Origin of the sequence: Stenotrophomonas sp. PFBMAA-4 (assembly GCF_030053215.1) — a bacterium.
In the GTDB taxonomy this organism is placed as follows: domain Bacteria; phylum Pseudomonadota; class Gammaproteobacteria; order Xanthomonadales; family Xanthomonadaceae; genus Stenotrophomonas.
Genome location: NZ_JASGBW010000009.1, coordinates 1 through 56,253, shown reverse-complemented (window position 1 = coordinate 56,253; position 56,253 = coordinate 1). Strand labels below are relative to the sequence as shown.

Below are 56,253 nucleotides of genomic sequence, written 5' to 3'. Positions count from 1 at the left end.
AGGCCGTGCGAATGGCAGTGGCGACGGCCTCGACGAGCTCCGGCCGCTCTTCCAGAATGGCCATGCAGGCCTCGGCGTCGGCCGCAGGATCATCATCGCGACACTGGCGGGGGAAATCCATCTCCGCCATGGCCTTTTCCATGGTGGCCTGTATCACGGCAATCTGTGCTTCGGACGGCGTATCGCTGCCGGGAGGCTGGTCAGCCTCGCGATAGCGCTCTGGCAGGGCCTGGCAGAATCGCGGAACACCTTCGGCGCAGGCCGATTCGACTGCCGGCAGGCTCAATTCATGGTAGCTGTCGAGGCAGTGCTGCGCGTCTGCCAGGCAGCTGCCTGACGCATGCTCTACCGGTGGCAGGCACGCAGCCGGCTGGGTCAGGCGGTAGCGTTTGCTGTCCTTCTGCAGAACGCGACCATCGCGCTGGACCTCCAGTTCAGAGACGAGGCCGAAGGTGAGATCAACCAGGCTGAGACTGCCTTCGCTGCGCTGGACGACGAAGGGGCGGTCGGACATGTAACTGCCTTTCTCAATCCCGCGGTCGGGGCCGTCCACGCGCAGCTGGGTGCCTCCGCCTTCTGCTTCGAATACGCCACAGCGCGGCAGGCCGGATGCAGCTGCGTGCTGGGTGCAGAGCAGCAGGAACAACAACGCGATGCAGGCCGGGATCGCGGAGCGCGGAGCGGAAGCAGACATGTCGGGACCACAGCAGAAAGACGCGGGCCACGATAGCCAGCCCGACCCGATCCGCAATCAAACCCGCTGGAACGCTTGTCCTGCGGTCACGATGCCTGCGCCGGGCAGGTCGTTCGCGTCAAAAACGCCAGCAGCCAGCGCGTCAGCGGAAGCGTGCGCGCATGTCCGGCCGCAGCAGGCGCCAGGCCAGCCAGCCCTGCAGGCCGGCAAACAGCACGGAACTTCCCAGCAGGGTCACGGTGAATATCAGGCGCTGCATGTCCAGTTCACGGGCCATCGACGGGTCGTCGGCGATCAGCGCGAACACCTGGCGCAGGACGCGGTCGAACCACCAGGTGATGACGAAGTTGGCCAGCGCGCTCAACAGCAGTGCCCAGACATAGGCCCACAGTCCCCAGCGCCGCTCGTGCCACAGCCCCCAGCTGGCCAGCGTGGACGCCAGGCAGACCAGGGCGGCCAGCAGCGATGCGGACACCGGGTGGACCAGCATCCACCACAGGGTGCGGTCCAGGCCGTGTTCCCAGGCCAGGCTGGCCAGGTGCTGCCACAGCGGCAGTGCGGCCAGGGGTATCGCCACCAGTGCCTGCAGCAGGCAGTAGACGGTCAGTACCAGGCACAGCCAGAACGAACCCTGCGCCAACGGCTTCAACCAGTTAGTGCGGGCGGCGGTGGGCGCGGCGGGGATGGGGGGAATAGGCACTGACATCCATTGTCCTTGCAGGCAGGGCCCGCGTCTTCAGTGGGGCGTCGCCAGGGCGGCGACCGCCGGCAGGATATGGTGTTCGCTCAGGGGTGCCAAGCGCAGGCCGTGCGGCGGCCGCAGTGGAACCCAGGCCAGTTCGGCGATTTCCGCGCGTGCGGCTGGCGTGCCCAGCACCTGCACCCACCAGGCCTGGGCCTGTACGCGGTGGCCGGGCTCGTTCACCGCCCAGTCCTCGAACGTGCCCAGTGCGATGGCGGTCCCGGCGCGCAGCTGCACGCCGAGTTCTTCGTCCAGCTCGCGGGCCAATGCCTGCAGCGGCGCTTCACCCGCTTCGGGCTTGCCGCCGGGCTGGATGAAACGGTCGGCGCCGTGCTTGCGCACCACCAGCGCGCGACCGCGGTCATCCACGATGACCGCGGCCACGATGTGGATCGTGGCCGCGTCGCGGCTCATGCCAGCCGGCTCACTTCAGGTTCTGCTCGAACAGCTTGAGGATGCGCTTGTACTGGTCCAGCCAGGAGTCGGCGCGGATGTAGCCGTGGCGTTCCAGCGGGTACGGGGCGATCGACCAGTTGTCCTTGTGCAGCTCGATCAGGCGCTGGGTCAGGTGCACCGAGTCCTGGAAGAACACGTTGTCATCCATCATGCCGTGGGCGATCAGCAGGTTGTCCTGCAGGTTCTGCGCGTACTCGATGGGCGAGGACGTGCGGTACGCCTCCGGGTCGATGTCCGGGGTGTTGAGGATGTTGCTGGTGTAGGCGTGGTTGTAGTTCTGCCAATCCAGCACCGGGCGCAGCGCGGCGCCGGCCTTGAACGTGCCCGGCGAGCGGAACAGCGCCATGAAGGTCATGAAGCCGCCGTAGGAACCGCCGTAGATGCCGGCGTGGTCGCGGTCACCCTGCTGGGTGTCGACCAGCCAGTCCAGGCCGTCCTTGTAGTCTTCCAGTTCCGGGTGGCCCATGTTGCGGTAGATCGCCGTGCGCCAGTCGCGGCCGTAGCCCTCGCTGCCGCGGTAATCCATGTCCAGCACGATGTAGCCCTTCTCCACCAGCAGGTTGTGGAACATCTGCTCGCGGAAGTAGGCCGGGTAGCGCTGGTGCACGTTCTGCAGGTAGCCGGCACCGTGCACGAACATCACGATCGGGTACTTCCTGCCCGGTTCCTTGTGCTCGGGCTCGTAGTACTTGGCCCAGACCACGCCGGCACCGTGCTTGGACGGCACCGCCACCAGCTTCGGCTGGACCCACTCGCGCGCCTTGTACTCGGCGGTGCGGGTGTCGGTCAGCACGCGCGCCTGGCCACCGGCACTGGGCACCACGGCCAGCTGGGTCGGCAGGTAGGCGGCCGAGTAGCGCACCAGCAGCTGCTGGCCATCGGGCGACAGCGAGAAATCTTCCACGCCGTTGAGGTTGGTCAGCTCGCGCACCTGGCGGTTGCCGGTGTCGACCGCGCAGACTTCATAGTCGTGCGGCGCCTGCTGGTTGCACAGGAAGTAGAAGCCCTTGCCGTCGGCCGACAGCACCGGCGCGGAGGTTTCCCACTTGCCGCTGGTCAGCGCCTGCGGCTTGGCCGTGCCGGCCTGGGTGTACAGGTGCGAGAAGCCCGATTCTTCGGACAGCAGCCACAGGGTGCGGCCATCGGCCATCCAGCCGAAATCGTTGAAGCCCCAGTTGATCCAGGCGTTGTCGGTCAGGCGGTGGCGGTTCTGCACGCGGCCATCGTTGCCGATGCTGACGATCCAGCGGTCCTTGTTGTCGTTGGCGCGCAGCATCACCGCAGCCTGCTGGCCATCGGCGCTCCAGCGCATGCCGCCGCCCATGAAGTCGCTCATCACCTGCACGCTGCGGTCGCCCTTCAGCGGGTCCTTGCCGGCCTTGCGGCGCAGCTCGGCCAGCGGGTCGGTGCCGATGCCCGGCAGGCCCGACAGCGAGAGCTTCTCGGCCTTGCCGGTGCGCACATCGACATACCACAGGGTGTGCGGCTCGAAGCCGTTGCGGCCGACGCGGGTGCGGGTGTCCTCGGTTTCCTCGTAGCCCGATTCGGTCACGTACAGCGGCATCTTGCTGGTGCGGCCGTCATCGAAATCCTTCGGCTTGGTCACCACGATCAGGTGGCCCAGGTCCGGCGACAGCAGGCTGTCGGCGATCTCCACGTCGGCGCCCAGGTAGATCGGGGCTGCGGCACGGGTCGGGTCGGCCTGGCGCCAGCGCTGGTCCTGGTCCTTCAGCGCTTCACGCTGGTCGCGGTCGCGGCGCAGGGTTTCCAGGGTGCGCAGCTGCTGGTCGCGAAGCAGGTCGTCCTTGGGCTTGCTGGCCGGGTCTTTTTCGGCCTTCAGGCTGGCCACCTGCTGCACGCCGGCGGCGGCGGTCCAGTGGAACCATTCCTGGCCGACGCGCCAGATCACGCCGTTGTCGGCGGCGAAGTTGACCCCGGCCGCGCGTTCGTTGCTGCGGGTCAGCTGGGTCAGCGCGCCGCTGCGCAGGTCGCGCACGAACACATCGCCGTTGCGGACGAAGGCGCTGCGGCTGCGGCTGCGGTCGTAGACCGGCTCGGCCACGTCCAGGGTGCCGCGCTGGTCATCGGCCACCTGTGCGGCGGCGCCACCGGCCAGCGGCTGGCGGAAGGTGTCGCGCACCGGGCTGCCGTTGCGCTTGAGCTGGTACTCCACCTGCTGGCTGTTCCAGGACCACCAGGCCTTCTCGACCGGCGGACCGATCCAGTCCGGGTCGGCCATGGCCTGTTCGATGGTGATCGGCGTCGGCGCGGCATGCGCGGCCGGTGCGGCCAGCACGGCCGACAGCAGGAGGGACAGGGGCAGCACTCGGGACATGGGCGGACAGCACCAGATGAGGAAACCGGGCAAGGGTAGCAGCCGCCCGGGCCGGGGGAGGGGGCCACAGGTCATGCAGACCGCTTGGGCAAAGGCCCGGCGGGGCCTTGCGTGGCGCATGATGGGCGACTGAGCCGGAAGGAGCCGACCATGTACCCCTACGACTACCGCATTTCCCTGGGGGTGCAGCACCCTGCAGTCGCCAGCGCCGACATCTCCGCCCGGCTGGGGCTGGAACGGAGGTTCTTCCGTGATGCCGGCACCGATCTGCGTGGCGGTGATGGCCGCTTGATCCGGGTACATGGCTTCACCTGGGTGAGCTTTGAACTGGCCGCTGGCAAGGATGGCTGGCTGATGGACGCCTGGCCGCAGGTGGTCGGGATCCTGCAGGCGCGGGTGCAGGTGATCCAGGCATTGAACCAGGAGGGCGCCGATGTCGGCCTGCGTATCGCTGTTTTTGGCAAGCGGGCGTGGGCGGGTTTTGAACTGGATCCTGCACTGGTGCGGCTGATGGCCGACCTGCGGCTGGGCTTCCATCTGGAAACCTGTTTTCCGGATGCACCGGTCGAGACCGAGACCGACGACGAAGCCTGACACATCCACTGCAACCGGTCGCCGGGCCTGCGCATCCAATCTCCTGAACCCGCATCATTCACCGGACAGGAGCACGACCATGCAGGAACTCATCCCGATCACCCTCTTCCTCTGCATCGCCTACGCGATCCACGCCATTGCCGATGCGCGGGCGCGCAGCAAGCTGGTGGCCCCGCACGTGCCGGAGGAAGTGATCCGCTCGCTGGCGGTGCTGGAAGAGGAGCGCCGCCGCCAGGGCGCGCTGCGCTGGGGCATCAGCCTGGTCAGCCTGGCCGTGGCCCTGGCCCTGCTGGAAGCCATGGGTGCGCGCGAATTGACCTTCGGCGCCGCCGCTGCGCTGGCCGGCAGTGCCGGCGTGGGCCAGCTGCTGGCGTGGTTCATCACCCGCCCCGCCGTGCGCAAGGGCTGACCGGCGCATGCCACGGGCACAGCGAGCGGCCAACGCATGAGCCTGCTGGGCGGCGCTCTGGCTGCATTGCGCGGGCGGCGTCGCGACGCCGTCGCCGAGGAACCGGCTGCGTGGGAAGACGACCGCGCGCTGGTGGTCGCCATCATCGATGGTTCGCAGGCAGCGTTCGCGCAGCTGGTGCAGGCCCATCAACGTACCTGTGCACACGTGATCGGGCGCATGGTCGGCAATCGCGACCAGGTGGCCGATCTGCTGCAGGAAACCTTCCTGGCGGTGTTCCGCCAGCTGCACCGGTTCCGCTTCGAATCCTCGCTGCGGACCTGGGTTTCGCGGGTGGCCTACACGACGGCGCTGCAGCACCTGCGCCGCCGCCGGCTGGAGATGCAGTGGATGATGGCGGTGGAGGTGCCCGAGGAGCTGGGGATCGGCGACGAGGGTCCCGGCCCGGCGGAGCTGAGCGAGGCGCTGCAGGCTGGACGCCAGCTCGGCGCGGCGCTGGAACGGCTGACCCCGCCGCAGCGGCTGATCGTGGGCCTGCATTACCTGGAGGATTTCGACCTGGCCGAGATTGAACAGGTGACCGGGATGGCGCGCGGTACCATCAAGAGCCACCTGTACCGCGCGCGGCAGACCCTGAAGCAGGAGCTGACGCGACGCGCCACCGCCGGAGAACTGCTGTGAGCGAAGCCAACGACCCCCGCGATGCCGATGCGCGCGCGCTGTCGCAGGCGCTGCGCGAGCAGGAACAACAGCACGCCGTGCCTGATGTAAGCGACGCGCTGCAGCAGCGGCTGCAGGCGGAAACGCGCGACAGCGGTGTGCTGTACGTGGTGGTGCAGGTGCTGTTGTTTGGCGCCCTGTTGGCTGCAGCAGCCTGGTATTTCTGGCACTGACAGCCCCCGCCGGGCATGGCCCGGCGCTACCTGGAATCTCCATTGGTAGCGCCGGGCCACGCCCGGCGGATCGGCACCGGACCCAGCGGCAGGGTCCCCGCGCATGGCGATGCGTCCGTCGGATCGGCGCCCGCAGGCCACGGGGCGCGGCCATGCCCGGCGGGTTGACCCCTGCGACAAAGTGAAGCAGCGCGTCACCCGGTCGCATCCCGGCTTAACCAAATCCTCCTAAAGTGGTCCGGTATCCCACCCGTACCCGGCAGGAGGCGTCCCTTGGACGCGTTGTTGTTGTCGCGGATCCAGTTCGGATTCGTCATCAGTTTCCACGTGCTGTTCCCCGCGTTCACCATCGGTACGGCCAGCTGGCTGGCCTTCATCGAATGGCGCTGGCTGCGCACGAAATTGCCCGTCTGGCGCGACCTGTATTTCTTCTGGCAGAAGATCTTCGCCGTGTCCTTCGGCATGGGCGTGGTCAGCGGCATCGTCATGGCCTTCCAGTTCGGCACCAACTGGCCGCGGCTGAGCGAGGTGGCCGGTACGGTCATCGGCCCGCTGCTGACCTATGAAGTGCTGACCGCGTTCTTCCTGGAAGCCAGTTTCCTCGGCGTGATGATGTTCGGCTGGGGCCGCGTATCGCCGCGCCTGCATTTCCTGTCCACCTGCATGGTGGCGCTGGGCACGCTGTTCTCCACGTTCTGGATCCTGTCGTCCAACAGCTGGCTGCATACGCCGGCCGGCTACGAAATGATCAACGGCATCGTGCACCCGGTGGACTGGTGGCAGGTGGTGTTCAACCCGTCCTTCCCGTACCGCCTGGCGCACATGGCGCTGGGCTCGTTCATCACCACCTGTTTCGTGATCGGTGGTGTGGGCGCGTGGTACCTGCGCAAGGGCACGCACGTCGAAGCGGGCCGCCGCATGTTGGTCGCGGCGGTGGCGTTTGCCGCGCTGACCGTGCCGGTGCAGATCTTCGTCGGCGACATGCATGGCCTGAACACGCTCAAGCACCAGCCGATGAAGATCGCGGCGATGGAAGCGCACTGGCATGAAAGCAAGGCAGGCGAGGGCGTGCCGCTGGTGGTGTTCGCGCTGCCCAACGAGAAGGAGCAGCGCAACGATTTCGAAGTGGCCATTCCGAAGCTGGGCAGCGTGATCCTGACCCATTCGCTGGACGGTACGTTCGATCCGCTGACCTCGGTGCCGGCCAGCGAACGGCCGCCGGTGACGCCGGTGTTCTTCGCCTTCCGCATCATGGTCGGGCTGGGCACGCTGATGCTGTTGCTGGCCTGGGTCTCGGCCTTCCAGCTGTGGCGGAAGAAGCTGCTCGATTCGCCGTGGCTGCTGCGCGGCTGGAACTGGATGCTGCCCAGCGGTTTCATCGCGCTGGTGTCCGGCTGGTTCGTCACCGAGATGGGGCGCCAGCCGTGGGTGGTCTACGGCGTGCTGCGCACCGCCGATGCGGTGGGCCCGCAGAGTGCGTGGATGACCGCGCTGTCGCTGGCGGTGTACGTGGTCGGCTACGCCTTCGTGTTCGGCTGGGGCATCTGGTACCTGGTGAAGATCCTGCGCCACGGCCCGCAGCCGTATGTGGAGGGCCCCTCGCTGGACCACGGCAGCCACACGCCGGCGCGCCCGCTGTCGGCCGCCGACGAACCGCTGGAGGAGCGCTGACATGGACCTGATGACCTGGCTGCCGGTGGCATGGTTCGCGGTGATCGGCTTCGGCGTGCTGATGTACGTGGTGCTGGACGGCTTCGTGCTCGGCATCGGCATCCTCGCCCCGTTCGCCGAGGATGAGGAACAGCTGGACCTGATGATGAACACCGCCGCGCCGATCTGGGACGGCAACGAGACCTGGCTGGTGCTGGGCGGTGCCGGCCTGCTGGCGGCATTCCCCAAGGCCTACGCGGTGCTGCTGTCGGCGCTGTACCTGCCGGTGCTGCTGCTGGTGGTGGCGCTGGTGTTCCGTGGCGTGGCCTTCGAGTTCCGCTTCAAGGCGCACCGCTCGCGCCGGTTGTGGAGCGTGGCCTTCGGCCTGGGTTCGCTGCTGGCGACCTTCGCCCAGGGCGTGATCCTGGGCACCCTGGTGCAGGGTATCCCGCTGGTCGATGGCCGCTTCAGCGGCGGCGCGTTCACCTGGTTCAGCCCGTTCGCGATGCTGACCGGTGCCGCGCTGGTGGCCGGCTACGCGCTGTTGGGCAGCACCTGGCTCATCCTGAAGACCGAGGGCCGCGTACAGGCACTGGCGCGGCAGATGACCCGGCCGCTGGTGGTGGCGGTGATCGCGGCGATGGGCCTGGTCAGCAGCTGGCTGCCGTTCCTCGATTCGCGGTTGATGGATCGCTGGTTCAGTGATGGCAATTTCTGGTGGCTGTCGCCGGTGCCGTTGCTGACCCTGGCGGTGGCCGCCGCGCTGTGGCGCAGCGCCACCCATCCGCGCCGCGACCTGCCGCCGTTCCTGCTCAGCCTGGCCTTGTTCGTGCTCGGTTTCGCCGGCCTGGTGCTGGGCATGTGGCCCTACCTGCTGCCGCCGTCGATGACGCTGTGGCAGGCCGCCGCACCGGCCTCCTCGCTGGGCTTCACCCTGGTCGGGCTGGTGGTGCTGCTGCCGGTCATCCTGGGCTACACGGCCTGGTCCTACCGGGTGTTCCGCGGCAAGGTACGCGCCGACGCCGGTTACCACTGAAGGATGTGAACGGGGAGCGGCCGGTGACCGCTCCCCGTTTCGGTTTGTGAAACATGTATTCCCTGCGCGGGACGTGCTAGCGTTCGCACCTTTCCGGCCGCCAGGGGGGCTGCCGGCGACGTCCTGGACGGACGCACGGCTGCAGGAATGGGGGGCCGCCGCGCGTCGCCATGCTGTTGGCCCGTGCCTGTCTTCCGCCCATCCAAACATCACCGGTAATGATCGAATTTTCCGTTGTCGACTGGGCCGCCTGGGCGCCTGGACTGACAGAACGTAGCCAATGGATGGGCTGGGCCGACGCGCCGTTCCTGCCGCAGGGCGAGGGCACGCCGTCGTTGGCGGAAGTGCCGGCCATGCAGCGTCGCCGCATCGAGCGCCTGGGCCGCATGGCCATCCAGGCTGCGTGCTGGTGCGAAGACGCGCAGGGCGCCGACAGTGAAGTGCCGCTGGTGTTTGCCAGCCGCCATGGTGACGTGGCCCGTTCGATGGACCTGCTGGGCTCGCTGGCCGCCGCCGAGCCGCTGTCGCCCACCGGCTTCGGCCTGTCGGTGCACAACGCGATCGCGGCGCTGTATTCCATCGCCCGTGGCCACCGGGGCAACTACCTGGCGCTGGCCGCTGGCCAGTCCACCGTGGAAACCGCCTGTCTGGAAGCTGCCGGCCTGCTGGCCGACGGTGCGCGGGAGGTGCGGGTGGTGGTCTATGAATCACCGTTGCCCGACGTTTACGCCGAATTCGCCGACGAACCCGACCCGTTCTTCGCCTGGTGCTGGCGCCTTGCGCCGTCCGGCACGGCCGGCACCGGCCTGCGCCTGGCCTGGGAACCGGCCGCCGCTGCGGCCGATACCGCGCCCGGCCTGCTGCCGCACGCGCTGGACCTGCACCGGTTCCTGCTCTCGACTGCACCCACTCTCGACCATGTGGCCCAGGGCCAGCGCTGGCGCTGGAGCCGCCATGGCTGAAGCCCTGCGCCGTCTCGACCACGCCTGGCGGGTTGTTGGCACCGGCCTGAGCTTCGCCGCGTTCGGCGTGGGCGGGCTGCTGCTGGGCGTGTTCGTGATGCCTCTGCTGCTGTTGATGCGCGACCCGGTCGCGCGCCAGCGGCGGGCGCGGCGGCTGGTGCAGGGGGCGTTCGCCAGCCACGTGTGGCTGATGTGCCGGCTGGGCCTGATGACGCTGCAGGTGGAGGGCCGCGAGCGCCTGCACCGCGATGGCCTGCTGGTGCTGGCCAACCACCCGACCCTGATCGACGTGGTGTGCCTGATCGCGCTGCTGCCCAACGCTGACTGCGTGGTCAAGCGCGCGGTGGCCTGCAACCCGTTCATGCGCGGCCCGGTCCGCGCCGCCGGCTACATCGCCAATGACGATGGCGCCGGCCTGGTCGATGACTGCGTGGCCGCCGTGCATGCCGGCGGCACCCTGGTCATTTTCCCGGAAGGAACCCGCACCGTGCCGGGGCAGCCGCCGCGCCTGCAGCGGGGCGCTGCCAACATCGCCGTGCGCGGGCGGCTGGACATCACGCCGGTGCGTATCAGCTGCACGCCCGCCACGTTGACCAAGGGCCAGAAATGGTATCGTGTGCCCTCACGTCGTTTTCACGTTCGGCTGCAGATCGGCGAAGATATCGCCATCGCACCCTTCCTGGCCGAAGATGACGCGTCAAGGGGGGATGCCTTGGCGGCCCGTCGCGTCACCGACCACCTCACTCGTTATTTCGACCTGTCTGGAGACCCGACCCGTGCAAGCACTTGAGCACGAGATCAAGGAATTGATCATTTCCTCGCTTTCACTGGAGGACATCACGCCGGAGGACATCGATCCGACCGCGCCGCTGTTCGTGGAAGGCCTTGGCCTCGATTCGATCGACGCCCTGGAGCTGGGCCTTGCCCTGCAGAAGAAGTACGGTGTCAGCCTCTCGGCCGACTCGGAAGAAACCCGTCGCCATTTCTCCAGCGTGCGCGCGCTCGGCGAGTTCGTCGCCGCCCGCCAGTCGTAAGGCGCCAGGAACTGCCATGACCAAGAATGAACTGTTCGAGCGCATCGTCCGCATCCTGACCGACAGCTTCGAGATCGAACCTGCCCGGATCAGCCCGGAATCGCGCCTGTATGACGACCTGGACATCGACAGCATCGATGCGGTCGACCTGATCGTGCAGCTCAAGCCGCTGCTCGGCCGCAACCTGCAGCCGGAAGCCTTCAAGGCCGTGCGCACCGTACAGGACATCGTTGATGTCGTGCACGGTCTGCTGCCGGGCCAGGCTGCCGCCTGACCGCAGGCCGGGCACCGCGACCATGGCACGGGCACGCATGGTCGTGGTGGCAGCGCTTTCGCTCGCCTATCCGGTGCTGGTCTACGTGGCCATGGGCCGCTTCGAGCCGCGCTGGCTGTCGCTGCTGCTGTTCGGCCTGGCCCTGCTGCGTGCGCTGAGCACCCGGCAGCCGCTGTGGTGGGCCGCCGCGGCCGGTGCCGGCCTGCTGGCCGGCCTGGCCACCGTGCTCAACCAGGCCTTGCCGCTGAAGCTGTACCCGGCGCTGGTGAACGTGGTGATGCTGTCGGTGTTCGCCACCAGCCTGCGCTTCGGCCCGCCGCTGGTGGAGCGCCTGGCGCGCCTGCAGGAGCCGGACCTGCCCGCCTTCGCGGTGGCCTATACCCGTCGCGTCACCCAGGTGTGGTGCGGCTTTTTTGTTCTCAACGGTGGCCTGGCCCTGTTCACCGCGCTGTACGCGTCGGACCGGGTCTGGATGCTCTACAACGGATTGTTGGCGTACGTGATGATGGGAGTGTTGTTCGCAGGCGAGTGGCTGGTGCGGCGTCGGGTGAAGGCGGCCCATGCCCATGGCTGACTGGATCGCCCTGGACCGGTTGCTGGTCACCGCGCGGCCTGGCCGCGACATCGGTATCTGTGAAGGTGTCGCCCTGGACCACAGCGCACTGCGCCTGCGCGCGCTGGCCTGGCGCGATGCGTTCGCCGCTGCCGAAGGCCGCGACTGGGCGCTGTATTTCGACGATGCCATCGCCTTTGCCGCGGCCCTGTTCGGCGCCTGGCATGCCGGCAAGCGCGTGTTCCTGGCCGCCGACAACCTGCCGGCCACGCTGCAGGCGCTGCAGGCGCAGGTCAGTGGCTTCGCTGGCGATGTGTCGGCCGACTACCGCCCGTTGCTGCCCGCCGCCGTGGCATCCGACCGTGCGCTGCAGGCGCTGGACGAACGTGCCTGCGAACTGTGCGTGTTCACCTCCGGCAGCACCGGCCAGCCCAGCGCGATCAGCAAGCGCATGGACCAGCTGGCACGCGAAGTCGATGCGCTGCAGGCTGCCTTCGGCGCCCAGCTCGACGGCGTGCAGGTGCACGGCACGGTGTCCCACCAGCACATCTATGGCCTGCTGTTCCGCGTGCTGTGGCCGTTGGCCGCGGGCCGCCAGATCCAGCCGCGGCGCTTCTTCCATGAAGACCTGGTCGGCACCCTGGCCGCCGCCGACAGCGTGCTGGTGGCAACCCCGGCGCACCTCAAGCGCCTGCCCGAACAACTGGACTGGGCCAGCCTGCACGGCCGCCTGCGTGCGGTGTTTTCCTCCGGCGGCCCGCTGCCGGAAGAAGCGGCGCGGCAGGTGCGGCAGTGGCTGGGCGTGGCGCCCACCGAGGTGTACGGCAGCAGCGAGACCGGCGGCATCGCCTGGCGCCGCTGGGACACCGACATGCCGCCGTGGCAGCCGCTGCCGGGCGTGCAGTGGCGCATCGAGGAGGGTTGCCTGGCCGTGGCGTCGGCGCACCTGGACAGCGCCGACTGGTGGCGTACCCAGGACCGCGTGGAAGCGCTGGCTGATGGCCGCTTCCGCCTGCTTGGCCGCGCCGACCGCATCGTCAAGATCGAAGAACGCCGGGTCTCGCTGGACGCGCTGGAACGCGCGCTGCGTGACGACCCGGAAGTAGAGGACGTGCGCGTGCTGGTGCTGTCCGGCCAGCGCGAGCAGCTGGCGGCGGTGGTGGTGCCGGCGGATCCAGCGCTGGTGGCGGCCGGCGATGCCGCGCGCCGTGCCTTCGGCCTGCGCCTGGGCGCGCGCCTGGCGCAGGGCCACGACGCGGTCACCCGCCCGCGCCGCTGGCGGCTGGTCGAAGCGTTGCCGATCAATGCGCAGGGCAAGGTCACCCAGGCCGCGCTGGCCGCGCTGTTCCAGCCGCTGATGCCGGTGCCGCAGTGGGACCACCGTGCGGCCACGTCGGCGACCCTGCGGATGACGTTGGATGCATCGCTGCGCGCCTTCCAGGGCCACTTCCCGCAGGCAGCGATCCTGCCCGGCGTGGCCCAGCTGGACTGGGCGGTGCGTTTCGCACGCCAGGCCTTCGACCTTCCGCGCGGCTTCGTGCGGATGGAGGCAGTGAAGTTCCAGCACGTGGCCCGCCCGGGTGATGAGTTGAGCCTGCAGCTGGACTGGGATGCCGGGCGTGGCGTACTGACGTTCCGCTACACCTCCCTGCATGGCACGCACGCCAGCGGCAAGGTGGTCCTGACCGATGCGCACTGACGCTGTGGTGGCCGCTGGCGCCTTCGCGCCGCTGGTGGTCATTCCCGTGTACGACCACGAGCATGCCATCGGCGCCGTGGTCGATGGCGTGCAGAGGGCCGGCCTGCCGTGCCTGCTGGTCGACGATGGCTCGCGCGCATCGTGCGCCGAGGTGCTGCAGGCGCTGGCACAGCAGGACGGCGTCGACCTGCTGCGGCTGGACGTGAACCAGGGCAAGGGTGGGGCGATGCTGGCCGGTTTTGCCGAGGCCGCGCGCCGCGGCTACAGCCACGTGCTGCAGATCGATGCCGACGGCCAGCACGACAGCGGCGACCTGCCGCGTTTCATCGCCGCCGCGCAGGCGCGGCCGGACGCGGTCATCTGCGGCATTCCCGCCTACGATGCCAGCGTGCCCAAGGCCCGGCTGTACGGCCGCTACGCCACCCACATCTGGGTGTGGATCAACACGCTGTCGCTGCACCTGCGCGACACGATGTGCGGCTTCCGGGTCTACCCGCTGCCACCGGTGCTGCGCCTGATGCGCGAGGAAACCATCGGCCGGCGCATGGATTTCGATACCGAAGTGATGGTGCGCCTGTACTGGCGGCAGGTACCGGTGGACCACCTGTCCACCCGCGTGACCTATCCGGCCGATGGCGTTTCGCACTTCGACGTATGGCGTGACAACGTGCGCATCAGCCGCATGCACACCCGCCTGTTCTTCGGCATGCTGCCGCGCGCCCCGCGCCTGCTGTGGCGCCGCCTGCAGGGTCAGGGCTGAGATGAGCCGCGCGCACGATGCACCGCACTGGGCCGACATCGGCGAATCCACGTCCGTGGCCGGCGTGCTGTTCCTGTGCTGGGTACACCGCTGGTTCGGGCGCTGGCCGTTCCGCCTGTGCGTGTGGCCGGTGGTGCTGTGCCACTGGCTGGGCAACCGGGTGGGCCGCCGCGCCTCGCTGCAGTACCTGCAGCGGCTGCAGGCGCACACCGGCGCGCTCGGCCATGCGCCGGGCTGGCGCGACAGCCTGCGCCATTTCTTCAGCTTTGCCGACACGATGCTGGACAAGATCCTCGGGCTCGGCGGCCGTTATCCCCCCGAGCGTATCCACCTGCAGCGCGACCTGGTGCTGGACAAGATCGCGCGCCGCGAAGGCGGGCTGATCCTCACCGCGCACATCGGCTGCCTCGAGCTGTGCCAGGTGCTGGCCGAGCAGGTGCCGGGCTTCCGCATCACCGTGCTGGTGCACACCGCGCATGCGCAGCGCTTCAACCGCCTGCTGCAGCGGCTGGACCCGCTGGCCGCGGTGGAGCTGGTGCAGGTGACCGAAATGGGCCCGGCCACGGCAGTGATGCTGGCCGAGAAGGTGGCCTCCGGTGGCTTCGTGGCCATCGTCGGCGACCGCGTGCCGGTGCAGGGCGGGCGCAGCGTGATGGCCGAATTCCTCGGCCACCGTGCACCGTTCCCGATCGGTGCCTATGTGCTGGCTTCCGCGCTGGCGTGCCCGGTCTACACGATGTCCTGCCTGCACGAAGGCGATGGCTATCGCGTGGCGTTCGAACACTTTGCCGATCGCGTGGTGCTGCCGCGCGGGTCGCGCGATGCCGCACTGGCCGAACAGGCGCAGCGCTTCGCGCGCTGGCTGGAACTCCAGGTCATCCAGTCCCCGCTGGACTGGTTCAATTTCTTCCCCTTCTGGGACCAGGCTCCTCATGACGATTGACGCCGTACCCGTGTGCCGTTTCGGCGATGCACCGCTGACCATCGAAGACGTGGTTGCCCTGGCCCAGCGCCAGTGCGATGCCGCCCTGAGCGAGGCGCCGGCCTTCCGCGCGCATATCCAGCGCGGCGCCGATTTCCTTGACCGCCTGCTGCGCGAGGACGGGGTGATCTATGGCGTGACCACCGGCTACGGCGATTCGTGCACGGTGAACATTCCGCCGGCGCTGGTGGCCGAGCTGCCGCACCACCTGTACACCTACCATGGCTGCGGCCTGGGCCGTTACCTGGACCCGGCCGAAACCCGCGCGGTGCTGGCCGCGCGCCTAGCCTCGCTGGTGCGCGGCATGTCCGGCGTCAGCGTGCCGCTGCTGGAAGGCCTGGCCACCCTGCTGCAGCACGACGTGCTGCCGTTGATCCCGGCCGAAGGCTCGGTCGGTGCCAGTGGCGACCTCACCCCGCTGTCCTACGTGGCCGCCGTGCTGTGTGGCGAGCGCGAGGTGCTGTTCGAAGGCCAGGTGCAGCCGGCCGGCCCGGTGCTGGCGAAGATCGGCATGGTCCCGTTGAAGCTGCGGCCGAAGGAAGGCCTGGCGATCATGAACGGCACGGCGGTGATGACCGGCCTGGCCTGCCTGGCCTGGCAGCGCGCTGACTACCTGGCGCGCATGGCCACCCGCCTGACCGCGTTCAACGTGCTGTCCAGCGATGGCAACGCGCACCACTTCGACGAAACCCTGTTCGCCGCCAAGCCGCACCTGGGCCAGGGCCGCATCGCCGCGCGCCTGCGCAGCGACCTGCACAGCGAACGCCCGCCGCGCAACGAACAGCGCCTGCAGGATCGTTACTCGCTGCGCTGCGCGCCGCACGTCATCGGCGTGCTGGAAGACAGCCTGCCGTTCCTGCGCCAGCTGATCGAAACCGAGCTGAACAGCGCCAACGACAACCCGCTGATCGATGCCGACGGCGAGCGCATCCTGCACGGTGGCCACTTCTACGGTGGCCACATCGCGCTGGCGATGGACACGCTGAAGAACACCGTGGCCAACGTCGCCGATCTGCTCGACCGGCAGCTGGCGCTGGTGGTCGATGCCCGCTACAACCACGGCCTGCCGGCCAACCTGTCGGCGGCCACCGGCCCCCGCGCGGCCATCAACCATGGCCTGAAGGCGCTGCAGATCAGCGTCTCGGCATGGACCGCCGAAGCGCTGAAGCAGACCATGCCGGCCAGCGTGTTCTCGCGTTCGACCGAATGCCACAACCAGGACAAGGTCAGCATGGGCACCATCGCCGCGCGCGACTGCCTGCGCGTGATCGAACTGACTGAACAGGTGGTGGCCGCAATGCTGATCGCCGCACGCCAGGGCCTGGCCCTGCGCGAGCGGGTTGGCCTGAACGCGCAGCTGCATGGCAGTCTGGCCGACATGTACGCCGACCTGGGGCAGCGCATCGCCCTGGTCGAAGAAGACCGCGCGCTGGATCGCGAACTGCGGGAACTGCTGGTGGAGATCCGCGCGCAACGCTGGGAGCTGTATGTCGGTGAATGAGGCAATCGAACTGGTCGGCGAGATTTCGCTGTCCCCGGCCTTCCATGACTGCGATCCGATGAACGTGGTCTGGCATGGCAACTACTTCAAGTACTTCGAGATCGCACGCTGCGCGCTGCTCGGCCGCTACGACTACGACTACCCGCAGATGCTCGAATCGGGCTACCTGTGGCCGGTGGTCGATGCGCGGGTGAAGTACGTGCGGCCGCTGCTGTTCAACCAGGCCCTGCGCGTGGTGTCGCGCATCGTCGAATGGGAGAACCGGCTGAAGATCGAATACGAGATCCTCGATGCGGAAAGCGGCCAGGTGCTGACCCGTGCGATGACCATCCAGGTTGCGGTGGACGCGACCAGCAAGGAAATGCTGTACCAGTGCCCGCCGGTGCTGTGGCAGCGTCTTGGAGTGCCTGCCCCGTGAATCCCTTTACCCGCTTCCCGCGCGTGCTGCTGTGCGCGCTGCTGCTGTCCGCCGCGCCGCTGGTGCAGGCCGCCGATGCCAACGTCGATGCGATCACCCAGGCGGTGGCGCGCCCGGACGTGCTGCGTGGGCAGTTCACCCAGGAAAAGCAGGTCAGCGGCTTCAAGAACCCGCTGCGTTCGCAGGGCCAGTTCGTGGTCGCGCGCCAGCACGGCGTCATCTGGACCACGCTCAAGCCGTTCCCCTCCGAAGTGGTGGTGACCGCTGACCGCATCCTCAGCCGCCAGCGTGATGGCAGCACCCGCGTCGAACTGGACGCGCGGCAGCAGCCGGCAATGCGCTCGGTCAACGCGATCATGTTCGCGCTGATGAGCGGTGACGTGCAGGCACTGTCCAGCCAGTTCAACGTGCAGGCCAGCCGCGAGGGGCAGGGTTGGCGGCTGAAGTTGACCCCGAAGTCGGCGATGCTGGCCAAGGCCTTCGAATCGCTGACCCTGCAGGGCGACCGCTACGTGCGCCAGGTGGAGATCGTGGAGGCCAACAAGGACCGCACGCAGATCCAGTTCAGCGCGCTGAGCGAAGCGCCTGCCAGCCTGTCCGCCGACGAGGCGCGCCGCTTTGACTGAGGTACCTGACGTGGCTGCGGGCAAGGGCTCGGAGCGCCTGCGCCGCTGGTGGCACTGGCTGGGCATTGCCTGGCTGCTGGTGCTGCTGGTGCTGGGCGCGCAGCAATGGCGCCTGTGGAGCCAGGAATCGCGGATCGACACCGACATCCTCGCCCTGCTGCCGCAGGATGCGCACGACCGCCTGCTGAGTGATGTGACCCGGCGCATCGCCGATGGCAGCTCGCGCCAGGTGGTGGTGCTGCTGGGCAGTGCCGATGGCGCCGCCGCCAAGCGCGCGCAGGCCGCCTTCGCCAAGGCCATGGCCAGCGATGCCGACAGCGGGCTGCTGGTGCCCAGCGGTTCGATCGAAGGCTGGTTCGATGAAGCGCGCGCGTTCTACGCGCCGTATCGCGACCGCCTGCTGACCCCGGCCCAGCGCGAACAGCTGCAGCAGGCCGAACCGGGTGCGCTGGCCGAACAGGCGCTGGGCGCGCTGTACGGCCCGATGGGCGCGCCGCGGCTGACCGACTGGCGGCAGGACCCGTTGTCGCTGTGGCCGCAATGGTGGCAGCAGCAGGCCCAGGGCTCCGGCCTGCGCCTGGGCGATGACGGCCTGCTCGAAGCCGAGGGCAAGCACTGGGCCGCGCTGCAGTTCGATACGCCCGGCTCAGCCTTCCAGCTTGATGGCGAGCGCCATATCGACGGCCTGCTCGAGCGCGCCGGCCTGGCCGCCAAGGCCGCCGCAGCGGATCTGGAGATCCTGCATGCCGGCGTGCCGCTGCATGCCGAAGCGGCGGCGGTGCAGGCCAACCAGGAAATCAACACGATCGGCTGGGGCTCGCTGGCTGCGGTGCTGCTGCTGGTGTGGCTGGCCTTCCGTTCGCTGCGGCCGATCCTGCTGGTGGCCGCGTCGCTGCTGATCGGCTGCGGCGTGGCGCTGGCGGTGACCGTGCTGGTGTTCGGCAAGGTGCACGTGCTGACCCTGGTGTTCGGCGCGTCGCTGGTGGGCGTGGCCGAGGATTACGGCATCCACTGGTTCGCCTCGCGCCAGGCCGAGCCGGCCGACCGCCGCTGGAAACTGCTCAAGCACCTGCTGCCCGGCCTGTGGCTGGCGCTGGTGACCAGCGCGCTGGCCTACCTGGCACTGGGCCTGGCCCCGTTCCCGGGCCTGCGGCAGATGGCGCTGTTCTCGGTGGTCGGCTTGGCCGGCGCCTTCCTGACGGTGATCTTCTGGTTCCCGTGGCTGGACGGTGGCGAGATCCGCCAGACCCGTTTCTCGCAGTGGCTGGGCAACACCCTGGAGCGCTTCCCGCGCCTGCATGGCACGCGCCCGGTCACGGTGTTCGTCGTGGCCGCGCTTGCGCTGTCGGCCATCGGCATCGTGCGCCTGCAGAGCAACGACGACCTGCGCAGCCTGCAGTCCTCGCCGCCGGCACTGATGGCCGAGCAGATCCGCCTGAGCCAGCTGCTGGGCATGCCCAGCCCGGCACAGTTCTACCTGGTGCAGGGCGCCGACGCGGCGCAGCTGCTGGAGCGCGAAGAAGCGCTGACCGGACGCCTGCGCGCACTGGCCAGCGACAAGCGCATCGGCGGCTACCGCGCGATCAGTGACTGGCTGCCATCGCCGGCGCGCCAGCAGGCCGATGCCGCGCTGACCGCCAGGGTGGAACCGGGCGTGTTGGCGGCGGTGTCCGAAGCCGTGGGCGAGCCGCTGCCGCGGCCGGCCTTCGCCGCTTCGCCGCTGACTGCCGAGGCCTTCCTCGCCTCGCCAGCCTCACAGCCGTTCCGCCACCTGTGGGTGGGTGCGGTGGGCGGGCAGATGGTCAGCGTAGTGATGGTCGATGACCTGTCGCGCGCCGATGCACTGGCCACCCTGCAGGGCGCGGCCGAGGGCCTGCCCGGCGTGCGCTGGGTCGACCGCACGGCCGACTTCTCCATGCTGCTGGGCCATTACCGCAAGCTGATGGGCGGGCTGCTGCTGGTCGGCATCGCGCTGGTGTTCGGCGCGCTGTGGCTGCGCTACCGCCGCCAGGCCTGGCGCGTGTTCGCGCCCACCCTCATCGCCGGTGCGCTCACCCTGGGCCTGCTGGGCCTGTTCGGCCAGCCGCTGCAGCTGTTCAACGTGCTGGCGCTGATGCTGCTGCTGGGCATGGGCATCGACTACGGCATCTTCCTGATCGAGCACCGCGGCGATGCCAGCGCGTGGCTGGCGGTGTGCGTGGGTGCGGCCAGCACCTGGCTGTCGTTCGGCCTGCTGGGCCTGTCACAGACGCCGGCGCTGCGTGCGTTCGGCCTCACCCTGCTGTTCGGCATCGGCCTGGTCTGGTTGATCTCGCCGCTGTTCCGCCCGCCGCCGCACGACCTGCCGCCGGCCTGACCACGCTTCACCGCACACTCTTCCTTTCCACCTGATCGAGCAACAAGGACGCACCGATGACTACTGCCGTGGATGTTCCTGCAGATCCGACCGATGTCGAACGTACTGAAATCCTGATCATCGGCGCGGGCCCGGCCGGTTCGGTTGCCGCGGCCATGCTGCGCCAGCAGGGCCGCCAGGTGCTGATGCTGGAGCGCCAGCAGTTCCCGCGCTTCTCGATCGGCGAGAGCCTGCTGCCGCAGAGCATGGAATACATCGAGGCCGCCGGCCTGCTGCAGGACGTGGTGGAAGCGGGCTTCCAGCACAAGAACGGCGCGGCCTTCGTGCATGGCGAGGCGCGTACCGCGTTCGACTTCCGCAGGAAGTTCTCGCCGGGCTGGGGTACCACCTACCAGGTGCAGCGCGCCGACTTCGACAACGTGCTGGCGCGCGGTGCCGAGCGCATGGGCACCACCCTGCGTTTCGGCGACGAAGTGCTGGCGGTGGAAGCCGGCGAGCACCCGGCGGTGAACGTGCGCCGTCCCGATGGCAGCGAGTACCGCATCGAAGCCGACTTCATCCTCGATGCCTCCGGTTTCGCGCGCCTGCTGCCGCGCCTGCTGAACCTGGAATCGCCGTCCAACTTTCCGGTGCGTGGCGCGATCTTCTGCCACGTGCGCGACAACATTCCGGCCGAAGCAGATTTCGACCGCAACAAGATCCTCATCACCACCCACCCCGAGCACATCGACGTCTGGTACTGGACCATCCCGTTCTCCAACGGCTGCTGCTCGCTGGGCGTGGTCGCCGAACCGTCGTTCTTCGAACGCTACGAGGGCGACGACCTGCAGAAGCTGCAGGCCATCGTCGGCGAGGATCCGAACCTGACCGGCCTGCTGGCCAACGCCGAATGGGCGGTGCTGCCGGTGCGCCGCATCACCGGCTACTCGGCCAACGTCAGCTCGCTGTGGGGCCCGGGCTATGCGCTGCTGGGCAATGCCGGCGAGTTCCTCGACCCGGTGTTCTCCTCCGGCGTGACCATCGCGTTCAAGTCCGCGCAGCTGGCCAGCGAATGCCTGAGGCGCCGCTACGCCGGTGAAACCGTCGATTGGGAAAACGAGTTCTCGATTCCGCTGCGCGCCGGCGTGAAGACCTTCCGCCGCTTCGTCGAAAGCTGGTACGAAGGCGGTTTCCAGAAGATCATCTACCACCCCGACCAGCAGCCGGAAGTGCGTGACATGATCAGCTCCATCCTGGCCGGCTACGCCTGGGACACCAACAACCCCTACGTAGCCGACCCCAACGGCCGCCGCATGCGCGTGCTGGAGGAACTGTGCAGCGCCTGATCGTCCGCGTCAGCGCGGTGCTGCTGTGCCTGCTGCTGGCCGCCTGTGCCAGCCGCATGCCGCGCCCGCTGGTTGAACTGCCGCCGCTGCGCCTGCCGCCGGCCAGCCTGCCGGCGCCGCTGGCGCTGCAGCAGCAGCTGCATTTCCGCTTCGGCAGCCACGAACGTGACCTGGATGCGCTGCTGGAAGCGGACGCGCAGCAGGTGCAGCTGGCCGTGCAGGCGATGGGCCAGACCGGCGTGCGCCTGCAGTGGGACGGCAAGCAGCTGACCCAGCAGCGTGCGCCCTGGCTGCCGCCGCAGGTGCGTGCCGAGCGCGTGCTGGACGACCTGCAGTTCGCGCTGTGGCCCACCGCCGCGATCGCCGCGGCGCTGCCGGCGGGCTGGCAGGTGGCCGACGATGGCCAGCAGCGCAGCCTCTCGCGCGATGGCCAGGTGTGGCTGCAGCTGCAGCGCCTGGACGATGGCAGCGTGCAGCTGGACAACCGCGCCGAGGGCTATGCCCTGCGCATCGAATCGATCGACATGGCCGGGCAGGATAAATGACCGCAGCGATTTACCTGAACGACCTGGGCGTGGTCTGTGCGCTGGGCGAGGGCCGTGCGGCCGTGGCGTCGGCGTTGTTCGCCGATGCACCGGGCGGGCTCAGCGACAACGACACCCTGCTGCCGGGCCAGACTCTGGCGCTGGGCGAAGTGCGCACGCCGCTGCCCGCGCTGGACGACCTGCCGGTGGGCCTGCGTGGCCGCAACAACGCGCTGCTGGACGCGGCCCTGGCGCAGATCGCGCCGTCGGTGCAGGCCGCCATCGCCCGTTATGGCGCATCGCGCGTGGCGGTGGTGCTGGGCACCAGCACCTCGGGCATCGGTGAATCCGAGCAGGCCCTGCGTACCCGCGCCGAAACGGGCGAGTGGCCGCTGGGTTTCGATTACGCGCAGCAGGAAATGGGCACGGCCGCGCAGTTCGTGCGCCAGCGCAGCGGTGCGCTGGGGCCGGCCTGGACCCTGTCCACCGCCTGTTCCTCCAGTGCCAAGGCGCTGATGTCGGCCGCACGCATGCTGCGCGCCGGCATCGTCGATGCGGTCATCGCCGGCGGCGCCGATTCGCTGTGCCGCTTCACCGTGGCCGGTTTCAGCGCGCTGGAGTCGGTGTCGGCGCTGCGCTGCAACCCGTTCTCGCAGCACCGCTGCGGCATCAACATCGGCGAAGGTGCCGCGCTGTTCCTGCTGACCCGCGACGCCGGCCCGGTGCAGCTGGCCGGCTGGGGCGAATCGGCCGATGCCCACCACATGTCCGCGCCCGACCCGAAGGGCCTGGGTGCGATCGACGCCCTGCAGCAGGCACTGCAGCGCGCCGGCTGGGATGCGCAGGACGTGGATTACGTGAACCTGCACGGCACCGCCACCGGCCACAACGATGCGATGGAGAGCGTGGCCGTGGCCCAGGTGCTGGGCACCGCGGTGCCGGCCAGTTCGACCAAGCCGCTGACCGGCCATACGCTCGGCGCCTCGGGGGCCATCGAGGCCGCCGTGTGCTGGATCCTGCTGGCTGAAAACCCGGGCCACCGGCTGCCGCCGCACTGGTGGGACGGCAGCGCGGACCCGGCGCTGCCGCCGCTGCCGCTGGTCGCCCCCGGCACCCGCCTGGCGCGGGCACCGCAGCGGGTGCTGAGCAATTCCTTCGCCTTCGGCGGCAGCAATGCCGTGCTCGCACTGCAGGGGGTGGCCGCATGAGCCTGCCCCTGTTCGCGATCGAAGACGTGGTGCCGCACCGCCAGGACATGTGCCTGCTCGAGCGCATCGTGCGCTGGGACCAGGACAGCATCGAAGCGGAACTGGTGGTGCCCGCCGCAGGGCTGTTCATCGAGGACGGCGGCGTACCGGCCTGGGTCGGCATCGAGTACATGGCGCAGGCCATCGCGGCGTGGGCCGGCTGCCGTGCCCGCGTGGCCGGCAACCCGCCGCAGCTGGGCTTCCTGCTCGGCAGCCGGCGCTATACCAGCCCGCGCAGCAGCTTCCCCAGCGGCAGCCAGCTGCGCGTACACGCGCGCTGCGAGCTGTTGGGCGACAATGGGCTGGGGGTGTTCGCCTGCCGGATCCTGGCAGGCGATGAAGAATGGGCGGTCGCCAACGTGTCGGTGTTCGAACCGGCCGACTCGATGGCATATCTGGAGAGTGGACAGGCATGACAGGGAATCGAAGCGTGCTGGTGACCGGCGCCAGCCGGGGCATCGGCCGGGCCATCGCGCTGCGCATCGCGCGCGACGGCTTCGACGTGGTGGTGCATTGCCGCAGCCGCGTGGACGAAGCACAGGCCGTGGCGGCCGAGATCCAGGCACTGGGCCAGCAGGCCCGCGTGCTGGCCTTCGACGTCGCTGACCGGGCGGCCGCGCGTGCAGCGCTGGACGCGGACGTGGACGCGCACGGCGCCTGTTACGGCGTGGTCTGCAATGCCGGCATCGCCCGCGATGGCGCCTTCCCGGCGCTGTCCGAGGACGATTGGGACCAGGTCATCCACACCAACCTGGATGGCTTCTACAACGTGCTGCACCCGCTCATCATGCCGATGGTGCGGCGGCGCAAGCCGGGCCGCATCGTCACCCTGTCCTCGGTGTCCGGCGTGGCCGGCAACCGCGGCCAGGTCAACTACAGTGCGGCCAAGGCCGGCATCATCGGTGCCACCAAGGCGCTGGCGCTGGAACTGGCCAGCCGCCAGATCACCGTCAACTGCGTGGCCCCCGGCCTGATCGAGACTGACATGCTCAACGAAGAAGTGGTCGACCATGCGCTGAAGCTGATCCCCGCCGGCCGTGTCGGCCGCCCGGAGGAAGTGGCCGCCACCGTCGCCTTCCTGCTGTCCGAGCCGGCCGGCTACATCACCCGCCAGGTCATCTCGGTGAACGGGGGCATGATCTGATGGCCGCCGATCGTCGCGTGGTGGTCACCGGTGCCGCCGCCATCAGCCCGCTCGGCCATGACTGGCCGACCATCGAAGCGCACCTGCGCAGCTGCCGCAATGCGGTGCGCAGCATGCCCGAATGGGATGTCTATGCCGGCCTGAACACCAAGCTGGCCGCGCCGGCGCAGGACTACGACCTGCCGCCGCACTACAACCGCAAGACCACCCGCTCGATGGGCAAGGTCGCCATCATGTCGGTGCGTGCCACCGAAGTCGCCCTGCGCGAGGCCGGCCTGTTCGAGCACCCGGTGCTGCGCAGCGGCCGTGCCGGCGTGGCCTATGGCTCGTCTTCGGGCAGCCATGAAGCCACCGGCGAATTCGGCCGCATGCTGCACGAATTCACCACCGACGGCATCAGCGCCACCACCTACCTGAAGATGATGAGCCACACCGCGCCGGTCAACATCGGCGTGTTCTTCGGCCTGTCCGGGCGCGTCTACACCACCTCCAGCGCCTGCACCTCGGGCAGCCAGGGCGTGGGCGCCGGCTATGAATCGATCCGCAGCGGCAAGCAGACGGTGATGGTGGCCGGCGGTGCCGAACAGCTCGATGCCACTGCCGCTGCGGTGTTCGACACCCTGTTCGCTACCAGCACGCGCAACGATGCACCACAGACCACCCCGCGCCCGTTCGATGCCGGCCGCGATGGCCTGGTGCTGGGCGAGGGTGCCTGCACGCTGATCCTGGAAGACCTGGAACACGCACAGGCCCGCGGCGCGACGATCCTCGCCGAGATCGTCGGCTACGGCACCAACAGCGACGGCCAGCACGTCACCCAGCCCAGCGCCGACACCATGGCCCAGGCCATGCGCCTGGCCCTGGAGGATGCCGGCCTGCAGCCGTCGCAGATCGACTACGTCAATGCCCACGGCACCGCCACCGACCACGGTGACATCGCCGAGACCCAGGCCACCGCCCAGGTCTTCGGCAGCCGCATGCCGATCAGTTCGCTGAAGAGCTACGTCGGCCACATGCTCGGCGCCTGTGGCGCGTTCGAAGCCTGGATGAGCATCGAAATGATGCGCGCCGGCTGGTTCGCCCCGACCCTCAACCTGGGCGAGGTCGACCCGCGTTGCGGCCAGCTCGATTTCATCACCGGACAGGGCCGCGAACTGCAGGCCGAGTACGTGATGAGCAACAACTTCGCCTTCGGCGGCATCAACACCTCGCTGGTGTTCCGCCGCTGGAGCGAATGATCCACCGCCCCACACCGCACCCCAAACCCGCACCCCGAACAAGGAGAAGTTTCGATGCGTCGTACCCTGATGATCGCCACGGCCACCGCAATGCTGGCCCTGACCACCACCGCCTCGGCCCGCGAAACCCGCGTCGAGCAGTCCCTGCGTGAGCTGGTCAGCTCGCAGGCCGCCAAGGATGCCGGCATCGACGGCAGCGTGCGCTTCTACCTGGCCGGCCAGCCGGTCAGCGTGCAGCAGCGCCTGGGCGAGGACGTGACCAACAAGAAGACCAACGCCGCCAACAAGAGCGACGAGGAAGCCTGCCGCTGGGTGGCCCTGTCGGCGCTGCGCGCGCTGCAGGATGGCGCCAAGTCGCGCGGCGCCAACGCCGTGGTCGACATCGTCAGCTACTACAAGAAGAACGAGTTCAAGAGCGCCACCAACTACGAGTGCTACGCCGGCGCGATCCTGGCGGGCGTGGCGCTGAAGGGCACCTACGCCAAGGTAAAGTAAGCATTGCCGTAGTCCCCGGCGGTGTGCCGGGGACGCGGTCTACAGGGGGAACACCATGAAGTCGATCCACGCCGCTGCCCTGGCAGCGGTTTTTTTGTGCGTGCCCGCGCTCCAGGCGCAGGCCGCCGGCGCACCCATCCTCATCACCGCCGACGTGCCGTACCGCGAGGGCGTGGGTGGCGAACTGATCCGCGACGAATGCCACTTCGGTCAGTACCTCAGCCAGAGCATCGTGCGCCATGCCGACGGTGCGGTGGTGGTGGGTGACAGCGAGGACGGCGCCGGCCGCAACCTGCACCTGGTGGTGACCAAGGCGCACGCTGCGGGTGGCGGTGCCATTTCCGGGCCGAAGTGGGGCCGTATCTATGGCGAGCTGAAGGAGGACGGGAAGGTGGTCGGCAACTTCACCCTGAAGCGTTCCACCAACCGGCCGTTCACCTTCCGCGCCTGCACCACGCTGGAGCAGATTGCCGAAGCGCTGGGCGGCGACGTGGTGCGCTGGCTGCAGGCGCCCACCTTCGATCCGCAGCTGACCGAAGAGGTCGCGGCCAACTGAGGCCGGTGGCGGCAGGCTGAACGCCATCGCCACATTGCTGAACCCCATCGGGGAAACGCCGTCGATCGCGCCGTCATCGTCGCGCGATGGCTTTCCCCGGTGTCGGCTTTCCGACACAATCATGGCTCTTCCCGGGTTATCGTCCCGCGGACATGCACGCCTACGTCTATAAAAGCCAACTCAAGCCGGACACCTACGTCTACCTCGCCCGTCGTGATGACTTCAGCGCGCTGCCTGCGGCGCTGGTCACCTCGCTGGGTGCGCTTTCGTTCGTCCTCGAAGTGACCCTGGATGCGCAGCGCCGGCTGGCCCAGGCCGACCCGGACAAGGTCCGCAGCGAGCTGGCCGAACGCGGCTTCTACCTGCAGGTGCCGCCCTCGGTGACCAGCATGATGCGGCGCCACTATGACTGAGCTGTCGCGCCCGCGCGCACTGTCGATCGCCTTCGTCTTCGGCGCCGTGCTGGCGCTGGGTTCGGTCGTGGGCGGGCTGGCCGGTGCCGTGCTCGCCGCACTGGCGCAGCCGGCGTTCGCGCTGGGCGTGTCGTGGTGGCGGCGCAGCCGCTCGCTGCTGCCACCGCAACTGATTGCGCGGCAGGACCTGCCGGCGCTGGCAGTGCTGTGGGCCGCTGCCCCGGCCGGCCTGGCGCTGCTGCTGGCATGGCCGTTGGCCGCGCTGCGCGACAGCGGCAGCCTGGCGGCCGTGCTTGGCCTGAGTGTGCTGGTCAGCGCCGGGCTGCTGGCCGCCTGGCGCACCTGGCCGCTGTGGAACGATGTCGAACGCCTTGATGGCAGCCTGGCCCAGCATTGGCAGGCCCTGGCCGGGCGTGACCTGACCGCCTGGCGCGGCCTGCTGGTGGCGGTGATCGTGGTCGCCCTGGCCGCGCTGATCGTGCTGCCGGCCTGGCCGGGACTGTTGCCGGAAGGCGCCGGTTGGCCCGCCGCGCTGGCCACGCTGCTGCTGTCGCCGGCCCTGCACCTGCTGCTGCAGCGGGTGGCACCGGCGCCGATGGTCAGCCTGCGCAGCAGCACCCAGGAACTGCCGAGCGGCGATGCCGAGGCCCTGTTCAATGCCGCCGCCGAAAGCACGCCGCTGGAAGCGATGGCGCCGCAGGAACTGACCCCGGCGCTGTACGAGGCGGCCCGCCACGGCCGTATCGACCGCGCGCTGCAGCTGCTGCAGGCCGGTGCCGATCCGTACGCGCTGCCGGACCCGCACTGGCGCGACCAGCGCAGCCTGGCCGTGCTCGCTGCCGTGTTGCCCGACCTGCGCCTGCTGCGCGACCTGATCGGCCGCGGGGTCGATGTGAATGCCCCGCACCGTGGCATGACCCCGCTGCTGGCCGCGACCCGCGACAGCTGGCATGGCCGCCCCGAAGCGGTGATGACCCTGCTGGCCAACGGCGCCGATTCGCGCGCGGTGGACAGCGATGGCAACACGCCGCTGCACCACGCTGCGCGCAGTTCCGACCCGGGCGTGGCCGCGCTGCTGCGCGATGCCGCCGCCGAAGTGGATGCGCTCAACACCGAGGGCTGGTCGCCGCTGGCCGTGGCCTGCCAGGTCGGCAACTGGCGCCTGGCCCGCTTCCTGCTCGAGCGCGGTGCGCGCAGCGAGCCCAGCGATGGCACGCCGGTGCTGCTGGCCGCCGCCGCCACCGAGGACGACGATCCGGCCGGCGTGCAGCTGCTTCTCAAGCACAAGGCCCGCGCCGACGCGCGCGACCGCCAGCGCCGCAGCGCGCTGCACGAAGCTGCCCTGGCCGGCCATGTCGAGATCATCGGCGTGCTGCTGGGGGCGGGGGCGAACCTGGAAGCGCGCGATGCGCTGGGCCGCACGCCGTGGCTGGAAGCCGCCCGCGCCGGCCGCGCCGCCGCCATCGAACACCTGCTGCCGCACAAGCCCGACCTGGTCGCTGTCGATGGCGAAGGCCGCAATGCCGTGCTGCTGGCCGCGATGGCCGAGGATGTTTCGCCGCTGCTGGTCAAGCGCCTGGTCGACCTGGGCATCGCCGCCGATGCCAGCGATCCGCTCGGCCGCCGCGCCGTGGACTACGCCGCCGAGGCCGGCCGCTGGGCGATCGTGGCCCTGCTGGACCCGTCCTACCCGCTGCCGGCGGCGGTCAGCGATGGCCTGGCCGAGCGCGGTGAGGCCGCCAGTGCCAGCGGCCTGCTGCCCGACCGCCCGCCGCTGACCCTGCTGCGCGAAGCGCTGGGCTTCGGCAATACCGAAGGCATGGCCGCGCTGGCCAAGCTGTGCCAGCCCGAAGAACTGGGCGGGCTGCTGCTCGACCCGGAGCTGGCACTGGAACCGCGTGCGGTCGACTGGCTGCTGGGCCACGGCGCCGACCCGTACGTGCGCGACGCCTGTGCCGATACCCCCATGTTCGCCCTGCTGTCGCGTGGCATCGACGCGGTGCCGGCGCTGCAGGTGATGCTGCAGCGTGGCCTGTCGCCGGCCGGCCGCGGTGGCCTGGCCCGCTTCCTCGCTGCCTGCGCGCAGCACGACCAGGCCGCACGCGGCCTGGAGCAGCTGGCGCTGGAACTGCTCGAGCGCGGTGCCGATCCGTTCGCCGCTTCGCCGGCCGGTGATCCGCCGCTGTCGCTGGCGGTGCGCCTGGGCTGGCTGCGCCTGCAGCAGGCCCTGCTCAATGCCGGTGTCGACCGCGAAGCCCGCGACAGCCACGGCATGACCGCCCTGCACCTGGCGACCGCGCTTGCCCGCGAAGGCGCACTGAAGCTGCTGGTGCAGCACGGCGCTTCGCCGGAAGCGCGTGCTGCCGATGGCCAGACGCCGCTGGGCGTGGCGCTGTCGATCGGCCGCCGCGACCTCGCCGACTGGCTGGATTGGCGGGTGTGGCCGCTGCCGCGCCGCACGCTGCGCGAAAGCGACCTGCCGGCTGCAGCCATGGTTGGTGACGTCGATGCCGTGCGCCGCTTGAACGATCTGGGCTTTGCCATCGACGCCGTCGATGCGCAGGGCTGCACCGCGCTGCTGCGCGCCGCCGGCGGTGGCCACCTGGCGGTGGTCGACCTGCTGCTGGCGCGTGGCGCCGATCCGCAGCATGGCGCGGCCAGTGGCGCGACCCCGCTGTCGGCGGCGGTCAGCATGCGCCAGGTGGATATCGTCTCGGCCCTGCTCGACGCCGGTGCCCAGCTGGAACACCGCCTGCCAGGCGGGGTGACCGTGCTGATGCTGGCGTCCGCGCTGGGCCTGCCGGACATCGTCGCGCGCCTGCTCACCGCCGGTGCCGACGTGCATGCCGGCGATGCCCAGCAGCTGGGCCCGCTGCACTGCGCGGCGCTGTACGGCTTCAGCGCCCGCGACCGTTCGCGCCTGCTGGCCCTGCTGGATACGCTGCTGCTGGCCGGCGCCGAGCCGGACCAGGCCGCGGCCGGTTCGGTCACCCCGCTGCTGCTGCTGCTGGGCGCACGCGCCGAGCCGGGCACCGCCTGCGACGAACAGGTGGTGATGGCTGCGGTGGAGCGCCTGCTGGATGAGGACGTGAGCCTGGACGTGCGTGACCCGCGCGGCTTCGGCCCGCTGCACCTGGCCGCCCTGCACGGCCTGCCGCTGCTGGTACAGCGCCTGCTGCGCGCCGGTGCCGATCCGGAAGTGCGCGACAGCCTCAACCGCAGCCCGCGCGAGATCGCAGTGATGCGCGGCTTCATCGACGTGGCCGGCGAATTCGAACCGCGCGTGCCCGGCGTGTCCTCGATGGCCCGGTTCCTGCGCGACAACGGCTGATCCCTGCAAAAGGGTAGTGCCGGCCGCTGGCCGGCAACTTCATGAAACCTCCGGGATCTCGAGATTGCCGGCCAGCGGCCGGCACTACCGGGCCCGCCATCGACCGGGTGGGTGCCGACCGTTGGTCGGCATGAGATTCTGGGTGGGTGCCGACCGTTGGTCGGCATGAGATTCTGGGTGGGTGCCGACCGTTGGTCGGCACGCCTATTTCTCGTCGCTTTCCGCGTCGGCCTCGAACAGGTGCATCAGGTCATTGCGCGCATCGCGCGAGGTCTGGATCACCGCGGCCTCATCGTCGTAGACCAGGTACTGGTCACGCAGCAGCTGCTCGTCATGCTCGCGGAACCGCTGCACATGGCGCTGCGCCACGTCCGCCGCCACGCCCAGCGCGGTCAGCACCCGCCCGCTCATTTCCAGGCTGGTGCCGAACACCTCGCGGAACGGTTCGGCCGACATGTCCATCAGGCGCCAGGCATGCTGGCGGTTGCGCGCACGCGCCAGCACCTTCGCATCCGGGTACAGGCGGCGCACCATCCGCACCGCGCGCAGGTTGGTCTCCGGGTCGTCCACGGTGATCACGAACACATCGATGTGCTCGCCCCCCGCCGCGCGCAGCATCTCCGGTCGGGTCGGGTCGCCGTAGTACAGCTGGTTGCCGAAGCGGCGCAGGTCGGCCACGGTGTCAGGGTTCGCCTCCAGCGCCACGAAGGGCACCTTCTGCGCGGTCAGCAGGCGCGCGATCACCTGGCCGAAGCGGCCCATGCCGGCGATCAGCACCTTGGGCTGGTTGTCCGGCGCGACCTTGTCGGCCGGTGCGGCATCGCGCGGCGCAGGCTTTTCCCGGCCCAGCAGCTTCAGCAGCACGAGCATCAGCAGCGGCGTGATCGCCATCGACAGGCCGACGATGGCCACCAGCCGGTCATGGTTGGCATCGCCCAGCAGGTGCGCACGCTGGGCCTCGTTGAACACCACGAACGCGAACTCGCCACCCAGCCAGAGCACGCTGCCCAGCAGCAGTGACTGCCGCGAATCCAGCCTGGCGATGCGGCCGATGGCGTACAGCAGGCTGAACTTCACCACCAGCAGCGCGGCCACGCCGGTGGCGATCAGCCATGGCTCGGCGGTGATGCGGTCCAGGTCGATGCCCATGCCCACGGCGATGAAGAACAGGCCCAGCAGCAGGCCCTTGAACGGCTCGATCTGCGCTTCCAGTTCGTGCCGGAATTCCGAGTCGGACAACAGCACGCCTGCCAGGAACGCGCCCAGGCTGGGGCTGAGGCCGGCTTCCTGCATGAACCAGGCGGTGCCCAGCACCACCAGCAGCGCGGTGGCGGTGAACACCTCGGGGCTGCGGGTGCGGGCGATGATGCCGAACACCTTGCGCAGCACCGGGCGCCCGCACAGGATCACCACCGCCAGCGCACCCAGTGCCACGGCCGCGTCTTCCCAGCGCAGGGTCTGGTTCTTGGCCCCGCCCAGCAGCGGAATGGCGGCCAGCAACGGGATGGCGATCAGGTCCTGGAACAGCAGGATGGCAAAGCCCAGCCGGCCATGGTCGCTGTTGATCGCCTTGTGTTCGGACAGCAGCTGCAGGCCCACCGCGGTGGACGACAGGGCCAATGCGATGCCGACCACCAGCGCGCTCTTCCACTGGAAGTGGTCGAGCAGCAGCAGGCCACCCAGCAGCAGGCCGGACAGCGCCACCTGCGCCGCACCGGCACCGAACACCGAGCGCCGCATTACCTTCAGGCGTGCCGGCGACAGCTCCAGGCCGATGACGAACAGCAGCATCACCACGCCGATCTCGGCGGCGCCGAGGATGCGGTCGGCATCCTGCACGAAACCCAGCCCGTCCGGGCCCAGCACCACGCCGGCGGCGAGGTAACCCAGCACCGCACCGAAGCCGAACTTCTTGAACACCGGCACCGCGATCACCGCGGCCAGCAGCAACACCAGCGCCAGTTCAAGACCACCGCTATGCATGGGAATACCTGGTCATCGCGGGGGCCCGGGGTGCGTTCGTTCGGCTGGGGGACTGCGGCCATGCAGGCCGCCCCTTCATTATGCGCGCCGGCCCGTGCACGAACGACAACGGGGTTGCAACGTGGCGGCGGCCACTGGCCCGGCCAGGGTTGACCGGGCGTGCCGGCAGGTCCAGACTGCCTGCCGCTGTCGGCCCACCCCTGTGGGGCGTGTCCGCCAGTACACCCATCCGGAGTCCCCAACCCATGTCCAGCGACAGTAGAAGTCGACCTCGTTCGACGCCAGCGATGGCCACCGCCTGACATCGGGACGGTTTGCCTGCGTTGGCGTTGCGCGAGGTCGCACCCCACAAGGCAAACCCATGAACCAGAAGCAATTGCTGCGCCCGGTGGCCGATGCCGCCGCACTGGCGGCACCCCTGGCCAACTACAACACCGCCGATGCGGTGGAGTTCCTCAACACGCTCGACCTGCAGCGCGCCGCCGAAACGCTGGCTGCGCTGTCGCTGCCGCGCGCGGTGAAGATGCTCGAAGCGCCGGAACTGCACCGCAGTGGCGAGCTGGTGGCCGCACTGCCGCCGGCCCGCGCCGCCGCACTGCTGGGCCTGATGGCCGACGACCGTGCCACCGACATTGTCCACGAGCTGGACGAGGAAGAGCGTGCGCGGCTGATCCCGCTGCTGGGCAGCGATGCCCGCCAGGCCATCCAGACGCTGCTGAGCTACCCGCCCAACACCGCCGGCGCGTTGATGACCACCGAGTTCGTCGCCGTGCCCGCCACCTGGACCGTCGCCCAGACCCTGCAGCACATCCGCCAGGTCGAGCGCACCCGCGAGACCGTGTACGCCATCTACGTGCTCGACCCGGCCAGCCAGCAGCTGCAGCAGGTGGTGACCATGCGCCGGCTGATCACCGGCCTGCCGGAGGAGTCGATCCTCGACGTGGCCCAGGTCAACCCACCGGTCACTGTCGATGCCCTGCTGGACCAGGAAGAAGTGGCGCGGCTGATCCGCCGCCACGACCTGCTGGCCATCCCGGTGGTGGACGCGCAGCAGCACCTGCTGGGCATCGTCACCGTCGATGACGTGCTCGATGCGCTCATCGAGGAATCGACCGAGGACGCGCACAAGTTCGGCGGCATGGAAGCGCTGGACAAGCCCTACATGCAGATCGGCTTCTTCGAGATGCTGCGCAAGCGCGCCGGCTGGCTGAGCGTGCTGTTCCTCGGCGAAATGCTCACTGCCAGCGCGATGCAGCACTACGAGGACGAACTGGCCCGCGCGGTGGTGCTGACGCTGTTCATTCCGCTCATCATGAGCTCGGGCGGCAACTCGGGTTCGCAGGCCACCTCGCTGCTGATCCGCAGCCTGGCCCTGCGCGAGCTGCGCCTGGGCGACTGGTGGAAGGTGGCGCTGCGCGAAGTGCCCACCGGGATGGTGCTGGGCGCCATCCTCGGCTGCCTGGCCATCGTGCGCATCGTCATCTGGCAGCTGGGCGGCCTGCATGACTACGGCGAGCACTGGATCCTGCTGGCCATCACCATCGGCGCGGCGCTGGTGGGCATCGTCACCTTCGGTTCGCTGTCCGGCTCGATGCTGCCCTTCATCCTCAAGCGCCTGGGCTTCGACCCGGCCAGCGCCTCGGCCCCGTTCGTGGCCACCCTGGTGGACGTGACCGGCCTGGTGATCTATTTCAGCATCGCCGCGATGATCCTGCACGGCACCCTGTTGTAACAGGGACGTCATCCACGCATGGCGTGGATCTACTGGATCGCTGCGTCATCCACGCATGGCGTGGATCTACCGGATCGCTGCGTCATCCACGCCGGGTGACGCTGCGATGTTGCGCTGGATCATGCGCCGGGCGCGCCGGTGCGTGTACCGTAGGCGCATGAGTACCTACCACCTGCAGTCCGTGTTCCGTCCGCAGTCGGTCGCGGTGATCGGCGGCAGCCCGCGCGAGCGCTCCGCCGGCCGTGCGGTGATGCGCAACCTGCGTGGCACCGGCTTTCCCGGCAAGGTGGCGTGGATCAACCCGCGCCACGCCGAGATCGATGGCATCCGCACGGTCAAGCGGCTGAAGGATCTCGATTGGGTGCCCGACCTGGTGGTCATCACCGCGCCGGCGGCGATCGTGCCGCAGGTGGTGCGCACCGCCGCCGAGCGCGGCGTGCAGGCGGCCATCATCCTCACCGCGCACCTCGGCGAGGGCCCGGGCTCGCTGTCCGAACAGGTGGAAACGGTGGCGCGCAAGCATGGCCTGCGCATCCTCGGCCCGCATTGCCTGGGCGTCATCGCGCCGCATGCGCGGCTCAACGCCAGCATCGCCGCGCACTTCCCGCAGGCCGGTGACCTCGCCCTGATCTCCGAATCCTCGGCCATTGCCGCCGCGCTGGTGGAATGGGGCGTGGCCCGCTCGGTCGGCTTTTCCGCCGTCGTCTCGCTGGGCGACACGATGGACGTCGACTTCGGCGACCTGCTCGACTACTTCGCCACCGATTACCGCACCCGCGCCATCCTGCTCTACGTCGAGCACATCAAGGACGCGCGCAAGTTCATGTCGGCCGCGCGTGCCGCCGCCCGTGCCAAGCCCGTGGTGGTGGTGAAATCCGGCCGCGCCGAGCGCGTGCAGCCGGGCAGCGCCGATACCCACGTGCAGGCGCTGGCGCGCGCCGATGATGTCTACGGCGCGGCCTTCAACCGCGCCGGCCTGCTGCGCGTGAGCGCACTGGACGAGTTGTTCACCGCCGCCGAAACCCTGGGACGCCTGGGGACATTCCCCGGCCGCCGCCTGGCGGTGCTCAGCAATGGCGGTGGCGTTGGCCGCCTGGCAGTGGACCAGCTGATCGCGCTGCGCGGTACCCTGGCGCAGCTGTCCGACAGCACGGTGGAAACGCTGGACAAGGTGCTGCCGCAGGGCTGGTCGCGCAGCAATCCGGTCGACATCGTGGTCGACGCCGACGGCGATCGATACGCGGCCGCCATCGAAGCCCTGCTGGCCGACAACGAGAACGATGCGGTGATGGTGGTCAACGTGCCCACTGCGTTCACCTCGTCCGCCGATGCCGCGCAGGCACTGACCCGCACCCTCGGCCTGCGCCCGCGCCACCACCGTGACAAGCCGGTGTTCGCCGTGTGGCTGGGCAACGATGACCAGGCCACGGCCACGCTCAACGCGGCGCGCGTGCCGACCTATCCCACCGAAGCCGAAGCCGTGCGCGGCTTCCAGCACCTGGTGCGTTACCGCGAAGCGCAGAACGCGCTGATGGAAACGCCGCCGAGCCTGCCGCAGGATTTCAGCGTGGACACCGCGCGTGCGCGTGCGTTGGTCGAGGCCGCGCTGAGCAACGGCCAGCAATGGCTGGACCCGCTGGCCACCCACGATCTGCTCAAGGCCTACGGCATTCCCTCCGCGCCGGTGATGCATGCGCGCGATGCGCACGAGGCGATGGACCTGGCGCAGCCGCTGCTGGAGCGCGGTGCCACGGTCGCGCTGAAGATCCTCTCGCCGGACATTCCGCATAAATCCGAAGTGGACGGCGTGCGCCTGAACCTGGCGACGCTGCCGGCGGTGCAGGCCGCGGCCACGGCCATCCTCGAACGCGCGCGCCAGCTGCGCCCGGAAGCACGCATCGACGGCCTGCTGGTGCAGCCGACCATCGTCCGCCCGAAGGCGCGCGAGATCATCGTCGGCATCGCCGATGACGCCACGTTCGGCCCGGTCATCGTGGTCGGCCGCGGTGGCACCGCGGTGGAAGTGATCAACGACAAGGCGCTGGCACTGCCGCCGCTGGACCTGCGCCTGGCCCATGAACTGATCGGCCAGACCCGCGCCTCGCGCATCCTCAAGGCCTATGGCGATGTGCCCGCCGCCGACGAGCGCGCGCTGGCGCTGGCACTGGTGAAGCTGGCGCAGCTGGCCGCCGACATTCCCGAAGTGCGCACGCTGGACATCAACCCGCTGCTGGTGGACGGCAAGGGCATCCTCGCCCTCGATGCGCGCGTGGCCATCGCGCCGTCGCGCATCCTGCACAAGGGCCGTGGCCATCCGCGTTTCTCGGTGTTTCCGTACCCGAAGGAGTGGGAGCGCACCATCGAGCTGTCCGACGGTGGCCGTGCCTTCGTGCGCCCGGTGCGGCCGGAGGACGATGCGCTGTTCCGTGCGTTCTTCGCCCGCGTCAGCGACGAGGACCTGCGCCTGCGCTTCTTCCAGTCAGTGAAGCACTTCAGCCACGAGTTCATCGCGCGCCTGACCCAGCTCGACTACGCGCGCTCGATCGCGCTGGTGGCCATCGACCCGCGCAACGGTGACATGCTGGGCGCCGTACGCCTGCATGCGGACGCGGACTACCACCGCGGCGAGTACGGCATCCTGATCCGCTCCGACCTGAAGGGTCACGGCATCGGCTGGCGCCTGATGGCGATCATGATCGAGTACGCCAAGTGGCTGGGGCTGGACGTGGTGGAAGGCCAGGTGCTGCGCGAGAACAGCACCATGCTGGCGATGTGCCAGAGCCTGGGCTTCAAGACAAAGCTGGACCCGGACGACCCGACGGTGATGATGGTGACCCTGCCGGTACAGCAGGTCGAAGTCGCCGCACCCCCGCTGTAGAGCCGAGCCCACGCTCGGCTGCATTTCATGCCATGCCCGGCGGAACGTCGGATTCAACGCAGCGGTTCCACCACCACCGCCGTGCCATAGCACAGCACCTCGGTCAGCCCGGTCATCACGTCGGTGGCGTCATAGCGCATGCCGATGATGGCGTTGGCGCCCAGCTGCCGCGCGTGCTTGACCATGTCGCGGTAGGTTTCCTCGCGGGCCTGCTCGCACAGTTCTGTGTAGATGGTGATGTTGCCGCCGAAGAGCGTCTGGATCCCGCCCAGGAAATTGCCGACGATCGAGCGCGAACGCACGGTGATGCCGCGCACCACGCCCAGGCTGCGGGCCACGCGGTAGCCCGGCAGCTCGAAGGCGGTGGTGACCAGGGAATCCTCGAAGCGCAGGGCCGGAGGGGAGGGGATGCCACTGTTGTAGGGGTCTGCCATGCTGCTGCCTTCTGTAGAGTCGAGCTTGCTCGACTGGCTGTGTGGTGGTCGGGCAGGCTCGACTCTACAGCCCAACGGCCCGTTGCGGCATGGCCGTGCTCTTGCCGCCGCGCGACAATACCCCCATGACCGATCGCATCCCCCTGCTGCTGCTCCCCGGCCTGCTCAACGACGCCGAGCTGTGGCGCGCACAGCTGGCCGACCTGGCCGACATCGCCGACTGCACCGTGGGTGACCAGACCCGTGGCGAGACGCTGCAGGCGGTGGCCGAGGACGTGCTGGCGCAGGCACCCGAGCGCTTCGCCCTGGCGGGTTTCTCGCTGGGGGGCTTCGTCGCCCAGCAGATCCTGCGCATCGCGCCCGAGCGCGTGCTGCAGCTGGCGCTGGTCGATACCTCGATCCATGCCGATTCGCCCGAACGCGCCGAACAGCGCCGCAGCCAGCGCGCCAGCGTGCGCCTGCCCGGCAAGTTCCATGGCTTCGGTGATGCGCTGATGCGCAGCTACATCGATGCGTCGCGGCTGGATGACTACGTGCTGGTGCAGCGCGTGCGCGACATGACCGCGCGGCTGGGGGCAGAAGTGTTCCTGCGCCAGAGCGGGCTGGAACGGCGCGACGGCCATGACGTGCTGGCCGCGTACCGCGACCCGCTGCTGATTGTCTGCGGTGCCAACGATCGCATCACGCCGCTGGCGGTGAGCGAGGAAATGCACGCGCTGGTGCCGCACTCGCAGCTGGTGGTGGTGCCCGACTGCGGGCACCTGGCACCGATGGAAAAGCCGGACAACGTGAGTGCGGCGATGCGCGGCTGGTTGTTGCAGGGCTGATGGATCCGCCGGGCATGACCCGGCGGACGTTTCCCACGGTGGCGCCGGGCGATGCCCGGCGGCGTCCGATCAATCCCAGGCCGGGGCGATGCCTTCCGGGTTGGCCAGGCGCTGGCCGCGGTCGAGCTTGGCGATCTGCGCCATGTCTTCGTCGGTCAGGCGGATCGCGGCCGCTTCCAGGTTGCCGGCCAGGTTGTCGCGCTTGGTCGACGACGGGATGACCGCAAAGCCCTGCTGCAGCGCCCAGGCCAGTGCAACCTGGGCCGGGGTGGCCTGGTGGCGGCCAGCAATGGCCTGGATCACCGGGTCCTTCAGCACTTCGCCGTAGGCCAGGCTCATGTAGGCGGTGATGGCGATGCCGTTGTCCTGCAGGAACTGCACCAGCAGGCGGTTCTGCAGGTACGGGTGGATCTCGATCTGGTTGGTGGCGATGGCACCGGCGCCGAGGATCTCGATCGCCTTGCGGGTCTGGGCGATGGTGAAGTTGGAGATGCCGATCTCGCGGGTCAGGCCCTGCGCCTTGGCCTCGGCCAGCGCCGGCAGGTATTCCTCCATCGGCACGTCCACCTTGTCATTCGGCGAGGGCCAGTGGATCAGGGCCAGGTCGACGTGGTCGGTGCGCAGCTTTTCCAGGCTGGTCCGCAGGCTGGCCAGCAGCGCATCGTGCTTGAACTCGGTGATCCACACCTTGGTGGTCAGGTAGATCTCGTCGCGCGGCACGCCGGATTCGGCGATGGCCTGGCCGACCTCGGCTTCATTGCCGTAGATCTGCGCGGTGTCGATGGCGCGGTAGCCGACGTCCAGGGCGTTGCGCACCGAATCGATGACGGTCTGGTCTTTGAGGCGGAAGGTACCCAGACCAAAGGCGGGGACAGTCATGGAAAGCTCCAACGGGGGGGAAAAGGAGTGAACGGGAAGGGTAGGGCAGGGACCGTATGCATGCCGGCAACGGTGCATTGCATGGCCGGTCAATGTGCCGCCACGGCGATGCCATCGGCACGGTGGTCAATGCCATCGCGGTGGTCCAGGCGGCCGCTGAGCACGGTCAGCGCATAGGCCAGCACCACCACCAGCGCACCCAGCCACGGGGTATGCATCAGGCCGATGTGCTCCACCACCAGGCCACCCAGCGAGGCACCCAGGGCGATGCCGATGTTGAACGCGGCGATGTTCAGGCCCGAGGCCACGTCGGTGGCCTGCGGCGCATAGCGCTGCGCCTGCTTGACCACATACACCTGCAGGCCGGGCACGTTGCCGAACGCCACCGCGCCCAGGGCCAGCACGGTCAGCAGCATCAGCCAGGTGCTGTAGGCGGTGAAGGTGAGCACGAACAGCACGATGGCCAGCAGCGCGAAGATGCGCTTGAGCGCCGGCACCGGGCCCAGGCGGTCGGCCAGGCGGCCACCCCACAGGTTGCCGATCGCCACCGACACGCCGTACACCAGCAGCACCAGGCTGACCGCATTGGCCGAGAAACCGGTGACGTCCTGCAGGATCGGCGCCAGGTAGGTGAAGGCCAGGAACGTACCGCCATAGCCCAGCGCGGTCATCGCATAGACCAGCAGCAGGCGCGGCTGCGCCAGTACGCCCAGCTGCTGGCGGAAGCTGGCCGGCGCGCTCTGCGGCACGTTGCGCGGCACGAACAGCAGCGCACCCAGCAGGGCCACCACGCCCAGCCCGGCCACGGCCAGGAAGGTCGCGCGCCAGCCCAGGTGCTGGCCGATGAAGGTGCCCAGCGGCACGCCGGTCACCAGCGCCACGGTCAGGCCGGTGAACATGATGGCGATCGCGCTGGCCGCTTTTTCCTTCGGCACCACCGCGGTGGCGATGATCGAGCCGATGGAGAAGAACACGCCGTGCGCCAGGCCGGTGAGGATGCGGGCGACGATCAGCGAGGTGTAGCCCGGCGCCATCCAGGCGATGACGTTGCCCAGGGTGAACATCAGCATCAGCGCCACCAGCAGCTGCTTGCGCGGCACGCGGCCGGTCAGCGCGGTCAGCACCGGCGCGCCGATGGCCACGCCCAGCGCGTACAGCGAGACCAGCAGGCCGGCCGAGGGCAGGCTGACGTGGAGGTCGGCGGCAATGGTGGGGATCAGGCCGACGATGACGAACTCGGTGGTGCCGATGGCGAAGGCGCCGAGGGTCAGCGCCAGCAGGGCGAGGGGAATGCCACGGGTCATGGCAGGCTCCGAAGGGAAGGAAGGCGCGCAGTGTGCGCGGCGCACCTTTGCCGAAAAACCAGTCTTCACGCCAATCACTCTTGCCTGGTGGTCAATAATGGCGGCATGAAGACGACCCTCGACGAAATGCAGGCCTTCCTGGCCGTCATCGACAGCGGCTCGATCAGCGCCGCCGCCGAACAGCTGGGACAGACCCCCTCCGGCGTCAGCCGCGCGCTGGGCCGGCTGGAGGAAAAGCTGGGCACCACCCTGCTGACCCGCACCACGCGCCGCCTGCACCTGACCGCCGAGGGCGAGGCCTACCTGCGCCACGCGCGGGCGATCATCGATGCGGTGGAGTCGGCCGAAGAACAGATGGCCGCCCGCCGCGAGCGTCCGGCCGGACGGCTGCGCGTGGATGCGGCCATGCCCTTCGTGCTGCACGTGATCGCGCCGCTGGTGGCCAGCTATCGCGCGCGCTACCCGGAGGTGCAGCTGGAATTGAACAGCTCCGAGCGCTACATCGACCTGCTGGAACGGCGCACCGACCTGGCCATCCGCATCGGCCCGCTGGCCGATTCGACCCTGCATGCGCGCGCGCTGGGACGCTGCCGGCTGCAGCTGGTGGCCAGCCCGGCCTATCTGGCCGCGCACGGCGAACCGTCCAGCGTGGCCGCACTGGGCCAGCACACGCTGCTTGGCTTCAACGAGCCGGAATCATTGAACCGCTGGCCGCTGCCGGGCGATGCCGACGGGCAACTGCTGGTGCGTCCGGATATCGCCGTATCCAGCGGCGAAACCCTGCGCCGGCTGGCGGTGGAAGGCGTAGGCATCACCTGCCTGTCCGACTTCGTGACCGACCGCGATCGCGCCGCCGGCACGCTGGTGCCGGTGCTGGCCGCGCAGACGCTGGATGTCTACCAGCCGATCCACGCGGTGTATTACCGCAACACCGCGGTGTCGGCGCGCATCAGCTCGTTCCTGGATCACCTGGGCGAAGTGATGGCGCAGGGTGATTATCTGCGCTGAGGCTTGGTGGGTGCGGACCGGCTCCTTTGGTGGGTGCGGACCGTTGGTCCGCACTGATCCTGCCGTGGCCCGACCAACGGTCGGGCGCTACCGGTGGGGCTGATGGGTGTGGACGGGCTCCCTCGGTGGGTGCGGACCGCTGGTCCGCACTGATCCTGCCGTGGCCCGACCAACGGTCGGGCGCTACCGGTGGGGCTGATGGGTGTGGACGGGCCCCCTCGGTGGGTGCGGACCGTTGGTCCGCACTGATCCTGCCGTCGCCCGACCAACGGTCGGGCGCTACCCATTCAACACCGTCATGCCGCGCGCGCGAAGCCGTCCTGCGTCGTCGCCGCACTCGACAGATCAAATACATCCACCGCTTCGATCAAGCGGTCGGCCTGCTGTTCCAGGCTGCGCGCGGCTGCACTGGCTTCTTCCACCAGCGCCGCGTTCTGCTGGGTGGTGCCATCCATCTGGATGACGGTCTGGCTGACCTGCTCGATGCCCGCGCTCTGTTCCTGCGACGCTGCGGAAATCTCGGCCATGATGTCGGTCACGCGCTGCACCGACGCCACGATCTCGGCCATCGTGTCTCCCGCCTGGCGCACGCGCTGGGCGCCGTGGCCGACCTGTTCCACCGAGGCTTCGATCAGGGTCTTGATCTCCTTGGCGGCCGCCGCCGAACGCTGCGCCAGGGTGCGCACCTCGCTGGCCACCACCGCGAAGCCACGGCCCTGTTCGCCGGCACGCGCCGCTTCCACGGCTGCGTTCAACGCCAGGATGTTGGTCTGGAACGCGATGCCGTCGATGACGCTGATGATCGCCGCGATCTGCCGCGAGGACGTCTCGATCGCGCCCATGGTCGCCACCACCTGGCCGACCACTTCACCGCCCTGCGAGGCCACGCCATGCGCGCCGATCGCGAGCTGGTTGGCCTGGCGCGCGTGTTCGGCATTCTGGCGCACGGTGGAGGTCAGTTCCTCCATCGACGCGGCGGTTTCTTCCAGGTTGGCCGCCTGCTGTTCGGTGCGGCGCGACAGATCGTTGTTGCCAGCAGCAATCTCGGCAGCAGCCGAATGGATGTTGCCCGAGGTGTGCTTGATGTCGGTAACAATGGTCGCCAGCTGCGCCGCGGTGGTGTTGGCATCGCTGGCGATGCGCGCGAACACGCCCTGGAAATCGCCGTGCATGCGCGCGCCCAGGCGGCCATCGGCAATCGCCCGCAGCATCGCCGATACCTCGCCCAGATTCTGTTCGGTGCCCTGCATCAGCTGGTTCAGGCCATCGACCATCGCGCGGAAGTCATGCTCGAAACGTGCGGTGTCGCCGCGCTGGCTGAAATCGCCGGCCGCCGCAGCACCGGCCAGGCGGCGGATCTCGCCGTTGATCGCGCCGAGATTGCGCTTGACCGCATCCAGCGCCTCGGTGATCACCGCCTTCTCGCCCGGCAGGCGTTCCATGTCCTGGCTGAGGTCGCCCACCGCGTAGCGGCCCATGACCGCGATCGCGCGCATCTTCACCTGGATGTGTGCGTCGACCAGCGCGTTGGTGTCGGCCACCATGCGTCCGTACGCGCCGGGGAACGCGGCGGCCTGCATGCGGTGGCTGATGGTGCCGGCGTCGTGCGCCTGCGCCATCGCCGCCTGTGCGGCAAGCACGTCGCGCAGGGTGCCCTGCACGGCCTGCATGGCCTGCGCCAGGCGGCCGATCTCATCGCGGCTGTGCACCTGCACCACATGGTCCAGGTCACCGGCGGCCACCGCGCGTGCGGCGGCTTCCACCGCCAGCACCGGTTGCACCACGGCACGCCGCAGCCACCAGCCCAGGCCGGCCAGCAACAGCACCGCTGCGGTGATGGTCAGCACCGCGCACACCACCAGCGTGCGCCGTGCCTGCTGCGAACGCGCGGCCACCGCGGCTTCGGCCACCTGCGAGGCGTGCGTGCCCAGCGCATCCAGCGCCGCCGCCACCGGACGATCCTTGCCGCGTACCAGCGTGTCACCGGCGGCAGGGTCGTAGCCGGCTTCGGCAAAGGCCTGCAGGGCGGCGTGGTAGTCCTTCTGCAGCTGCGCGTGCAGGGCGCTGAAGGCCTTCGCCATGTCGCGGGTGCGCGCATCGGGGCTGGTGGCCAGGCCGCTGGCCAGTGTCTCCACACGCTTGCCCTCGTCATCGAAGGCCTGCAGGTGGCGCTGGCGCAGCGCTTCGTCGTGGCCGCGCAGCAGCACGTTCTTCCATTCCTGCACCTGGCCGCGGAACTCACGCTGCAGGTGCTCGGCAGCGCGGCTGTGGGCGACCTCCGCGGGCACTTCGGTGGACAGCTTCAGCCACGCCGATGCCAGGCCCGCGAGGGCGCACAGCAGGACGATGGCCAGGCCGACGGATACAGCACCAAGCAGCTTCGACTGCAGCCGCGGCGCACGGGAGGAGACGTTCATGGGGCGGACTCACGGAAGGGGGGCGATGCGGTATCGACCGCGCTTGAGTCCTCTGAAGTGCGAAGCCGATCACATTACTGTTGCGTTTAGATAGGTGAAGAAAATGTTTCATAGGACAGATGTGTCCATATGGAACGAAAGCGGACTCTCGACAGGAGGTTTAAATGTAACTATCGTAGTTACATGAAATCCGCCAACCCGCTCTCCGACGCGCTGCATGTGATGGCCCACCTGGTCGGCCAGCAAGGCCCGCGCACGTCCGAACAACTGGCTGCCTGCCTCCCCACCCATCCGGTGGTCATCCGCCGCCTGCTGGCACAGATGCACAAGGCCGGTCTGGTGCGCAGCACGCGCGGCCATGGCGGTGGCAGCCAGCTGGCGCGCGACGCATCGCAGATCAGCCTGCACGACATCTACCTGGCCGTCGGCGCGCCGCCACTGGTGCAGGTCGGCAACCGCGACAACGGCGGTGGCTGCCCCATCCAGCAGCTGGTCAACCAGGCACTGCAGGACGGCGCGCGCGAGGCCCAGCGCATGCTCGAAGCGCGCCTGCAGGCCAGCACCCTGGACCAGCTGGGCGCCGATTTCGCCCGCCATCTTGCCCATCACCGTTCCCTGGAAGGTCACCATGAATCCTGATGTCCTCATCGTCGGCGGCAGCTATGCCGGCATCGCCGCCGGCCTGATCCTGGCCCGTGCGCGCCGCCCGGTCACCATCATCGACAGCGGCCTGCCGCGCAATCGTGCCGCCAGCCACTCGCACGGCGTGCTGGGGCAGGACGGCATCAGCGGCGCCGAGCTGCTGAAGAACGCGCGCCAGCAGTTGCTCGACTACCCCACCGTGCGCTGGCTGCAGGGCGAGGTGGTGCACGCGCAGGCCAACGCCGAGGGCGTGGACGTGCGTACTGCCGATGGCCAGGTGCTGGCCGCCCGCAAGCTGCTGCTGGCCACCGGCATTGCTGACCAGTTGCCCGATCTGCCGGGCCTGGCCGAACGCTGGGGCAGCACCGTGCTGCACTGCCCGTACTGCCATGGCTATGAAGTCGGCGGCGGTGCCATCGGCCTGCTTGGCGGTCACCCGATGTCGGCCGCGAAGGCGCCGCTGTTCGCCGAGTGGGGCAATGTCACCTTCTTCAGCCAGGGCCTGCCCATCAGCGATGAAGAGCAGGCCGCCATGCAGCAGCGCGGCGTGCAGGTTGAAACCATCCCGGTGGTGGGCGTGCAGGGCGAGCAGCCCACCTGGCTGGAAGTGGAACTGGCCGATGGCCGCCGCATCGCCCAGCGCGCCCTGTTCGTGCCGGCGATGCAGCAGATGGCCACGCCGCTGGTGCAGCAGCTCGGCTGCACCCTGGTGGAAAGCCCGATGGGCGTGCTGGTGGAGGTCGACATGATGAAGCAGACCTCGGTGCCGAACGTGTATGCCGCCGGTGATGCGACCACGGTCGGCAACATCACCCTGGCAATGGCCGAAGGCGTGCGTGCAGGCATCGGCGTGCACCACGCGCTGGTGGCCGAGGACAGCATGCCGCGCTGAACGGCGCGCTGTCCCAGTAGATCCACGCCATGCGTGGATGCAACCATCACCCCTTCACGCACAGCACCTGGCGGAGCGTGTGCACCACCTCCACCAGGTCGCGCTGCGCGGCCATCACATCATCGATCGACTTGTACGCCGCCGGTGATTCATCCAGCACGCCGCTGTCCTTGCGGCATTCCACGTGCGCGGTGGCCTCGCGGTGCTGCGCCAGGGTGATCTGCTGCCGCGCCGCGCCACGGCTCATCACCCGGCCGGCGCCGTGGCTGCAGCTGTGGAAGCTGTCGGTGCTGCCCTTGCCGCGCACGATGTAGCTGCGCGTGCCCATGCTGCCGGGAATGATGCCCAGCTCGCCCTCGCGCGCGCTGACCGCACCCTTGCGCGTCACCAGCAGTTCCTGCCCCGCATGCGTTTCCTTCTGCACGTAGTTGTGGTGGCAGTTCACCGCCATCGCGGCCAGCTTGAACTTCGGCAGGCGCTGGCGCATTTCCGCCAGCACCCGCGCCATCATCGCCTCGCGGTTCTGCCGTGCGTAGTCCTGCGCCCACGACACCGCCTGCACGTAGTCATCAAACAGCGGCTCGCCCTCCATGAAGAACGCCAGGTCCTTGTCCGGCAGATGGAAGCCGAGCACGCGGCGTTCCAGTTCGCGCCGCGCCTGTTCGATGAAGTAGGTCCCGATCAGGTTGCCGGTGCCGCGCGAACCGCTGTGCAGCATCACCCACACCGCATCGGCTTCGTCCAGGCACAGTTCGATGAAGTGGTTGCCGCCGCCCAGCGTGCCCAGCTGGCAGTCCAGCTTGTCGGTGCGGATCCGCCGGTGCTTTTCCTTGATCTGCTCCAGGCCCGCGGCCAGGCCGGACTGCAGCAGCCGCGTGCCGATGCTGTCAGGCAGCCGCTGGTGCTCGCCGCTGCGGCCGTTGCCCACCGGCACGCTGCGCTCGATGCCGCTGCGCAGCTGGCGCAGGTCATCAGGCAGGTCGTTGGCACGCAGCGTGGTTCGCACCGCGGCCATGCCACAGCCGATGTCCACGCCCACGGCCGCGGGAATGATCGCGCCCCGCGTGGGGATCACCGAGCCGACGGTCGCGCCCTTGCCCAGGTGCACGTCGGGCATGACCGCCACCCAGGGCCCGACGAACGGGATCGCCGCGATGTTGCGCAGCTGCGCGTGGGCTTCGGCCTCCAGCGGAACGCCGTCCACCCAGCCCTTGATCGGCGTACTGCCTTCGGCATGCAGCCATTGATAGTTGTGTTGAATGTCCATCTCGTAGTGATTGTCCTGCACGGGCCGGCACCACGGCACGGCCGTGGGCGTCTGCCCGTGGTTGCAGCGCGGACGCTGCGGAAGTGAAGGTGCAGCCACCCGGCCTCGACGACGCGTCGTGGGGTAGGGCGCTGCTGGAGTGTGCAGATCGGTCCGCCTGCGCCAGGCGCGTGCCATGGCACGGCAGGCGTGTCCGGATCAGTGTGCGGCGGCGTGCCGCGCGGAGTGCAGAGCTGGCATCGCGGGTCCTTGTATCGACGCAGATGAAAACGCCCCCGGACGTGCAGTCCGAGGGCGTCGTCAGTCCTCGGAGATCGGGGTGGCCGATCTCCGCAGGGCGGGCATCAGGCCGTTGTCAGCAGGCTTTCCTCGCCCGGCGCACGCTTCGCCACGTCCATGCGCAGGCATGGCAGCAGGTTGGCGATGGCGACGACGGGTGTGTTCAAGGAAGGTCTTCCGTTGCGGGTTGAAACGTGGCGCGCACGATAAACGACGTTCATTGCGTGCGCAACCCATTCACGCTGGGGCGTCTGCTGGTTTCCCGCGCCTCAGCCTTCAACGCTGGCGGCATCCAGCTGTGCGATGTCCTGCACGCTCAGGCCCACGTTGGCGGCCGCGAGCAGGTCATGCAGCTGCTCGACGCTGGTGGCGCTGACGATTGGCGCAGTAATCGACGGCCGTGCGATCTGCCACGCCAGTGCAATCTGTGCGGCACTGGCGCCGTGCTTGCTGGCCACGTCATCCAGCGCCTGCAGGATGCGCAGGCCGCGCGGATTCAGATAGCGCTTGACCACCGTCTCGCCGCGCGCCGGGCTCTTGGCGGCATCGTCCGCGGTGCGGTACTTGCCGCTGAGGAAACCGCTGGCCAGTGCGTAGTAACCGATCACGCCGATCTGCTCGCGCTGCACCAGCGGTTCCAGTTCCTTCTCGTAACCGGCGCGGTCGTACAGGTTGTACTCCGGCTGCAGCGTTTCATAGCGCGGCAGCTTGTAATCGGTGGACACCTTCAGCGCATCGGCCAGGCGCGTGGCCCTGTAGTTGGACGCACCGATGGCGCGCACCTTGCCCGCTTCGATCAGGCGCCCGAACGCGGCCAGCGTTGCTTCCAGCGGCGTCGATTCATCATCCTCATGGGCCTGGTACAGATCGATGACGTCGGTCTGCAGGCGGCGCAGCGAATCTTCCACCGCGGCATTGATGTTGTCCGGCGTCAGCCCGGGGCGCTCGGCCCACTTGGCCACCTTGGTGGCGAGCACCACCTTGTCTCGCTTGCCGCTGCGGGCGAACCACTTGCCGATCAGCGTTTCCGATTCGCCACCCTGGTTGCCCGGCACCCAGGCCGAATAGACATCGGCGGTGTCGACCAGGTTGAAGCCGGCATCGACAAAGGCATCGAGCAGGGCGAAGCTGGCCTTCTCATCGGCGCTCCAGCCAAACACGTTGCCACCGAAGGCGAGCGGACGTACATGCAGGCCGGAACGGCCCAGTTCGCGGGTTGCCGTCATGGGCACGGACTCCTTGGGGGTAGTCCTGCAGCATAGAGCGCGATGTGTGACCGCGCTGCGGCGCTGGACACAAAACAGTGTTCCGTCGCGGGCGCGTGGCTAACGTTTTGTGAACACCTTGCGCGCGGTGGCTGCTAGTCTCGCCGCATCTTCCGCTGGAATCGCCCCGATGATCGCTGCTTCGTCCCTGCGTGGTTGCCGCCTGCTGTTTGCCTCGGCCCTGCTTGTCGCTGTCCCCGCATTCGCTGCCCCGGCCACGGTGGCACCGGCGAAGATCCAGGTCACGCCGGCCATCGACGCGGCGGTGAAGGCGTCCACCCGCGACCCTGCCAACGTCAAGCGCGACAATTACCGCCATCCGGCGCAGTCGCTGGCCTTCTTCAAGGTCTCGCCGGAAAAGACCGTCATCGAGATCACGCCCGGCAACGGCTGGTACTCGGAAATCCTCGCGCCGCTGCTGCGTGACAAGGGCCACTACATTGCTGCCGTGGTCGATCCGTCTGCCGTGCCCGAAGGCCGTGGCCGTGATTACCAGCAGCGCAGCCGCGATGGCCTGGAAAAGAAGTTCGCCGGCGCACCGGCCCAGTTCGACAAGGCCGCCGTGGTGGGCTACGACCCGGCCAAGCCGGTGTTCGGCCCGGCCAATTCAGCCGATGTGGTGCTGACCTTCCGCAACGTGCACAACTGGCGCAAGGCCGGCCAGGCCCAGGGCATGTTCCAGGGGTTCTTCAACGTGCTCAAGCCGGGCGGCGTGCTGGGCGTGGTCGAGCACCGCGCCAAGGCCGACGTCGCCGATGACGACGACACCGGCTACGTGGGCCAGCAGCAGGTCATCGCCATGGCCGAGGCCGCAGGTTTCAAGCTGGAGGCTCGCACCGAGGTCAATGCCAACCCGCGTGACACCAAGGACCACCCGAACGGCGTGTGGACCCTGCCGCCGACCAACCAGCATGACAAGGCCGACGATGCGAAGTACCAGGCCATCGGCGAAAGCGACCGCATGACCCTGCGTTTCGTGAAGCCGTAAGCCGGTAGCGCCGGGCCACGCCCGGCGAGCGCAGCGGCGTGGCAAGGGAGGCGACGTGCATCCGCCGGGCATGGCCCGGCGCTACCCCAAGGGAGTGGACGGTTGAACAAGGTTTTCTACATCTTCGTCGCAGTGCTGGTACTGGCGCGGCTGTTTGATTTCATGTTTTACGGTGGCCATGCCTACGATCTGATGGCGACGGTGGGGTTTGCCGTGGTGTTCGCCGGCGCGCTGCTGGAAGAACGGGCGCGCCGGGCCAGCCCGCCGCTCGCACGCCTGCGGCGCCGCGCCAATGTCATCGCCGCATGCGGTATCGCGCTGGTGCTGGGTTCGTTCCTGCTGGAATGGAAGGTCTTCGGCTGAGGAAGGCGGCCGAGCGTGGGCTCGGCTCTGCAATTCCGGGCGCGCAGCGCGGCGTGGGACAATGCCGCATCCACTGCCTGCCGTGCCCGCAATGCTGATTGCCTTCAACAAGCCCTTCAACGTGCTCTGCCAGTTCACCGACCGCAGCGTGCCGCCGCGGCCGACCTTGGCCGGCTTCGGCCTGCCGCCGCGCGTGTACGCGGCGGGCCGGCTGGACCATGACAGCGAGGGCCTGCTGCTGCTGACCGACAACGGCACGCTGGCGCATAAGCTGACCGACCCGAAGCACAAGGCCGACAAGACCTACTGGGTGCAGGTGGAAGGCACGCCCAGCGATGAACAGCTGCAGCAGCTGCGCGATGGCGTGGTGCTGAACGATGGGCCGACCCTGCCGGCGAAGATCGAGCGCCTCGATCCGGCGCCGGAACTGTGGCTGCGTGATCCGCCGGTGCGTTTCCGCAAGACCGTGCCCGACAGCTGGCTGGCCATCACGATCCGCGAAGGCCGCAACCGCCAGGTGCGGCGGATGACCGCGGCGGTGAACCTGCCCACCCTGCGCCTGGTGCGCGTGGCGATGGGCCCCTACCGCCTGGATGACCTGCAGCCGGGGCAGTGGCGGCAGATCGGCTGAGACAGAAAAGGCCGGAGGCCCTGCGGCGTCCGGCCCTTGTGGTCCCCGGTCAGCGCCCTTCCTGCGGAAGGGATCCGACCCAGGCCTACATCACGCGTCGCTGCCGATGTCGCTGTGCTCGTCCACCACGGTGTCGTTGCGGCGGTCACGCGCGTTGATGCGCTGCGCCTGGCCGTTGACCACATGGCCGTTGCCGGCCTTCTTCTTCTGCTGCTTGCGGTACAGCGCGTAGCCCAGCAGGCCCACGCCCACGGCTGCAGCAGCCACGGCCACGGCCGGGTTGCGGCGCACGAACTTGGTGGCGACCTTGCCGCCGGTCTTCACCGCACCCACGGCGGCGCCGGTCTTGATCCAGTCACTGGCCTGCGGGCCGAGATGGCGCAGGCTGCCACCCGCACTCTTCAGGCCATCGCCGGCGGTATGCGCCAGTTCCAGGGCGCGCTCCAGGGCGCGGTCGGTGATTACGGTCAGCTTGCTCATGCGGGGGGTCCTTTGCCTCGGGTCGAAGTCCAGTGTGTCCTGCTGCCTGTAAACGGTATGTCAGTCAGGGCAGTCGATGAGGTGACTCTACCCCAGCCATTCAGGATCAGGCAGGGTGGGCGGCCGGCACTACCCCTCACGTTCCGCGCGGCTTGGCCCGGTGCGTGGCGGTCGCCGTCCACGGGTCGTCCGGCCAGGGATGGCGCGGGTAGCGGCCCTTCATCTCCTTCTTCACCTCGGCATAGGTGTTTTCCCAGAAGTTGCGCAGGTCCTGGGTGACCTGCAGCGGGCGGCCGCCGGGCGAGAGCAGGTGCAGGGTGAGCGGCACCCGGCCATCGGCGATGCGCGGGGTGTCGGCCAGGCCGAACAGCTCCTGCAGCTTTACCGCCAGCACCGGCGGCAGCGGTTCGCCGCTCTCGCTGTCCAGCGCGTAGCTGATCGGCCGCTCCAACCCGGAGGGCACGGTGATGCGGGTCGGCGCATGGCGCTCCACCAGCTGCCGCTGCGACCACTCCAGCGGTGACTTCAGCGCTTCGCCGAAGCTGCTCTCGTCCAGTGCATCCAGCCGCGTCTTGCCGGCAAACGCTGGCTGCAGCCACTGCGCGCGCGTGGCCAGCAGGGCATCATCGCTGCAGTCGGGCAGGCCGAGCTCGGGCATCCAGCGGCGCAGTGATTCCACCCGGGCCTGCCACTGGCGCAGGCCCTCGGTCCACGGCAGCGCCGACAGGCCCAGCTCGGCTATCGCATCGGTCAACGCCTGCGCGGCCTGCTGCGGATCGACCCGGCCGGCCGAGCGGCTGTCCAGCACGATGCGATCAAAGCGGGTTTCGCGCAGGGCCACCAGGGCGCGGCGTTCGCTGTCCCAGCGTACGGCGGCCTCGGTCACGAAGCGCTCCGGCCACGCCTTGCGCAGGCCATTCTCATCCACCGGCGCAGCGCGCAGCAGCAGCGCGTCGCGTGCCTCGAAGCGCAGCTCGCTGGCCACCAGCCAGGGTTCGCCGCGCAGATCGCTCAGTTCGTGCAGGCGCGCGCTGCGGCCATTGGCCAGCAGGTAGCGCAGCGGGTCGCTGGGGTGCTGGAAGGCGATGCGGTCGGGGAAGGCGTGGGCCAGCAGGTCGCCCAGCTCATGCGCCTCGATGCTGGCCGGTGGCGTGGAATCACAGCGCAGGCGTCGGCGCCATTGCCTGGCAGCCGCATCGATGGCGGCCAGCCCGCTGCGGTTGGCATCGGACGGTGCGCGGCCGTTGCGGAAGGCGGCCAGCGCACGCCAGCGTGCCGCCAGCGCATCACCGCCCTGGCGCAGCGGATCGCGCGCCTCCAGCAGCGCGGCCAGATCGGCGGCCAGCGCCTGCGCGCGTGCATCGGGTGCGGCCAGCAGCATTGCCGCCATGCGCGGGTGGGTGCCCAGCGCCAGCACGCGGCGGCCCAGCGCGGTGATCGCGCCGGTGTCCGACAGCGCGCCCAGCCGCTGCAGCAGCTCGCGTGCGGCAGCCATCGGGCCGGCGGGCGGTGGATCGAGGAAACGCAGATCGCTGCTGCCCCATGCGGCCAGTTCCAGCGCCAGCCCGGCCAGTTCCACCTGGTCGATCTCGGCGCGGCGCTGTGGCTCCAGCCGCTGCGACTGCGGCCACAGCCGCCACGCCACGCCCTCGGCCACGCGACCGGCGCGTCCAGCGCGCTGGTCGGCCGACGCCTGCGCGATGGCCACCACGTCCAGCCGGGTGAAGCCGCTGTTGGGGTCGTAGCGCGGCTCGCGCGCCTGGCCGCTGTCGATCACCACGCGCACACCGGGCAACGTCACCGAAGATTCGGCTACGTTGGTGGCCAGCACCACGCGGCGGCGGCCATCGCTGGCGGCCTGCAGCACGCGCGCCTGCTGTTCCACCGGCAGCTCGCCGTGCAGCGCCAGCACGTCGACACCGCCATCGAGCGATTCCTGCAGGCCCGCCTGCACCCGCGCGATCTCGCGCTGGCCGGGCAGGAACACCAGCAGGTCGCCGGGATGTTCGGCCAGGGCCTGCTGCACGGCACGGCGCACCTGCAGTTCCAGCGCTTCATCGCGGCGTGCCGGGAAGTGGCTGATCGCCACCGGGTAACTGCGCCCTTCGCTGCTGAGGCGGGGCGCATCGAGGAAACGCGCCAGCCGCTCGCCATCCAGCGTGGCCGACATCACCACCAGGCGCAGGTCGTCGCGCAGCTGCGCCTGCACGTCCAGCGCCAGGGCCAGGCCAAGGTCGCCGCTGAGATGGCGCTCGTGGAATTCGTCGAACAGGATCGCACCGACCTCTTCCAGCATCGGATCGTCCTGCAGCATGCGGGTCAGGATGCCTTCGGTGACGACTTCAATGCGCGTGCGCGCCGAAACCTTGTTCTCGAAGCGGATGCGGTAGCCGACCGTGCCACCGACCTCTTCGCCCAGCTGCCGCGCCATGAACAGCGCGGCGCTGCGTGCGGCGACCCGGCGCGGTTCCAGCAGGATGATCTTCCGGTCCTGCAGCCACGGTGCATCGAGCAGGGCCAGTGGCACCTGGGTGGTCTTGCCGGCACCGGGCGGGGCCTCCAGCACCAGCCGTGGCTGCGCGGCCAGGTGCTGCTGGATCTGCGGCAGCAACGGGGAAATCGGGAAGAGCGGGGCGTTCATGTGCCAAGGATAAGGGGCCACAGCGGGCGCAGGTACAATGCGCGGGCACTTTTCCCCCGTGATGACCATGCACCTGATCGATATCGGCGCCAACCTGACCCACGACTCCTTCGACCGCGACCGCGATGCCGTCCTGGACCGCGCGCGTCAGGCCGGCGTGGTGCAGATGGTCATCACCGGAGCCAGCCGCGAGCACTCGCCGCTGGCCCTGCAGCTGGCGCAGCAGCACCCCGGTTTCCTGTACGCCACGGCCGGCGTGCATCCGCACCATGCGGTGGAATACACCGAGGAATGCGATGCCGAGATGCGCGCGCTGCATGCCCACCCGGAAGTGGTGGCGGTAGGCGAATGCGGCCTGGATTACTTCCGTGATTTCTCGCCGCGCCCATCCCAGCACCGCGCATTCGAGCGCCAGCTGCAGCTGGCTGCGGACACTGGCAAGCCGCTGTTCCTGCACCAGCGCGATGCACATGCCGATTTCATGGCGCAGATGAAGAATTTCGACGGCCGCCTTGGCCCGGCGGTGGTGCACTGCTTCACCGGCGAGCGCGATGAACTGTTCGACTACCTCGACCAGGACTGGTACATCGGCATCACCGGCTGGCTGTGCGACGAGCGCCGTGGCGCGCACCTGCGCGAGCTGGTGAAGAACATCCCGGCCAACCGCCTGATGATCGAGACCGACGCGCCGTATCTGCTGCCGCGCACGCTGAAGCCGATGCCGAAGGACCGCCGCAACGAACCGATGTTCCTTTCGCACATCGTCGAGGAACTGGCCCGCGACCGTGGCGAAGACGTGGCAGTGACCGCCGCCAACGCCACCGCCGCCACGCGCACGTTCTTCCGCCTGCCCGACGCAGGTTGATCCTGTAGAGCCGAGCCCATGCTCGGCTGCCGTAAGCCGAGCATGGGCTCGGCTCTACAAGAGCGGTGGACGCAGGACGGTAGCGCCGGGCCACGCCCGGCGAGCGCAGCGGTGGGAATCAGATGCTGCCCGGTAGCGCCGGGCCACGCCCGGCGAGCGAAGCGGCCAGCGCCTCCAGCCCCTCCCGGTACGTCGCAAACTGCGGCGTCCACCCCAGCGCCTCGCGCGTGCCGCGACTGTCGATGCGCTTGTTGCTCTGGTAGAACCGCCGCAGCGTCGCGCTCACTGCCGGGTCATCCCAGGCCAGCGCCGGTGGCAGCGTGAAGCCGCCCAGCTTCGCGGCGTATGCCAGCACCTCCTGCGGTGGCGCCGGTTCGTCATCGGCGGGCAGATACAGTCCATCCCGCGTGGGCCGCTGCATCGCCGCGATGACCACCGCCGCCAGATCCTCCACATGCAGCCGGTTGAACACCAGCCCGGGGCGCACCACGTGGCGGGCGCGTCCTTCAGCCAGCTGCAGCAAGGCATTGCGGCCCGGGCCGTACAGCCCCGGCAGGCGGAAGACCGCCGAGGCGATGCCGCGTTCATTGGACAGTGCCTGCCACTGCGCCTCGGCCAGGCGACGTTGCACGCCCGCCGCTTCGCTGGCATCGGCCACGCTGCTTTCGTCGATCCAGCCACCGCCGCGGTCGGCATAGACCGCGGTCGAGGACAGGTAACCGATCCAGCGCAGCGACGGGCTTGCCCGCAGGGCGGGCAGCAGCTGGCGCAGCGCAGGGTCGCCCTGTGCATCGGGCGGCACGCTGCAGAGCACGGCCTGGGCCTGTGCGATGTCCTGCAGGAGTGCAGGCGATGGCGCGGCATCGACGTGCAGGCGGTGCCGACGCAGCCCATCGTCGGCCACCGCTGCCGGATCACGCACCGTGCCCGCGACCTGCACGCCACGCGCCTGCAATCGTGCGGCCAGTACGCGGCCGCTCCAGCCCATGCCGAGGATCAGCACCGGCGACGGCAGGGGCGCGGGCGCCACAGTGGCCATCACGCGCTGCGCTGCGCCTGGTAGGCCTGCAGGCTGCTGTAGGCGACCTGCAGCAGCAGGCCTTCCTGGTCGGCCGTGCGCGCGCGCGCCAGCATGTCGCCGACGATGTGCGCCGCTTCCACCTGCTGGCCGGCTTCCAGGTCACGCAGCATCGAGGCTTTCAGCGCAGATCCCGCCTGGGTCAGGGTGCCGCGCGCGGTGTCCTGCGCGGCCTGCGGCACCGGTTCGCCGGCCGCTTCGGCCACGGCCAGGCATTCGTCGTACAAGCCGCGCACGATGGCTTCGCCGTCATCGGTGGCGACGATCGTGCCGATGTCCGCGCGCAGCAGGCAGGTGGCCGCGGCCAGCGCGGTCAGGAAGGTGTACTTGATCCACTGTTCCTGGCCGATCTGCCCGCTGGCCAGGTGGTCCAGGTTGGCCTGCGCGCAGGCAGCAGCGAAGGCACGCACGCGGTCTGAGATCGCACCACCGTCGCGCTCGCCGAAGGTCAGCTTGGCGGGCTTGCCCAGGTGCAGCACCGCGCCGTCGGGTGCCTTGGTGGCGCTGATGAAGCATAGGCCGCCAAGAACGGCCTCGCGGCCGAAGCGGGCATCCAGTGCGCCGTAGTGGTGCAGGCCGTTGAGGATGGGCAGCACGCTGGTGTGGGCGCCCACCGCCGGTGCGATCGCATCGATCGAGCTGTCCAGGTCGTAGGCCTTGCAGCTGAGGATGACCAGGTCGAACGGCTGCTGCGCCGCAAGCGCGGGCAGGGCGTCGGCAGTGACGTGCTGCACCGGGAAGCTGGCATCGCCGACGGGGCTGCGGATGACCAGGCCCTCACGGTCGAGCTGGCTGGCGCGGGTGGGGCGGACCAGGAAGGTCACGTCCACGCCGGCCTGGGCCAGGCGGCCGCCAAAGTAACCGCCGGTACCACCGGCGCCGAGAATCAGGATGCGCATTGCACGTTCACCTTTTTCTGGGGGAAGTCTTCCAGCGATTGTGCCGGAGATCGTGGGCAGAAAAAGAGCCGAGCATGGGCTCGGCTCTACAGGTTTACGCCTCATCCACGCATGGCGTGGATCTACTGGCCACCGGCCAACCGTCGAAGGCGGGGTGGGTCCGGTTGAGGGGGTGTATGATCTGGCTCCCTGAAAACGGACGCCATGAAGCCGTTTCAGGCGGCAGCCTTGAGCTGCCTGGCATAGGTGTTGGG

53 protein-coding genes (1 of these 53 only partly in view) are annotated in these 56,253 nt (G+C 69.2%); 38 read left to right on the top strand and 15 right to left on the bottom strand.

What is annotated here, in order from left to right:
- The 4 genes from QMZ26_RS07995 to QMZ26_RS07980 all read right to left on the bottom strand — a co-directional run.
- Positions 1–646 carry the 5' portion of a hypothetical protein gene (locus tag QMZ26_RS07995; protein ID WP_283221123.1) on the bottom strand. The gene continues 953 nt to the left of window position 1, outside the view, so only the first 646 of its 1,599 coding nucleotides appear in the window; the start codon lies at positions 644–646; its stop codon lies off the left edge, out of view.
- Positions 647–836: 190 nt separating this feature from the next.
- Positions 837–1,400 carry a hypothetical protein gene (locus QMZ26_RS07990; protein ID WP_283221122.1) on the bottom strand — a complete coding sequence of 188 codons (564 nt, stop codon included), beginning with the start codon at positions 1,398–1,400 and terminating at the stop codon, positions 837–839.
- Positions 1,401–1,430: 30 nt separating this feature from the next.
- A complete protein-coding gene (locus QMZ26_RS07985) occupies positions 1,431–1,850 on the bottom strand; it encodes an NUDIX domain-containing protein (RefSeq protein ID WP_079224252.1) in 420 nt (139 codons plus the stop codon).
- A gap of 10 nt (positions 1,851–1,860) precedes the next feature.
- Positions 1,861–4,227, bottom strand: a complete 2,367-nt coding sequence (locus QMZ26_RS07980; protein WP_283221121.1) for a S9 family peptidase — start codon at positions 4,225–4,227, stop codon at positions 1,861–1,863.
- A 150-nt stretch (positions 4,228–4,377) separates the two neighbouring features.
- Here QMZ26_RS07980 and QMZ26_RS07975 point away from each other — a divergent pair, with 150 nt between their 5' ends.
- From QMZ26_RS07975 to QMZ26_RS07840, 28 genes are all read left to right on the top strand, one after another.
- Positions 4,378–4,821, top strand: coding sequence for a hypothetical protein (locus QMZ26_RS07975; protein ID WP_200732934.1), 444 nt, complete (start codon positions 4,378–4,380; stop codon positions 4,819–4,821).
- Positions 4,822–4,900: 79 nt separating this feature from the next.
- Positions 4,901–5,230, top strand: coding sequence for a hypothetical protein (locus QMZ26_RS07970; protein ID WP_079224246.1), 330 nt, complete (start codon positions 4,901–4,903; stop codon positions 5,228–5,230).
- A 36-nt stretch (positions 5,231–5,266) separates the two neighbouring features.
- Positions 5,267–5,911, top strand: coding sequence for a sigma-70 family RNA polymerase sigma factor (locus QMZ26_RS07965; protein ID WP_283221120.1), 645 nt, complete (start codon positions 5,267–5,269; stop codon positions 5,909–5,911).
- Positions 5,908–6,123 (top strand): hypothetical protein, encoded by a 216-nt coding sequence (locus tag QMZ26_RS07960; RefSeq protein ID WP_200732936.1) that lies wholly within the window; start codon positions 5,908–5,910, stop codon positions 6,121–6,123. Before QMZ26_RS07965 ends, QMZ26_RS07960 begins: the two co-directional genes overlap by 4 nt.
- Positions 6,124–6,396: 273 nt before the next feature.
- Entirely contained in the window at positions 6,397–7,794 is a 1,398-nt protein-coding gene (locus QMZ26_RS07955) for a cytochrome ubiquinol oxidase subunit I (protein ID WP_200733552.1), read from the top strand.
- 1 nt (position 7,795) lies between these two features.
- Positions 7,796–8,809: a cytochrome d ubiquinol oxidase subunit II gene (gene cydB, locus QMZ26_RS07950; RefSeq protein ID WP_283221119.1), complete on the top strand. Its 1,014-nt coding sequence runs from the start codon at positions 7,796–7,798 to the stop codon at positions 8,807–8,809.
- A gap of 218 nt (positions 8,810–9,027) precedes the next feature.
- Positions 9,028–9,771 carry a beta-ketoacyl synthase chain length factor gene (locus QMZ26_RS07945; RefSeq protein ID WP_283221118.1) on the top strand — a complete coding sequence of 248 codons (744 nt, stop codon included), beginning with the start codon at positions 9,028–9,030 and terminating at the stop codon, positions 9,769–9,771.
- Positions 9,764–10,561, top strand: a complete 798-nt coding sequence (locus QMZ26_RS07940; protein WP_079224235.1) for a lysophospholipid acyltransferase family protein — start codon at positions 9,764–9,766, stop codon at positions 10,559–10,561. The genes QMZ26_RS07945 and QMZ26_RS07940 overlap by 8 nt, the downstream gene beginning before the upstream one ends.
- Complete coding sequence (locus QMZ26_RS07935; protein WP_005411610.1) at positions 10,548–10,805, top strand: phosphopantetheine-binding protein; 258 nt, start codon at positions 10,548–10,550, stop codon at positions 10,803–10,805. Before QMZ26_RS07940 ends, QMZ26_RS07935 begins: the two co-directional genes overlap by 14 nt.
- Positions 10,806–10,821: 16 nt before the next feature.
- Positions 10,822–11,079 (top strand): acyl carrier protein, encoded by a 258-nt coding sequence (locus QMZ26_RS07930; protein WP_025878014.1) that lies wholly within the window; start codon positions 10,822–10,824, stop codon positions 11,077–11,079.
- A 22-nt stretch (positions 11,080–11,101) separates the two neighbouring features.
- Positions 11,102–11,653: a hypothetical protein gene (locus QMZ26_RS07925; protein ID WP_079224233.1), complete on the top strand. Its 552-nt coding sequence runs from the start codon at positions 11,102–11,104 to the stop codon at positions 11,651–11,653.
- On the top strand, positions 11,646–13,331 hold the full coding sequence (locus tag QMZ26_RS07920) for an AMP-binding protein (protein ID WP_283221116.1): 1,686 nt from the start codon (positions 11,646–11,648) through the stop codon (positions 13,329–13,331). The genes QMZ26_RS07925 and QMZ26_RS07920 overlap by 8 nt, the downstream gene beginning before the upstream one ends.
- Complete coding sequence (locus QMZ26_RS07915) at positions 13,321–14,091, top strand: glycosyltransferase family 2 protein (protein WP_283221115.1); 771 nt, start codon at positions 13,321–13,323, stop codon at positions 14,089–14,091. Before QMZ26_RS07920 ends, QMZ26_RS07915 begins: the two co-directional genes overlap by 11 nt.
- A gap of 1 nt (position 14,092) precedes the next feature.
- Entirely contained in the window at positions 14,093–15,034 is a 942-nt protein-coding gene (locus tag QMZ26_RS07910; RefSeq protein WP_200733557.1) for an acyltransferase, read from the top strand.
- The gene (locus QMZ26_RS07905; RefSeq protein ID WP_283221114.1) at positions 15,024–16,574 is read left to right on the top strand and encodes an aromatic amino acid ammonia-lyase; all 1,551 of its coding nucleotides are present in this window, start codon (positions 15,024–15,026) and stop codon (positions 16,572–16,574) included. Before QMZ26_RS07910 ends, QMZ26_RS07905 begins: the two co-directional genes overlap by 11 nt.
- Positions 16,561–16,992: an acyl-CoA thioesterase gene (locus QMZ26_RS07900; protein WP_150453732.1), complete on the top strand. Its 432-nt coding sequence runs from the start codon at positions 16,561–16,563 to the stop codon at positions 16,990–16,992. The genes QMZ26_RS07905 and QMZ26_RS07900 overlap by 14 nt, the downstream gene beginning before the upstream one ends.
- Complete coding sequence (locus QMZ26_RS07895; protein WP_079224222.1) at positions 16,989–17,618, top strand: outer membrane lipoprotein carrier protein LolA; 630 nt, start codon at positions 16,989–16,991, stop codon at positions 17,616–17,618. The genes QMZ26_RS07900 and QMZ26_RS07895 overlap by 4 nt, the downstream gene beginning before the upstream one ends.
- Positions 17,611–19,974, top strand: coding sequence for a hypothetical protein (locus QMZ26_RS07890; protein WP_283221113.1), 2,364 nt, complete (start codon positions 17,611–17,613; stop codon positions 19,972–19,974). The genes QMZ26_RS07895 and QMZ26_RS07890 overlap by 8 nt, the downstream gene beginning before the upstream one ends.
- 56 nt (positions 19,975–20,030) lie before the next feature.
- Entirely contained in the window at positions 20,031–21,299 is a 1,269-nt protein-coding gene (locus QMZ26_RS07885; RefSeq protein WP_283221112.1) for an NAD(P)/FAD-dependent oxidoreductase, read from the top strand.
- On the top strand, positions 21,287–21,844 hold the full coding sequence (locus QMZ26_RS07880; RefSeq protein ID WP_283221111.1) for a DUF3261 domain-containing protein: 558 nt from the start codon (positions 21,287–21,289) through the stop codon (positions 21,842–21,844). The genes QMZ26_RS07885 and QMZ26_RS07880 overlap by 13 nt, the downstream gene beginning before the upstream one ends.
- Positions 21,841–23,031 (top strand): beta-ketoacyl-[acyl-carrier-protein] synthase family protein, encoded by a 1,191-nt coding sequence (locus tag QMZ26_RS07875; RefSeq protein WP_283221110.1) that lies wholly within the window; start codon positions 21,841–21,843, stop codon positions 23,029–23,031. Before QMZ26_RS07880 ends, QMZ26_RS07875 begins: the two co-directional genes overlap by 4 nt.
- The gene (locus QMZ26_RS07870; RefSeq protein ID WP_283221109.1) at positions 23,028–23,486 is read left to right on the top strand and encodes a hotdog family protein; all 459 of its coding nucleotides are present in this window, start codon (positions 23,028–23,030) and stop codon (positions 23,484–23,486) included. The genes QMZ26_RS07875 and QMZ26_RS07870 overlap by 4 nt, the downstream gene beginning before the upstream one ends.
- Positions 23,483–24,214 carry a 3-ketoacyl-ACP reductase FabG2 gene (gene fabG / locus QMZ26_RS07865; RefSeq protein ID WP_283221108.1) on the top strand — a complete coding sequence of 244 codons (732 nt, stop codon included), beginning with the start codon at positions 23,483–23,485 and terminating at the stop codon, positions 24,212–24,214. Before QMZ26_RS07870 ends, fabG begins: the two co-directional genes overlap by 4 nt.
- Complete coding sequence (locus QMZ26_RS07860; RefSeq protein WP_283221107.1) at positions 24,214–25,452, top strand: beta-ketoacyl-ACP synthase; 1,239 nt, start codon at positions 24,214–24,216, stop codon at positions 25,450–25,452. Before fabG ends, QMZ26_RS07860 begins: the two co-directional genes overlap by 1 nt.
- A gap of 54 nt (positions 25,453–25,506) precedes the next feature.
- Positions 25,507–25,947, top strand: a complete 441-nt coding sequence (locus QMZ26_RS07855) for an excinuclease ATPase subunit (RefSeq protein ID WP_283221106.1) — start codon at positions 25,507–25,509, stop codon at positions 25,945–25,947.
- Between the two features lie 100 nt (positions 25,948–26,047).
- On the top strand, positions 26,048–26,503 hold the full coding sequence (locus QMZ26_RS07850; RefSeq protein WP_283221105.1) for a hypothetical protein: 456 nt from the start codon (positions 26,048–26,050) through the stop codon (positions 26,501–26,503).
- Positions 26,504–26,655: 152 nt separating this feature from the next.
- On the top strand, positions 26,656–26,916 hold the full coding sequence (locus QMZ26_RS07845; protein WP_079224213.1) for a YcgL domain-containing protein: 261 nt from the start codon (positions 26,656–26,658) through the stop codon (positions 26,914–26,916).
- Positions 26,909–30,247 carry an ankyrin repeat domain-containing protein gene (locus QMZ26_RS07840; protein WP_283221104.1) on the top strand — a complete coding sequence of 1,113 codons (3,339 nt, stop codon included), beginning with the start codon at positions 26,909–26,911 and terminating at the stop codon, positions 30,245–30,247. Before QMZ26_RS07845 ends, QMZ26_RS07840 begins: the two co-directional genes overlap by 8 nt.
- A 204-nt stretch (positions 30,248–30,451) precedes the next feature.
- Here QMZ26_RS07840 and QMZ26_RS07835 read toward each other — a convergent pair whose 3' ends face one another.
- Complete coding sequence (locus QMZ26_RS07835) at positions 30,452–32,230, bottom strand: monovalent cation:proton antiporter-2 (CPA2) family protein (protein ID WP_283221103.1); 1,779 nt, start codon at positions 32,228–32,230, stop codon at positions 30,452–30,454.
- A 361-nt stretch (positions 32,231–32,591) separates the two neighbouring features.
- Here QMZ26_RS07835 and mgtE point away from each other — a divergent pair, with 361 nt between their 5' ends.
- Both mgtE and QMZ26_RS07825 read left to right on the top strand, forming a co-directional pair.
- Entirely contained in the window at positions 32,592–33,962 is a 1,371-nt protein-coding gene (mgtE, locus tag QMZ26_RS07830) for a magnesium transporter (RefSeq protein WP_079224207.1), read from the top strand.
- A 157-nt stretch (positions 33,963–34,119) separates the two neighbouring features.
- Entirely contained in the window at positions 34,120–36,840 is a 2,721-nt protein-coding gene (locus QMZ26_RS07825; RefSeq protein ID WP_283221102.1) for a bifunctional acetate--CoA ligase family protein/GNAT family N-acetyltransferase, read from the top strand.
- A 53-nt stretch (positions 36,841–36,893) separates the two neighbouring features.
- On the opposite strand, the gene QMZ26_RS07820 is transcribed toward QMZ26_RS07825, so the two are convergent.
- The gene (locus QMZ26_RS07820) at positions 36,894–37,274 is read right to left on the bottom strand and encodes a YbjQ family protein (RefSeq protein ID WP_079224204.1); all 381 of its coding nucleotides are present in this window, start codon (positions 37,272–37,274) and stop codon (positions 36,894–36,896) included.
- Positions 37,275–37,399: 125 nt separating this feature from the next.
- Here QMZ26_RS07820 and QMZ26_RS07815 point away from each other — a divergent pair, with 125 nt between their 5' ends.
- Complete coding sequence (locus tag QMZ26_RS07815) at positions 37,400–38,101, top strand: alpha/beta hydrolase (RefSeq protein ID WP_283221101.1); 702 nt, start codon at positions 37,400–37,402, stop codon at positions 38,099–38,101.
- 69 nt (positions 38,102–38,170) lie between these two features.
- On the opposite strand, the gene dkgB is transcribed toward QMZ26_RS07815, so the two are convergent.
- Together dkgB and QMZ26_RS07805 are read right to left on the bottom strand one after the other, a co-directional pair.
- Complete coding sequence (gene dkgB / locus QMZ26_RS07810; protein ID WP_283221100.1) at positions 38,171–38,980, bottom strand: 2,5-didehydrogluconate reductase DkgB; 810 nt, start codon at positions 38,978–38,980, stop codon at positions 38,171–38,173.
- Positions 38,981–39,069: 89 nt separating this feature from the next.
- Entirely contained in the window at positions 39,070–40,284 is a 1,215-nt protein-coding gene (locus QMZ26_RS07805) for an MFS transporter (RefSeq protein ID WP_283221099.1), read from the bottom strand.
- 105 nt (positions 40,285–40,389) lie between these two features.
- Between QMZ26_RS07805 and QMZ26_RS07800 the strand changes: the two genes are divergently transcribed.
- Positions 40,390–41,292 (top strand): LysR family transcriptional regulator, encoded by a 903-nt coding sequence (locus QMZ26_RS07800; RefSeq protein WP_108747659.1) that lies wholly within the window; start codon positions 40,390–40,392, stop codon positions 41,290–41,292.
- A gap of 296 nt (positions 41,293–41,588) precedes the next feature.
- Here the strand turns inward: QMZ26_RS07800 and QMZ26_RS07795 are convergent, their stop codons facing one another.
- Complete coding sequence (locus QMZ26_RS07795; protein WP_283221098.1) at positions 41,589–43,709, bottom strand: methyl-accepting chemotaxis protein; 2,121 nt, start codon at positions 43,707–43,709, stop codon at positions 41,589–41,591.
- Positions 43,710–43,892: 183 nt separating this feature from the next.
- Between QMZ26_RS07795 and QMZ26_RS07790 the strand changes: the two genes are divergently transcribed.
- Both QMZ26_RS07790 and QMZ26_RS07785 read left to right on the top strand, forming a co-directional pair.
- Positions 43,893–44,348, top strand: coding sequence for an Rrf2 family transcriptional regulator (locus QMZ26_RS07790; RefSeq protein WP_283221097.1), 456 nt, complete (start codon positions 43,893–43,895; stop codon positions 44,346–44,348).
- The gene (locus QMZ26_RS07785) at positions 44,338–45,243 is read left to right on the top strand and encodes an NAD(P)/FAD-dependent oxidoreductase (RefSeq protein ID WP_200733111.1); all 906 of its coding nucleotides are present in this window, start codon (positions 44,338–44,340) and stop codon (positions 45,241–45,243) included. Before QMZ26_RS07790 ends, QMZ26_RS07785 begins: the two co-directional genes overlap by 11 nt.
- A 46-nt stretch (positions 45,244–45,289) precedes the next feature.
- On the opposite strand, the gene QMZ26_RS07780 is transcribed toward QMZ26_RS07785, so the two are convergent.
- Positions 45,290–46,510, bottom strand: a complete 1,221-nt coding sequence (locus QMZ26_RS07780) for an RtcB family protein (protein WP_283221096.1) — start codon at positions 46,508–46,510, stop codon at positions 45,290–45,292.
- Between the two features lie 548 nt (positions 46,511–47,058).
- Positions 47,059–48,015, bottom strand: a complete 957-nt coding sequence (locus tag QMZ26_RS07775) for an aldo/keto reductase (protein WP_283221095.1) — start codon at positions 48,013–48,015, stop codon at positions 47,059–47,061.
- A 169-nt stretch (positions 48,016–48,184) separates the two neighbouring features.
- Here QMZ26_RS07775 and QMZ26_RS07770 point away from each other — a divergent pair, with 169 nt between their 5' ends.
- The 3 genes from QMZ26_RS07770 (at position 48,185) to QMZ26_RS07760 (ending at position 50,036) form a co-directional block, all read left to right on the top strand.
- Positions 48,185–49,042 carry a methyltransferase gene (locus tag QMZ26_RS07770; protein WP_283221094.1) on the top strand — a complete coding sequence of 286 codons (858 nt, stop codon included), beginning with the start codon at positions 48,185–48,187 and terminating at the stop codon, positions 49,040–49,042.
- A gap of 102 nt (positions 49,043–49,144) precedes the next feature.
- A complete protein-coding gene (locus QMZ26_RS07765) occupies positions 49,145–49,405 on the top strand; it encodes a hypothetical protein (RefSeq protein ID WP_283221093.1) in 261 nt (86 codons plus the stop codon).
- Between the two features lie 91 nt (positions 49,406–49,496).
- The gene (locus tag QMZ26_RS07760) at positions 49,497–50,036 is read left to right on the top strand and encodes a pseudouridine synthase (RefSeq protein ID WP_108747653.1); all 540 of its coding nucleotides are present in this window, start codon (positions 49,497–49,499) and stop codon (positions 50,034–50,036) included.
- A 90-nt stretch (positions 50,037–50,126) separates the two neighbouring features.
- Here QMZ26_RS07760 and QMZ26_RS07755 read toward each other — a convergent pair whose 3' ends face one another.
- Together QMZ26_RS07755 and hrpB are read right to left on the bottom strand one after the other, a co-directional pair.
- Positions 50,127–50,516 carry a hypothetical protein gene (locus tag QMZ26_RS07755; protein ID WP_079224180.1) on the bottom strand — a complete coding sequence of 130 codons (390 nt, stop codon included), beginning with the start codon at positions 50,514–50,516 and terminating at the stop codon, positions 50,127–50,129.
- Positions 50,517–50,652: 136 nt separating this feature from the next.
- Positions 50,653–53,157 (bottom strand): ATP-dependent helicase HrpB, encoded by a 2,505-nt coding sequence (gene hrpB / locus QMZ26_RS07750; protein WP_283221092.1) that lies wholly within the window; start codon positions 53,155–53,157, stop codon positions 50,653–50,655.
- A gap of 67 nt (positions 53,158–53,224) precedes the next feature.
- Here hrpB and QMZ26_RS07745 point away from each other — a divergent pair, with 67 nt between their 5' ends.
- Positions 53,225–54,022, top strand: coding sequence for a TatD family hydrolase (locus tag QMZ26_RS07745; protein ID WP_283221091.1), 798 nt, complete (start codon positions 53,225–53,227; stop codon positions 54,020–54,022).
- Between the two features lie 118 nt (positions 54,023–54,140).
- Here QMZ26_RS07745 and QMZ26_RS07740 read toward each other — a convergent pair whose 3' ends face one another.
- Together QMZ26_RS07740 and panE are read right to left on the bottom strand one after the other, a co-directional pair.
- A complete protein-coding gene (locus QMZ26_RS07740; RefSeq protein ID WP_283221090.1) occupies positions 54,141–55,061 on the bottom strand; it encodes an epimerase in 921 nt (306 codons plus the stop codon).
- Positions 55,061–55,999: a 2-dehydropantoate 2-reductase gene (panE, locus tag QMZ26_RS07735; RefSeq protein ID WP_283221089.1), complete on the bottom strand. Its 939-nt coding sequence runs from the start codon at positions 55,997–55,999 to the stop codon at positions 55,061–55,063. The genes QMZ26_RS07740 and panE overlap by 1 nt, the downstream gene beginning before the upstream one ends.
- Positions 56,000–56,253 lie beyond the last annotated feature (254 nt).

Bases quoted from the DNA above. Each gene is read 5' to 3' on its own strand.
- QMZ26_RS07990 (WP_283221122.1), bottom strand. From the start codon at position 1,400: ATGTCAGTGCCTATTCCCCCCATCCCCGCCGCGCCCACCGCCGCCCGC.
- QMZ26_RS07985 (WP_079224252.1), bottom strand. From the start codon at position 1,850: ATGAGCCGCGACGCGGCCACGATCCACATCGTGGCCGCGGTCATCGTG.
- QMZ26_RS07980 (WP_283221121.1), bottom strand. From the start codon at position 4,227: ATGTCCCGAGTGCTGCCCCTGTCCCTCCTGCTGTCGGCCGTGCTGGCC.
- QMZ26_RS07975 (WP_200732934.1), top strand. From the start codon at position 4,378: ATGTACCCCTACGACTACCGCATTTCCCTGGGGGTGCAGCACCCTGCA.
- QMZ26_RS07970 (WP_079224246.1), top strand. From the start codon at position 4,901: ATGCAGGAACTCATCCCGATCACCCTCTTCCTCTGCATCGCCTACGCG.
- QMZ26_RS07965 (WP_283221120.1), top strand. From the start codon at position 5,267: ATGAGCCTGCTGGGCGGCGCTCTGGCTGCATTGCGCGGGCGGCGTCGC.
- cydB (WP_283221119.1), top strand. From the start codon at position 7,796: ATGGACCTGATGACCTGGCTGCCGGTGGCATGGTTCGCGGTGATCGGC.
- QMZ26_RS07945 (WP_283221118.1), top strand. From the start codon at position 9,028: ATGATCGAATTTTCCGTTGTCGACTGGGCCGCCTGGGCGCCTGGACTG.
- QMZ26_RS07940 (WP_079224235.1), top strand. From the start codon at position 9,764: ATGGCTGAAGCCCTGCGCCGTCTCGACCACGCCTGGCGGGTTGTTGGC.
- QMZ26_RS07930 (WP_025878014.1), top strand. From the start codon at position 10,822: ATGACCAAGAATGAACTGTTCGAGCGCATCGTCCGCATCCTGACCGAC.
- QMZ26_RS07925 (WP_079224233.1), top strand. From the start codon at position 11,102: ATGGCACGGGCACGCATGGTCGTGGTGGCAGCGCTTTCGCTCGCCTAT.
- QMZ26_RS07920 (WP_283221116.1), top strand. From the start codon at position 11,646: ATGGCTGACTGGATCGCCCTGGACCGGTTGCTGGTCACCGCGCGGCCT.
- QMZ26_RS07915 (WP_283221115.1), top strand. From the start codon at position 13,321: ATGCGCACTGACGCTGTGGTGGCCGCTGGCGCCTTCGCGCCGCTGGTG.
- QMZ26_RS07910 (WP_200733557.1), top strand. From the start codon at position 14,093: ATGAGCCGCGCGCACGATGCACCGCACTGGGCCGACATCGGCGAATCC.
- QMZ26_RS07905 (WP_283221114.1), top strand. From the start codon at position 15,024: ATGACGATTGACGCCGTACCCGTGTGCCGTTTCGGCGATGCACCGCTG.
- QMZ26_RS07900 (WP_150453732.1), top strand. From the start codon at position 16,561: ATGTCGGTGAATGAGGCAATCGAACTGGTCGGCGAGATTTCGCTGTCC.
- QMZ26_RS07885 (WP_283221112.1), top strand. From the start codon at position 20,031: ATGACTACTGCCGTGGATGTTCCTGCAGATCCGACCGATGTCGAACGT.
- QMZ26_RS07875 (WP_283221110.1), top strand. From the start codon at position 21,841: ATGACCGCAGCGATTTACCTGAACGACCTGGGCGTGGTCTGTGCGCTG.
- QMZ26_RS07870 (WP_283221109.1), top strand. From the start codon at position 23,028: ATGAGCCTGCCCCTGTTCGCGATCGAAGACGTGGTGCCGCACCGCCAG.
- fabG (WP_283221108.1), top strand. From the start codon at position 23,483: ATGACAGGGAATCGAAGCGTGCTGGTGACCGGCGCCAGCCGGGGCATC.
- QMZ26_RS07860 (WP_283221107.1), top strand. From the start codon at position 24,214: ATGGCCGCCGATCGTCGCGTGGTGGTCACCGGTGCCGCCGCCATCAGC.
- QMZ26_RS07855 (WP_283221106.1), top strand. From the start codon at position 25,507: ATGCGTCGTACCCTGATGATCGCCACGGCCACCGCAATGCTGGCCCTG.
- QMZ26_RS07845 (WP_079224213.1), top strand. From the start codon at position 26,656: ATGCACGCCTACGTCTATAAAAGCCAACTCAAGCCGGACACCTACGTC.
- QMZ26_RS07840 (WP_283221104.1), top strand. From the start codon at position 26,909: ATGACTGAGCTGTCGCGCCCGCGCGCACTGTCGATCGCCTTCGTCTTC.
- QMZ26_RS07835 (WP_283221103.1), bottom strand. From the start codon at position 32,230: ATGCATAGCGGTGGTCTTGAACTGGCGCTGGTGTTGCTGCTGGCCGCG.
- mgtE (WP_079224207.1), top strand. From the start codon at position 32,592: ATGAACCAGAAGCAATTGCTGCGCCCGGTGGCCGATGCCGCCGCACTG.
- QMZ26_RS07825 (WP_283221102.1), top strand. From the start codon at position 34,120: ATGAGTACCTACCACCTGCAGTCCGTGTTCCGTCCGCAGTCGGTCGCG.
- QMZ26_RS07820 (WP_079224204.1), bottom strand. From the start codon at position 37,274: ATGGCAGACCCCTACAACAGTGGCATCCCCTCCCCTCCGGCCCTGCGC.
- QMZ26_RS07815 (WP_283221101.1), top strand. From the start codon at position 37,400: ATGACCGATCGCATCCCCCTGCTGCTGCTCCCCGGCCTGCTCAACGAC.
- dkgB (WP_283221100.1), bottom strand. From the start codon at position 38,980: ATGACTGTCCCCGCCTTTGGTCTGGGTACCTTCCGCCTCAAAGACCAG.
- QMZ26_RS07805 (WP_283221099.1), bottom strand. From the start codon at position 40,284: ATGACCCGTGGCATTCCCCTCGCCCTGCTGGCGCTGACCCTCGGCGCC.
- QMZ26_RS07800 (WP_108747659.1), top strand. From the start codon at position 40,390: ATGAAGACGACCCTCGACGAAATGCAGGCCTTCCTGGCCGTCATCGAC.
- QMZ26_RS07795 (WP_283221098.1), bottom strand. From the start codon at position 43,709: ATGAACGTCTCCTCCCGTGCGCCGCGGCTGCAGTCGAAGCTGCTTGGT.
- QMZ26_RS07790 (WP_283221097.1), top strand. From the start codon at position 43,893: ATGAAATCCGCCAACCCGCTCTCCGACGCGCTGCATGTGATGGCCCAC.
- QMZ26_RS07785 (WP_200733111.1), top strand. From the start codon at position 44,338: ATGAATCCTGATGTCCTCATCGTCGGCGGCAGCTATGCCGGCATCGCC.
- QMZ26_RS07780 (WP_283221096.1), bottom strand. From the start codon at position 46,510: ATGGACATTCAACACAACTATCAATGGCTGCATGCCGAAGGCAGTACG.
- QMZ26_RS07775 (WP_283221095.1), bottom strand. From the start codon at position 48,015: ATGACGGCAACCCGCGAACTGGGCCGTTCCGGCCTGCATGTACGTCCG.
- QMZ26_RS07770 (WP_283221094.1), top strand. From the start codon at position 48,185: ATGATCGCTGCTTCGTCCCTGCGTGGTTGCCGCCTGCTGTTTGCCTCG.
- QMZ26_RS07760 (WP_108747653.1), top strand. From the start codon at position 49,497: ATGCTGATTGCCTTCAACAAGCCCTTCAACGTGCTCTGCCAGTTCACC.
- QMZ26_RS07755 (WP_079224180.1), bottom strand. From the start codon at position 50,516: ATGAGCAAGCTGACCGTAATCACCGACCGCGCCCTGGAGCGCGCCCTG.
- hrpB (WP_283221092.1), bottom strand. From the start codon at position 53,157: ATGAACGCCCCGCTCTTCCCGATTTCCCCGTTGCTGCCGCAGATCCAG.
- QMZ26_RS07745 (WP_283221091.1), top strand. From the start codon at position 53,225: ATGCACCTGATCGATATCGGCGCCAACCTGACCCACGACTCCTTCGAC.
- QMZ26_RS07740 (WP_283221090.1), bottom strand. From the start codon at position 55,061: ATGGCCACTGTGGCGCCCGCGCCCCTGCCGTCGCCGGTGCTGATCCTC.
- panE (WP_283221089.1), bottom strand. From the start codon at position 55,999: ATGCGCATCCTGATTCTCGGCGCCGGTGGTACCGGCGGTTACTTTGGC.